Annotated in this window: 58 protein-coding genes, 2 tRNA genes, 2 pseudogenes and 1 riboswitch (2 of these 63 cut by a window edge); of the genes and pseudogenes, 34 read left to right on the top strand and 28 right to left on the bottom strand. The window is 33.2% G+C overall.

The genetic code is table 11. The features are described 5' to 3' along the window. Positions 1–283, top strand: the 3' portion of a protein-coding gene (locus AL499_RS03565; RefSeq protein WP_002478405.1) for a bifunctional metallophosphatase/5'-nucleotidase. 1,232 nt of this gene lie to the left of the window's left edge; the window shows 283 of its 1,515 coding nt (coding positions 1,233–1,515); the start codon falls outside the window, past its left edge; it ends in the stop codon at positions 281–283. Between the two features lie 102 nt (positions 284–385). Here the strand turns inward: AL499_RS03565 and AL499_RS03560 are convergent, their stop codons facing one another. Both AL499_RS03560 and AL499_RS03555 read right to left on the bottom strand, forming a co-directional pair. Then, complete coding sequence (locus AL499_RS03560) at positions 386–988, bottom strand: CPBP family glutamic-type intramembrane protease (protein ID WP_002459485.1); 603 nt, start codon at positions 986–988, stop codon at positions 386–388. Between the two features lie 6 nt (positions 989–994). Further along, the gene (locus tag AL499_RS03555; RefSeq protein ID WP_002459484.1) at positions 995–1,180 is read right to left on the bottom strand and encodes a YkvS family protein; all 186 of its coding nucleotides are present in this window, start codon (positions 1,178–1,180) and stop codon (positions 995–997) included. Between the two features lie 199 nt (positions 1,181–1,379). On the opposite strand from AL499_RS03555, the gene AL499_RS03550 reads away from it, so the two are divergent. Further along, positions 1,380–2,366, top strand: coding sequence for a lipoate--protein ligase (locus AL499_RS03550; protein ID WP_002492871.1), 987 nt, complete (start codon positions 1,380–1,382; stop codon positions 2,364–2,366). A 75-nt stretch (positions 2,367–2,441) separates the two neighbouring features. Here the strand turns inward: AL499_RS03550 and AL499_RS03545 are convergent, their stop codons facing one another. Then, positions 2,442–2,660 carry an IDEAL domain-containing protein gene (locus tag AL499_RS03545; protein ID WP_002478404.1) on the bottom strand — a complete coding sequence of 73 codons (219 nt, stop codon included), beginning with the start codon at positions 2,658–2,660 and terminating at the stop codon, positions 2,442–2,444. A 218-nt stretch (positions 2,661–2,878) separates the two neighbouring features. On the opposite strand from AL499_RS03545, the gene AL499_RS03540 reads away from it, so the two are divergent. From AL499_RS03540 to AL499_RS03520, 5 genes and pseudogenes are all read left to right on the top strand, one after another. Next, positions 2,879–3,448 carry a competence protein ComK gene (locus AL499_RS03540; protein ID WP_002492866.1) on the top strand — a complete coding sequence of 190 codons (570 nt, stop codon included), beginning with the start codon at positions 2,879–2,881 and terminating at the stop codon, positions 3,446–3,448. A gap of 143 nt (positions 3,449–3,591) precedes the next feature. Beyond that, positions 3,592–3,666, top strand: a tRNA-Asn gene (locus AL499_RS03535). A gap of 1 nt (position 3,667) precedes the next feature. Next, positions 3,668–3,756, top strand: a tRNA-Ser gene (locus tag AL499_RS03530). Between the two features lie 96 nt (positions 3,757–3,852). Then, positions 3,853–4,548: pseudogene (locus AL499_RS03525) on the top strand (minor capsid protein); the annotation flags it as partial. 12 nt (positions 4,549–4,560) lie between these two features. Next, positions 4,561–4,809, top strand: coding sequence for a hypothetical protein (locus AL499_RS03520; protein WP_002492864.1), 249 nt, complete (start codon positions 4,561–4,563; stop codon positions 4,807–4,809). A 711-nt stretch (positions 4,810–5,520) separates the two neighbouring features. Here AL499_RS03520 and AL499_RS03510 read toward each other — a convergent pair. Beyond that, positions 5,521–6,015 carry a hypothetical protein gene (locus AL499_RS03510; protein WP_062248860.1) on the bottom strand — a complete coding sequence of 165 codons (495 nt, stop codon included), beginning with the start codon at positions 6,013–6,015 and terminating at the stop codon, positions 5,521–5,523. A 26-nt stretch (positions 6,016–6,041) separates the two neighbouring features. Here AL499_RS03510 and AL499_RS03505 point away from each other — a divergent pair, with 26 nt between their 5' ends. Then, positions 6,042–6,443 (top strand): DUF1433 domain-containing protein, encoded by a 402-nt coding sequence (locus tag AL499_RS03505; protein ID WP_037555125.1) that lies wholly within the window; start codon positions 6,042–6,044, stop codon positions 6,441–6,443. 443 nt (positions 6,444–6,886) lie between these two features. Beyond that, positions 6,887–8,188: an ISL3 family transposase gene (locus AL499_RS03500; protein ID WP_037540755.1), complete on the top strand. Its 1,302-nt coding sequence runs from the start codon at positions 6,887–6,889 to the stop codon at positions 8,186–8,188. Here the strand turns inward: AL499_RS03500 and AL499_RS03495 are convergent. Then, positions 8,185–8,616 (bottom strand): hypothetical protein, encoded by a 432-nt coding sequence (locus AL499_RS03495; RefSeq protein ID WP_226952496.1) that lies wholly within the window; start codon positions 8,614–8,616, stop codon positions 8,185–8,187. The genes AL499_RS03500 and AL499_RS03495 overlap by 4 nt on opposite strands. 26 nt (positions 8,617–8,642) lie before the next feature. Here AL499_RS03495 and AL499_RS03490 point away from each other — a divergent pair, with 26 nt between their 5' ends. Beyond that, a complete protein-coding gene (locus AL499_RS03490) occupies positions 8,643–9,044 on the top strand; it encodes a DUF1433 domain-containing protein (protein ID WP_037554986.1) in 402 nt (133 codons plus the stop codon). A gap of 394 nt (positions 9,045–9,438) precedes the next feature. Here the strand turns inward: AL499_RS03490 and AL499_RS03485 are convergent, their stop codons facing one another. The 3 genes from AL499_RS03485 to AL499_RS03480 all read right to left on the bottom strand — a co-directional run bounded on the left by AL499_RS03485 (position 9,439) and on the right by AL499_RS03480 (position 11,039). Further along, the gene (locus AL499_RS03485; RefSeq protein ID WP_002492677.1) at positions 9,439–9,624 is read right to left on the bottom strand and encodes a hypothetical protein; all 186 of its coding nucleotides are present in this window, start codon (positions 9,622–9,624) and stop codon (positions 9,439–9,441) included. Positions 9,625–9,761: 137 nt separating this feature from the next. Beyond that, entirely contained in the window at positions 9,762–9,866 is a 105-nt protein-coding gene (locus AL499_RS12725) for an SAR1012 family small protein (protein WP_002478399.1), read from the bottom strand. 234 nt (positions 9,867–10,100) lie between these two features. Beyond that, positions 10,101–11,039, bottom strand: coding sequence for a 1,4-dihydroxy-2-naphthoate polyprenyltransferase (locus tag AL499_RS03480; protein WP_002478398.1), 939 nt, complete (start codon positions 11,037–11,039; stop codon positions 10,101–10,103). 177 nt (positions 11,040–11,216) lie between these two features. Between AL499_RS03480 and AL499_RS03475 the strand changes: the two genes are divergently transcribed. From AL499_RS03475 to menB, 4 genes are read left to right on the top strand one after another with little or no spacing between them, the layout of a single operon-like run. Continuing rightward, positions 11,217–12,578, top strand: coding sequence for an isochorismate synthase (locus AL499_RS03475; RefSeq protein WP_002492681.1), 1,362 nt, complete (start codon positions 11,217–11,219; stop codon positions 12,576–12,578). Then, positions 12,568–14,238, top strand: coding sequence for a 2-succinyl-5-enolpyruvyl-6-hydroxy-3-cyclohexene-1-carboxylic-acid synthase (gene menD / locus AL499_RS03470; RefSeq protein ID WP_002492682.1), 1,671 nt, complete (start codon positions 12,568–12,570; stop codon positions 14,236–14,238). Before AL499_RS03475 ends, menD begins: the two co-directional genes overlap by 11 nt. Beyond that, positions 14,225–15,028: a 2-succinyl-6-hydroxy-2,4-cyclohexadiene-1-carboxylate synthase gene (gene menH, locus AL499_RS03465; protein ID WP_002492676.1), complete on the top strand. Its 804-nt coding sequence runs from the start codon at positions 14,225–14,227 to the stop codon at positions 15,026–15,028. Before menD ends, menH begins: the two co-directional genes overlap by 14 nt. Then, on the top strand, positions 15,021–15,839 hold the full coding sequence (menB, locus tag AL499_RS03460) for a 1,4-dihydroxy-2-naphthoyl-CoA synthase (RefSeq protein WP_002459471.1): 819 nt from the start codon (positions 15,021–15,023) through the stop codon (positions 15,837–15,839). The genes menH and menB overlap by 8 nt, the downstream gene beginning before the upstream one ends. A gap of 119 nt (positions 15,840–15,958) precedes the next feature. Here the strand turns inward: menB and AL499_RS03455 are convergent, their stop codons facing one another. Together AL499_RS03455 and AL499_RS03450 are read right to left on the bottom strand one after the other, a co-directional pair. Then, positions 15,959–17,122, bottom strand: a complete 1,164-nt coding sequence (locus AL499_RS03455) for an aminotransferase class I/II-fold pyridoxal phosphate-dependent enzyme (protein WP_002492679.1) — start codon at positions 17,120–17,122, stop codon at positions 15,959–15,961. Between the two features lie 122 nt (positions 17,123–17,244). Further along, positions 17,245–18,252: an acyltransferase family protein gene (locus AL499_RS03450; protein WP_002492683.1), complete on the bottom strand. Its 1,008-nt coding sequence runs from the start codon at positions 18,250–18,252 to the stop codon at positions 17,245–17,247. Positions 18,253–18,408: 156 nt separating this feature from the next. Here AL499_RS03450 and AL499_RS03445 point away from each other — a divergent pair, with 156 nt between their 5' ends. Beyond that, the gene (locus tag AL499_RS03445; protein ID WP_002459468.1) at positions 18,409–18,828 is read left to right on the top strand and encodes a MarR family transcriptional regulator; all 420 of its coding nucleotides are present in this window, start codon (positions 18,409–18,411) and stop codon (positions 18,826–18,828) included. A gap of 138 nt (positions 18,829–18,966) precedes the next feature. On the opposite strand, the gene AL499_RS03440 is transcribed toward AL499_RS03445, so the two are convergent. From AL499_RS03440 to AL499_RS03425, 5 genes and pseudogenes are all read right to left on the bottom strand, one after another. Next, a complete protein-coding gene (locus AL499_RS03440; protein WP_002492671.1) occupies positions 18,967–22,779 on the bottom strand; it encodes a GW dipeptide domain-containing protein in 3,813 nt (1,270 codons plus the stop codon). Between the two features lie 225 nt (positions 22,780–23,004). Then, complete coding sequence (locus tag AL499_RS03435) at positions 23,005–23,433, bottom strand: GNAT family N-acetyltransferase (RefSeq protein ID WP_002459466.1); 429 nt, start codon at positions 23,431–23,433, stop codon at positions 23,005–23,007. Positions 23,434–23,543: 110 nt separating this feature from the next. Next, positions 23,544–23,639 (bottom strand): annotated as a pseudogene (locus AL499_RS12720) (IS200/IS605-like element IS200H family transposase); the annotation flags it as partial. Between the two features lie 234 nt (positions 23,640–23,873). Next, positions 23,874–24,344, bottom strand: a complete 471-nt coding sequence (locus AL499_RS03430; protein ID WP_002459465.1) for a DUF2538 family protein — start codon at positions 24,342–24,344, stop codon at positions 23,874–23,876. Between the two features lie 20 nt (positions 24,345–24,364). Then, positions 24,365–25,567 (bottom strand): LCP family protein, encoded by a 1,203-nt coding sequence (locus tag AL499_RS03425; protein WP_002459464.1) that lies wholly within the window; start codon positions 25,565–25,567, stop codon positions 24,365–24,367. A gap of 347 nt (positions 25,568–25,914) precedes the next feature. Here AL499_RS03425 and AL499_RS03420 point away from each other — a divergent pair, with 347 nt between their 5' ends. Next, the gene (locus tag AL499_RS03420; RefSeq protein ID WP_002459463.1) at positions 25,915–27,129 is read left to right on the top strand and encodes a serine hydrolase domain-containing protein; all 1,215 of its coding nucleotides are present in this window, start codon (positions 25,915–25,917) and stop codon (positions 27,127–27,129) included. A 362-nt stretch (positions 27,130–27,491) separates the two neighbouring features. On the opposite strand, the gene rihC is transcribed toward AL499_RS03420, so the two are convergent. The 6 genes from rihC to AL499_RS03390 all read right to left on the bottom strand — a co-directional run bounded on the left by rihC (position 27,492) and on the right by AL499_RS03390 (position 33,130). Further along, positions 27,492–28,400, bottom strand: coding sequence for a ribonucleoside hydrolase RihC (gene rihC / locus AL499_RS03415; RefSeq protein WP_002492675.1), 909 nt, complete (start codon positions 28,398–28,400; stop codon positions 27,492–27,494). A 128-nt stretch (positions 28,401–28,528) separates the two neighbouring features. Further along, positions 28,529–28,819, bottom strand: a complete 291-nt coding sequence (gene qoxD / locus AL499_RS03410) for a cytochrome aa3 quinol oxidase subunit IV (RefSeq protein ID WP_002459461.1) — start codon at positions 28,817–28,819, stop codon at positions 28,529–28,531. Further along, complete coding sequence (gene qoxC, locus AL499_RS03405; RefSeq protein ID WP_002459460.1) at positions 28,816–29,421, bottom strand: cytochrome aa3 quinol oxidase subunit III; 606 nt, start codon at positions 29,419–29,421, stop codon at positions 28,816–28,818. The genes qoxD and qoxC overlap by 4 nt, the downstream gene beginning before the upstream one ends. After that, positions 29,411–31,399: a cytochrome aa3 quinol oxidase subunit I gene (qoxB, locus tag AL499_RS03400; protein WP_002459459.1), complete on the bottom strand. Its 1,989-nt coding sequence runs from the start codon at positions 31,397–31,399 to the stop codon at positions 29,411–29,413. Before qoxB ends, qoxC begins: the two co-directional genes overlap by 11 nt. Beyond that, positions 31,399–32,511 carry a cytochrome aa3 quinol oxidase subunit II gene (gene qoxA / locus AL499_RS03395; RefSeq protein ID WP_002478386.1) on the bottom strand — a complete coding sequence of 371 codons (1,113 nt, stop codon included), beginning with the start codon at positions 32,509–32,511 and terminating at the stop codon, positions 31,399–31,401. The genes qoxB and qoxA overlap by 1 nt, the downstream gene beginning before the upstream one ends. Before the next feature lie 301 nt (positions 32,512–32,812). Continuing rightward, positions 32,813–33,130, bottom strand: a complete 318-nt coding sequence (locus tag AL499_RS03390) for a DUF5011 domain-containing protein (protein WP_002459457.1) — start codon at positions 33,128–33,130, stop codon at positions 32,813–32,815. A gap of 258 nt (positions 33,131–33,388) precedes the next feature. Between AL499_RS03390 and AL499_RS03385 the strand changes: the two genes are divergently transcribed. Further along, a complete protein-coding gene (locus AL499_RS03385) occupies positions 33,389–34,534 on the top strand; it encodes a globin domain-containing protein (protein WP_002492673.1) in 1,146 nt (381 codons plus the stop codon). Here AL499_RS03385 and AL499_RS12825 read toward each other — a convergent pair. Together AL499_RS12825 and folD are read right to left on the bottom strand one after the other, a co-directional pair. Then, a complete protein-coding gene (locus tag AL499_RS12825; protein ID WP_226952570.1) occupies positions 34,517–34,747 on the bottom strand; it encodes a hypothetical protein in 231 nt (76 codons plus the stop codon). The genes AL499_RS03385 and AL499_RS12825 overlap by 18 nt on opposite strands. An 81-nt stretch (positions 34,748–34,828) precedes the next feature. Continuing rightward, on the bottom strand, positions 34,829–35,686 hold the full coding sequence (gene folD / locus AL499_RS03380) for a bifunctional methylenetetrahydrofolate dehydrogenase/methenyltetrahydrofolate cyclohydrolase FolD (RefSeq protein WP_002459455.1): 858 nt from the start codon (positions 35,684–35,686) through the stop codon (positions 34,829–34,831). Positions 35,687–35,896: 210 nt separating this feature from the next. Between folD and purE the strand changes: the two genes are divergently transcribed. From purE to purD, 11 genes are read left to right on the top strand one after another with little or no spacing between them, the layout of a single operon-like run. Continuing rightward, complete coding sequence (gene purE / locus AL499_RS03375; RefSeq protein WP_002478383.1) at positions 35,897–36,379, top strand: 5-(carboxyamino)imidazole ribonucleotide mutase; 483 nt, start codon at positions 35,897–35,899, stop codon at positions 36,377–36,379. Next, complete coding sequence (gene purK / locus AL499_RS03370) at positions 36,366–37,493, top strand: 5-(carboxyamino)imidazole ribonucleotide synthase (RefSeq protein ID WP_002492672.1); 1,128 nt, start codon at positions 36,366–36,368, stop codon at positions 37,491–37,493. The genes purE and purK overlap by 14 nt, the downstream gene beginning before the upstream one ends. Continuing rightward, on the top strand, positions 37,494–38,198 hold the full coding sequence (gene purC / locus AL499_RS03365) for a phosphoribosylaminoimidazolesuccinocarboxamide synthase (RefSeq protein WP_002478381.1): 705 nt from the start codon (positions 37,494–37,496) through the stop codon (positions 38,196–38,198). Further along, the gene (gene purS / locus AL499_RS03360; RefSeq protein WP_002459451.1) at positions 38,198–38,458 is read left to right on the top strand and encodes a phosphoribosylformylglycinamidine synthase subunit PurS; all 261 of its coding nucleotides are present in this window, start codon (positions 38,198–38,200) and stop codon (positions 38,456–38,458) included. Before purC ends, purS begins: the two co-directional genes overlap by 1 nt. A gap of 1 nt (position 38,459) precedes the next feature. Next, complete coding sequence (purQ, locus tag AL499_RS03355; protein WP_002478380.1) at positions 38,460–39,131, top strand: phosphoribosylformylglycinamidine synthase I; 672 nt, start codon at positions 38,460–38,462, stop codon at positions 39,129–39,131. Continuing rightward, positions 39,124–41,313 carry a phosphoribosylformylglycinamidine synthase subunit PurL gene (purL, locus tag AL499_RS03350; protein WP_002478379.1) on the top strand — a complete coding sequence of 730 codons (2,190 nt, stop codon included), beginning with the start codon at positions 39,124–39,126 and terminating at the stop codon, positions 41,311–41,313. The genes purQ and purL overlap by 8 nt, the downstream gene beginning before the upstream one ends. Further along, complete coding sequence (gene purF, locus AL499_RS03345; RefSeq protein ID WP_037540539.1) at positions 41,292–42,776, top strand: amidophosphoribosyltransferase; 1,485 nt, start codon at positions 41,292–41,294, stop codon at positions 42,774–42,776. Before purL ends, purF begins: the two co-directional genes overlap by 22 nt. Next, positions 42,769–43,800: a phosphoribosylformylglycinamidine cyclo-ligase gene (purM, locus tag AL499_RS03340; RefSeq protein WP_002478378.1), complete on the top strand. Its 1,032-nt coding sequence runs from the start codon at positions 42,769–42,771 to the stop codon at positions 43,798–43,800. Before purF ends, purM begins: the two co-directional genes overlap by 8 nt. Further along, positions 43,800–44,366 (top strand): phosphoribosylglycinamide formyltransferase, encoded by a 567-nt coding sequence (gene purN, locus AL499_RS03335; protein ID WP_002492152.1) that lies wholly within the window; start codon positions 43,800–43,802, stop codon positions 44,364–44,366. The genes purM and purN overlap by 1 nt, the downstream gene beginning before the upstream one ends. A 15-nt stretch (positions 44,367–44,381) precedes the next feature. Beyond that, entirely contained in the window at positions 44,382–45,860 is a 1,479-nt protein-coding gene (purH, locus tag AL499_RS03330) for a bifunctional phosphoribosylaminoimidazolecarboxamide formyltransferase/IMP cyclohydrolase (RefSeq protein WP_002459445.1), read from the top strand. 22 nt (positions 45,861–45,882) lie between these two features. Beyond that, on the top strand, positions 45,883–47,130 hold the full coding sequence (gene purD, locus AL499_RS03325; RefSeq protein ID WP_012990886.1) for a phosphoribosylamine--glycine ligase: 1,248 nt from the start codon (positions 45,883–45,885) through the stop codon (positions 47,128–47,130). 313 nt (positions 47,131–47,443) lie between these two features. On the opposite strand, the gene AL499_RS03320 is transcribed toward purD, so the two are convergent. The 4 genes from AL499_RS03320 to graF all read right to left on the bottom strand — a co-directional run bounded on the left by AL499_RS03320 (position 47,444) and on the right by graF (position 50,796). Continuing rightward, entirely contained in the window at positions 47,444–48,253 is an 810-nt protein-coding gene (locus AL499_RS03320) for an energy-coupling factor transporter transmembrane component T family protein (protein ID WP_002459443.1), read from the bottom strand. Then, on the bottom strand, positions 48,246–49,649 hold the full coding sequence (locus tag AL499_RS03315; RefSeq protein ID WP_002459442.1) for an ABC transporter ATP-binding protein: 1,404 nt from the start codon (positions 49,647–49,649) through the stop codon (positions 48,246–48,248). The genes AL499_RS03320 and AL499_RS03315 overlap by 8 nt, the downstream gene beginning before the upstream one ends. Before the next feature lie 12 nt (positions 49,650–49,661). Next, on the bottom strand, positions 49,662–50,237 hold the full coding sequence (locus AL499_RS03310; protein ID WP_002459441.1) for an ECF transporter S component: 576 nt from the start codon (positions 50,235–50,237) through the stop codon (positions 49,662–49,664). Between the two features lie 79 nt (positions 50,238–50,316). Further along, positions 50,317–50,416: riboswitch (TPP riboswitch) on the bottom strand. 245 nt (positions 50,417–50,661) lie between these two features. After that, positions 50,662–50,796, bottom strand: coding sequence for a glycopeptide resistance-associated protein GraF (gene graF / locus AL499_RS12695; protein WP_002459440.1), 135 nt, complete (start codon positions 50,794–50,796; stop codon positions 50,662–50,664). 145 nt (positions 50,797–50,941) lie between these two features. Between graF and auxA the strand changes: the two genes are divergently transcribed. From auxA to ptsP, 5 genes are all read left to right on the top strand, one after another. Further along, entirely contained in the window at positions 50,942–52,234 is a 1,293-nt protein-coding gene (auxA, locus tag AL499_RS03305) for a lipoteichoic acid stability factor AuxA (protein WP_037540542.1), read from the top strand. Between the two features lie 693 nt (positions 52,235–52,927). Beyond that, positions 52,928–54,100, top strand: a complete 1,173-nt coding sequence (locus AL499_RS03300; RefSeq protein ID WP_002493070.1) for a class I SAM-dependent rRNA methyltransferase — start codon at positions 52,928–52,930, stop codon at positions 54,098–54,100. 54 nt (positions 54,101–54,154) lie between these two features. Then, on the top strand, positions 54,155–54,697 hold the full coding sequence (locus tag AL499_RS03295) for a hypothetical protein (protein WP_002493066.1): 543 nt from the start codon (positions 54,155–54,157) through the stop codon (positions 54,695–54,697). Positions 54,698–54,848: 151 nt separating this feature from the next. Beyond that, the gene (locus AL499_RS03290; RefSeq protein WP_002459436.1) at positions 54,849–55,115 is read left to right on the top strand and encodes a phosphocarrier protein HPr; all 267 of its coding nucleotides are present in this window, start codon (positions 54,849–54,851) and stop codon (positions 55,113–55,115) included. A 2-nt stretch (positions 55,116–55,117) separates the two neighbouring features. Continuing rightward, the gene (gene ptsP / locus AL499_RS03285; protein ID WP_002478372.1) at positions 55,118–56,833 is read left to right on the top strand and encodes a phosphoenolpyruvate--protein phosphotransferase; all 1,716 of its coding nucleotides are present in this window, start codon (positions 55,118–55,120) and stop codon (positions 56,831–56,833) included. Between the two features lie 95 nt (positions 56,834–56,928). Here the strand turns inward: ptsP and AL499_RS03280 are convergent, their stop codons facing one another. Beyond that, entirely contained in the window at positions 56,929–57,162 is a 234-nt protein-coding gene (locus tag AL499_RS03280; RefSeq protein WP_002459433.1) for a glutaredoxin family protein, read from the bottom strand. Positions 57,163–57,472: 310 nt separating this feature from the next. On the opposite strand from AL499_RS03280, the gene AL499_RS03275 reads away from it, so the two are divergent. Further along, positions 57,473–57,671 carry the 5' end (the start) of a cytochrome d ubiquinol oxidase subunit II gene (locus tag AL499_RS03275; protein WP_002493060.1) on the top strand. 818 nt of this gene lie beyond the right edge of the window, so 199 of the gene's 1,017 nt are visible here — the first part of the coding sequence; its start codon is at positions 57,473–57,475; its stop codon lies off the right edge, out of view.

Genomic DNA, 57,671 nt, shown 5'->3' with positions numbered 1-57,671 from the left:
TGTGATAGATGAAACGTTATGCACGCAATGGCAAGGATTTAATTATGAAGTGAATATGAAAAAGCCGCCATTTCAAAGGGTTACTATTAAAGGAATTGATTTAAATGGTAGTTATCGTGTTACTATGACCGATTATTGTTTTAGAAATTATCAGTTTATCATTGGTGACGTTATAGTAAACAGAGATAGTTTTGAATATCCAATGTCATTTATTATGACAAAACTATTAAACACCCATGACTATCGCCCTCAAATTAAAAATAATTTTATTGTAAACTCCTAACAATGATGCTTCATTAATTATAAACGTATTGTAGCATTCAATTACTTGTTTTAAACTAAAAAATAAAAGCATTTCTTAGCTGCATAGACTAAGAAATGCTTTTTAACCATGAAATATTAATAATAGAATAATTGCAACAATCTGAGCAACAGATGTTGTTGCAATGCGACGTGTATAATGATAGCTGAGGGATAAAATAAGTTGACATACAAAGATGAAAACAACAATCCACCAATTATCTAAGTAAATAAACAAGGAACTGGAACATAATGCTGTAATTAGTACTTGTAACCAATATGGTAAATGAAATGCATTTAATTCCTTTTGCAGCACAGTTCGCATATATAATTCATGGCATGGTATGACAAATAATAAAGTAATTAGCATTTGCCATTTATAATGAACACCTGTTTTCGTTAATTCTTTAATTAATTCAGTGTAACTTAAATCATTTGAAATAAACGAGAATATTAACTGAATAATAATGAGTAAAAGGGCTGTAATTAATCCAACACCAATTGAAGTCAATAATCTTTTTGATTTAATGTCTCGCTGATAAAATACATAGCTTATTCCAGCAATTAACATAATACCAGTATATAGGTACCAATATTCTTGATGTTCGCCCCACATCACAAGTAAAATAAGGTGAAATACGATAAAGCTTGCAATAAACCATTTTAAAGCATTAGATATCTTCTTCATTGAAAATTAACCTTCTTGTTCAACGATTTTATACCGTTTATGATTAATTACAGTTTTTTCAGGTAAATCTAAGTCATTGAAATTTTCCATGATAGTCAAATCAACAATAACAGAGTTATCATTTATTTTTTCAACACGGCCTCTTAAACCGTCATAAAATTCTACAATATTACCTACTTCAGCAACAGTCATTCTGAGTCCTCCCTCAAATCATAGCTAAATTTTATTTTACTAAAAATTACACTACAAATAAACAAATTTCTCTTATAAATGCATATTTAAAGCTAAAATATGAAAAAAATGTCATAAATGAGTTAATGATTGGAAATTTTATTGGAATTAAGGCATAAAGTAAATAAGGGCATAAAGAAGAGAACTAAGGAGAGATAGAATGAAGTTTATAAGTAATAATAATATTACTGATCCAACACTTAATCTTGCCATGGAGGAATATGTTTTAAAACAATTACCCTCAGAGGAAAGCTATTTCTTATTTTACGTGAATCGACCATCAATCATAGTTGGGAAGAACCAAAATACGATTGAAGAAGTAAACAAGGAATACATTGATGAACATCATATTGACGTGGTACGTCGTATTTCAGGTGGTGGTGCTGTTTATCATGATACAGGAAATCTAAACTTTAGTTTTATAACTGATGATGATGGAAATAGTTTTCATAATTTCAAAAAATTTACCGAGCCCATTGTTCAAGCATTACAGTCATTAGGAGTAAATGCTGAAATGACAGGACGTAATGACATTCAAGTAGGTAGCGCAAAAATTTCTGGGAATGCAATGGTAAAAGTCAAAGATCGAATGTTTAGTCATGGCACATTAATGTTGAATAGTGAATTAGATGAAGTGCAGAATGCTTTACGTGTTAACCCAGCAAAAATAAAATCTAAAGGTATCAAATCCGTACGTAAACGTGTTGCCAATATTGAAGAGTTTTTAACAGAAAAAATTACTATTGAAGAGTTTAAACAAATTATTTTAAAAACGATTTTCGGTGAACATGAAGTAGAAGAATATCATTTAACTGATGACGATTGGAAAAAAATAAAACAATTAAGCAATGAAAAATACAGAACATGGGAATGGAATTACGGTAGAAACCCTAAATATAATTTTGAAAGAGAACATAAATTTGAGCGTGGTTTTATACAAATAAAACTAGATGTTAAAAAAGGAAAAATCGAACATGCTAAAATATTTGGTGATTTCTTTGGAGAAGGTAATATTACAGAATTAGAACAAGCATTAATTGGGTGCTTACATGATTATCCTCACATCAAAGAGGCTCTAGCTGATTATGATTTTTATTATTATTTTGGAGATATTGATAAAGATGAAATAATTAAGTTAATGTCCTAAGCATTAATTAAGGGCTATTCGCTTACTTGTTTAAGTAGTGAATAGCCCTTTTAGGATTTATACCAGGATCCGGATTTAGTCATTTAGAAACGCCTCCAATTTTTTGTATTCGTTTGTGTAATTCATAAAGTCTGTTTCGTTTTTATCAATGAGTGCCTTATCAATCAAGGTGGTTAACTTATCCTTTCTAGCCTTTCTTAGCGCCTCATCAATAATAAGTTCAACGCCTAAGTCGTTAACTGTAGTGACAAATTGATCAAGAGTTGTGTGTTGCACATTAGTATTATAATGCATAAGAAACACGACCTTTCTACATATTTAATTTATTTAAAATTAGTATACATCTGTTCAATTTCGAAATCAATGAATATTCTGACATTTATTCGAGAAAAAGGTGTAAATATATTCTTAAGGTATAACTTGACATTAAATAAAAATGATATAAAATATTAGTCAGTTATATGTTTTGAAGAATATATAATACTTTAATCGAAAGAAAGGAAGGTTACTCTATGGACAAAAAAACCATATATGTTATACGTAAAGGAGATATGGTCATACGACCCATTATCGACGATTATGGACATGCTCAAGGAACAGAAATCATTAAATTTGACACCACAAAAGAAAGAAGCCCATTTAAAACGCAGAAAATTATAGAAAGATCTTGCAAGTTTTACGGAAATAATTATCTTAGCAAAAAAGCAGAAACAAGTAGAATCGCTCGTATTAATAGCAAACCTCCGATATTACTCACTCCCTTATTCCCAACTTATTTTTTTCCAACACATTCTGACAGACAAGAAGAAAACATATGGATTAATATGCATTTTATTGTAGATATTAAGCCTTTAAAGCACAGAAAAAGTAAAGTCATTTTTACTAATCATGAAACACTTATCATAAATGTGTCATTTCATAGTATGTGGCATCAATATATAAATGCCATTTTTTATTACTACATGGTAGATAAACAATCTAAAATGTGTTCAAATAACCCGGATATGCCTATTGATTATGAAAAATCCTCACTAAATATTTACGAAGCACTTTCCCAATATTCTCTATTAGATAATAAATAGCAGTGTGTTTAAATTTAAATTATGCGGGATGTTTATATTAATTTAGTGTAAATATTCCGTATAAATTTTAAAGAATATCTATTGCAAAAATCACGTTTATTGTTATAATAGTATTTGTGCTCATTGGAGATACTATACATTAATCCACAGTAGCTCAGTGGTAGAGCTATCGGCTGTTAACCGATCGGTCGTAGGTTCGAGTCCTACCTGTGGAGCCATGGAAACGTACTCAAGTTGGCTGAAGAGGCGCCCCTGCTAAGGGTGTAGGTCGCGAGAGCGGCGCGAGGGTTCGAATCCCTCCGTTTCCGTAATATCATTAACCCCATTAAATCAACGTTTAATTCACGTGATTTAATGGGGTTTTTATATAGATATAGTTTAATGGTGTGGATTAATCTAAATGCTTATTAATTACTGAATCTGCAAGAGTACAATCAGAATCGCAAAAGCTAACTTATTTAAAAGAATTGGGTGAAGATGGAGAGTACAAATATGTAGCTAAAATAGATAATAAAACATCTAAAATATGTTACTCATTAAATGGCAACATTTTTAAAGTTAAAGATATGGTTCCAGGTATTAATGCACCTCCTATGCACCAATGGTTTAGAAGTACAACTGTTCCGAATGTTGGTAATTGGCGAGATCAATTCTTTAAAGAACGTAAAGGTAAGTATAAGATAGAAGTTATAACTAATGAGTCAGGTGCACTTAATAGCAAAAATGATGAATACGGTATAAAAAGAATAAGACATGCACGAATGTACTATGATTCTGTGAAAAATCGTGATAAACAGATAGAAATTAAAACTATTGCTAAAAATGTTAATATTAATGAAAATACGATTAAAAGAGTTTATGAACATTTATTTGAGAATAAGTACCTATTAGACAATGGTATTAAACAATTTGGCCCAGACTTTTATATGGCTCAAAGTTGGCAACGATTAAGAGAAGGTAAAAATATTAAAAGAATGGATATAATAATGTTGAAGCATGAGGCACTTGAACACTATTTAATGAACAAGTATAATTTAAGTTATAAAGAAGCACATAAACTGGCTGAGAGGAAATACAATTACAGTGATTTAATTAAGTAGAGGTGAGAGAAATTGCTTACTTTAAAAATTCAAGAAGTAAATAGTCAGAATGTAATATATAAATATTATCCAAATGATGATATAAATATTCAACCAGGTATTATTCATATGGACATAGATAGTCTTCAAATTATCAATGTTGAGAAATCTGAAATAGAAGATAAAGAAAAAGATAATTATTTAATACATGCTATAGAAAGAATAGAATCAAATACAAGTAAGAAAATTTTCCCTAAGTCTGAACTTGTTGCTTGGGGATAGAACACCTAACTAACAATAAAAGTAAAGGTGCTATTTTTATATACTTTTTTAACCTTCTTAGGAAGGTTATTTTTTATGCCCAAACCATGTTTACGGTGTTAAAAGGTGCAAGTGTTAAGTCCGACCCATGTATGACTTAAAACTAATCAAGAGTAAATATATGAGGGGTAAACTATGCAAACTAAGAAGACCAACATGTTGAAATTAAAGTTACAGTTTTTCGCAGAAGAATCAGAAAATAATGCGTAGACATCTTATAAACTAGAAAAATAAGTTATAGACGAACTGAATCAAGCGTTTTAATCGTGTCTTAATTGGTGTGTTTTTTTGTCTCAAAATAATTATGCCAAAAGACATAATATATATGAGGTGAGTGAATGAAGAAAAAATAAAAGCACCCAAAAGCATTAAATGCTCAATTAAAGTAAACTTGGTCATTCTACAAATTGAGCTAGCTTTTGAGTACTAAACAATTGAGGGGTTTGCTTCCCTCTCTAATATAAGTATAACATAATCCTCATTTCAAATATATGAAAATAAAAGTGTATAACAGAAACAAAATTAAAGTAATAACCCCACCTAATATAGTAACTACTATCAATTCGGATGAAAAATTATTAATTTTATTCTTTTCTTTTAAATATTTAGTTAAATAAACAGAACTATACATTGATATTAAAAGTAGGATTATAAATGCAATTGAATTCATGTCTATTGCCACCCTACATATGTCATTATATTAAATTTCCCTTTCGCGACTACACCACTTTTAACTCCACCGTGACCTAAAAAACCTACTAAACCACTAACCATATTATCGGGAAATTCATGACGAATGGTTTTTTTGGATAAATCTTGATATTCATCATAAAATTTGACATCTTTGGGGTTAGTTTTAATTTGATCATCGAAGATTCCAGATAATCCAAGTTTAACATCCGTCCCTATATCGGCAGGTTCTTTAGGTTCAGTACCCGCATAAACCATGTAAACCGTATCATTATCTACTTTGCCGTTACTATCTATAGGCGATAGAGCCATCGCTTGAAATCCATTCGCTTTATCGATGCGCGAAGCTTGGATTTTAAAATTTAGAACACTATCATCCTTTTTAATTTTAGTTGTTTTTCGATTTGTAATATTTGATTTATAACTATTACCAGAAAGTTGATAATATGTGTTATCTTTATTATGTAAAGCAGTCATAAATTCACCTCAAAGGGATTGATTTTTTGAATAAAAAAATATTTTTAACAGTTATTATATTAATTAGTATAATATTAATCGTAGGAAGCGTCTATTTTAAAACGAAATATGACGAAAAAAAAGAAAAAGAACAAAAGTACTATAATGAACAAAAAGAAAGAATAGAACTTTTTATGAAATATAATGTTAAAGGATATAGGACAATACATTTTACTGCAATAGAAAAAAATCCAATGGATGGCTATGATATTAGCGGTTATATAAATAATGATAAAAAAATAGCTTTTACAGCTGGTGTAAGATCTACAGAGGGTTTTCAATTTGATGGAAACATATCAAGCTCTGCCAAACTTGAAGTAATGTATAAAAACAATCCAAAACCTGTATCTGAAATAAAGAAAGAACAAAACAAAAAAGAGGATAAGTAAATCAAAATTGTAACTAAGTAACATTTTAAGTGATGTTTTTAAGCTGAGATATGTTCTTTGTTGCAGTGAGAAAGGATATTTGTATATTATTGACTTATATATCAGGTAATTCATTTTTATCTTCTACGCTAACAGCAACAACCACTATTATAATATTTTTTATTGTTAATAAATAGAGAAGAAAATCATAGAAAAGAGAAAGTAAAACCGTGCTCATTTGAGCGTAGTTTTTATACAAAACAAGGAACGTTCCCTACAGCTTATAATGACTGGTGTTATAGTATTTTAAAATACACTCCGTTTCCGTAACATCATTAATCCCATTAAATCAACGTTTAATTCACGTGATTCAATGGGATTTTTAAATTTTGAATATAAAAATAGCGCAATTATCTCTATAATTATTAGCGACCAAACAAAATAAAAAGAAAGGTAATGCGCCTATGTGTAAGTCTACATTAACCATGCTAAGAATTAAAGATAAAAATATTATTATTTCTGATACTATTACAGAAGATAAATATAAAGGTCATAAGAGCTTATTCTTTTACGCAACTCTGACGTACAAGCCTTCTCATTGCGACAATTGCTTAGCTAAAAATGAAAATTATTCTATTATTAAAAACGGTAAAAAAATTTCAACGATTACTCTCCTTAGAATTATGGAAAGACCCGCTTATTTAAAGTTAAAAAAACAACGTTTTTATTGTAAAAACTGTGATAGTTACTTTACTGCTAAGTCAGAGATTGTGGACAATTACTGTTTTATTTCTAATACTACAAAACTTGCAGTTTTGGATAAAGCACAAGATTATCGTTCACAAAAATCTATCGCCAAATCCTGTTTAGTATCTCCAATGACTGTCACTCGAGCTAGTCAAGTTTGCCATTCTTCATTTAATGCACTACCCGAACACTTAATGATGGATGAGTTCAAGAGTGTTAAATATGTAACTGGAAAAATGAGTTTCATCTATGCAGATGCTATTTCACACCGCATCGTAGATGTCGTTGCTGATCGCAAACTAAATTCATTAAAAAAACACTTCTATCGGTACTCATTGAAGTTAAGACAAAGTGCGAAAACTGTAACTATTGATATGTATACACCTTATATGTCTTTGATAAAGGAATTATTTCCAAAAGCTAAGATAATCTTAGATCGTTTTCATATTGTTCAATCCTTAAACAGAGCACTTAATATGTCGAGAGTAAGTATTATGAATCAGTTTAGAAACACTCATAGACCTCTTTATAATAAATACAAAGCCTTTTGGAAATTGTTCCTAAAACCTCGCGAATCACTCGAAATATTTAATTATAAAAAAGTGCGTTTATTTAAAGAATGGAAAACTGAGAAAGGAATTATAAACTATTTATTAACTTTTGATTCTCAATTATTTAATACATATCTCTATGTTCATGAATTGAGGAGACTATTAAAAGAAAACCGGGTTGAAAAGCTGATTGACGTTTTATTTTCAATTAATCTTTCTGAAATTAGTATGAAACTTCGTCCTGTAATTAGGACATTAAGAAAATTAGCACCTCTCATTGAAAATACTATCAATTATTCTAATTTGACCAACGGTCCAATTGAAGGAATCAATAATAAAATTAAGCTAATAAAAAGAGTTTCATTTGGTTATAGAAATTATGATAATTTGCGCAATAGAATCATTATTAGTTCAAGATTATTCGCTCCAATACATAAAAAAGATATTAAGCAACTTGAAATTGCTTAATATCTACCTTTAAATCTACCAGTCCTATTTGACATAGAACCTATCGGGAAATTCATGATGAATGGTTTTTTGGATAAATCTTGATATTCATCATAAAATTTGACATCTTTGGGGTTAGTTTTAATTTGATCATCGAAGATTCCAGATAATCCAAGTTTAACATCCGTCCCTATATCGGCAGGTTCTTTAGGTTCAGTACCCGCATAAACCATGTAAACCGTATCATTATCTACTTTGCCGTTACTATCTATAGGCGATAGAGCCATCGCTTGAAATCCATTCGCTTTATCAATGCGCGAAGCTTGAATTTTAAAATTTTGAGTAGTGCCATCAGAATTTTTAATCTTATTTTTACTGAATTTTTTTGTATCATAAGAGTTGCCAGCAAATCTATAATATGTGTTATCTTTATTATGTAAAGCAGTCATAAATTCACCTCAAAGGGATTGATTTTTTGAATAAAAAAATATTTTTAGCAGTTATAATATTAATTAGTATAGTTTTAATCACAGGAGCCGTCTATTTAAAAATGAAATATGACGAAAAAAAAGAAAAAGAACAACAATATTATAACGAACAAAAAGAAAGAATAATTTTGTATATGAAATATAATGTCAAAAATTTCAAAAATATCGAATTTATAGAAATGAAAAAGAATCCAATGGATGGCTATGACATTGATGGTTATATCAATAATGATAAAGATTTATCATTTAGTGTGGGTATAAGATCTTTAGATGATTTTCAATTTGATGGAGATATAGCATGTTCTGACAAATTAGATGAATTATTTATAAACAATCCAAAACCTGTATCTGAAATAAAGAAAGAACAAAACAAAAAAGAGGATAAGTAAATCAAAATTGTAACTAAGTAACATTTTAAGTGATGTTTTACGCTGAGATATGTTCTTTGTTGCAGTGAGAAAGGATATTTGTATATTATTGACTTATATATCAGGTAATTCATTTTTATTTTCTACGCTAACAGCAACAACCACTATTATAATATTTTTTATTGTTAATAAATGGGGAAGAAAATCATAGAAAAGAGAAGGTAAAACCGCACTCATTTGAGCGTAATTTTTTATACAAAACAAGGAACGTTCCCTACAGCTTATAATGACTGGTGTTATAGTATTTTAAAATACCCTCCGTTTCCGTAATATCATTAACCCCATTAAATCAACGTTTAATTCACGTGATTTAATGGAGTTTTGTTTGTGACTTTTAAAAATTCACTACCTAACTTTATTTGTTCTTTTTATCAGATTTTTTTCCATCCAATTGTTTATCTACGTCTTTATCTCGATGCTTATCTTTAATCTCTTTTTTATCATTGCGTTTATCTGCACTTTCTTTCTCTGTCTTTTCGGCATGACCACAAGCGCCTAGTACGAGTGTACTTGCAAGTAAAATTTCAAAGAACTTTTTCATATGTGTTCCTCCTAAAATTTGATTGACAGCAGTATTTCAACAATATTCTGAAAAAAGTTGTACTTCAACCTATAAGTTAACAATATTAAGAGTTGAAATCATCTTATGAGATGGTGTTATAAAAATGCAACTATAAGTTATTGTTGTTGTTTGGATGATTTACTGTCAATTTTATCTTTAATAAATTTAATAATATAACCTGTGATAATCGCTTTTATTACGCGTTTTAGAAAGTTTTTCATGTATTTACTCCTCTAATTTGAATTAGTCTATACATGTTTATACCCATTTAGCATAAAAATAAAGCTTACATGTTTGAGTTGAGCAGTAAACTTTAAAACTATTTCCTTTTATTTTTAATAAAAGAATGTGTGGTTTTTAATTATTGTTATATGAATTAAAAAATAATAAAAAGACGGGTATTTAGTCTACATCGACTTTAATACTCGCCTTATAAAGCTTACATGATTTATTGTTTATAACGCACCGCCTAAAGCACTTAAATAGATAGCTATTGCATACAGTACACCAAAAAATGTATTGGCTTTGCCAGTAGCTACCATAGCTGGCATCATAGTTTCAGGTGTATCGTTTTTATTAAAACGACGTACAGCTTTGACTGGCATAGGGAAAGATAAAATGGGTAATAGATAAAGTAATGAGCCTTGTGGTTTAAATAGAGCAGTATAAATCACAATAAGATATGCAATGACATATAAAATGGCCATGAGTGTGATGGATGCTTTTTTACCTAGTAAAATTGGCAAAGTTTTACGTCCACTTTCTTTATCTTTTACTCGATCACGTATATTGTTTGCCATATTAATAAGTCCTATTGTTATAACTATAGGTATACTCACCCAAACAGCATAGCCTTGTATATTACCTGTTTGGATAAAAAATGATAATAAAATGATAATCATACCCATAAATATACCTGAAAACAATTCTCCTAACGGTGTCCAAGAAATCGGTATTGGACCTCCAGTATATAAATAGCCTACTGCCATACAAACTAAGCCGACAGGAATAATCCAGAAGGAACTTTGTACAGCTAAGAATATACCGAGTAATGCCGCAATAATATAAAATGCAACCGCAAGTTGCATGACGGATTTCGGACTCATACCATTGCGAACAATAGCGCCTCCAATACCTACAGAATTGTGGTCATCTAAACCTTTTTTGAAATCATAGTATTCGTTAAACATGTTTGTAGCTGCTTGTATTAATAAACAAGCTAGTAACATAGCTAAAAATAAACTAAATTTAAATTGGTCTTTGCTACCTAATAGAAAAAGTTTCGAAGCAGCACTCCCAACTAATACAGGAACTACTGCCGCTGTTAGAGTATGAGGTCGCATAAGCTGCCAATATTTATTGACAGTTGAGTATTGAGAATATTTATTTGACATAATAGATGATACCTCTTAAAAAGATTTATTTTATTATAGATATTTTAAAGGAATCGTACATAAAGGTCAATTAACGGAGAAAATGATATGTTTATTTAAGCAATTAGCCATACAGGTAACTTTAAAAATGATACAATAATGTAATGAATAAATATAGATATGAAAGAAGTGAAATGAATGGCTGCGAATCTTTTAGAAGACGAGATTAATCATGTGTTATATTCGAGTAATAAAGATTGGGTGTCAGTAGAGACAAAGTTACATCGTGAGCTTAATCCAAGTGAATTACTTCAACTAACTGAAGCACAAGCGGGAGATCGTTTTTACTTACGTTTAAATGATAATAAGTCTTCGTTTTTCGGCTATCATGCAATTCAAAAATTTCAAAATAACTTTGATAATAAACAGAATATATTTCGAGAATGGGAAAAATTCAAACATGATATTGAGTTGATTTATCCAGAAACGGATAAACATCATTTAAGGATTTGCGGTGGATTTCAATTTTCCAGTCATAAGTCAGATGATGAATGGCGCGAGTTTAGTATTAATCATTTTATAGTCCCTGAAGTGTTAATTTCAAGGGATGAAGAAGGTACTGTACTAACTTATACGACAAAACGGCTATCTTTCGATATGTCCCGTTTCAAAGAGATCATTGATTATTTTGAACATGCAGATATCACTTTAGACGATGATGAAATTTTAAATGTTACTAAAATGGAAGATATTTATAAAGATGAATGGCGGGACTTGGTTCAAGAGACCATTGACTACATAGATGCGCACAAAAAAATTGTTTTAGCACGACGGAGACTAGTGAAATTTGCTAATAACATTAATATTGCGCATGTGCTTGAGCGTGCAATGGCTAATGAAAGAAATAGTTATATTTTTCTTATCGAGTCTAATGAATCCATTTTCATTTCACAAACGCCGGAACAATTATTTAAAGTTGAGAATCATGTTTTATCAACTAAAGCAGTTGCCGGAACGATTAAACGTACACATGAAGAAGCAGAAGATAAAGCAAATGTTGAAGCATTTTTAAATGATCGTAAAAATTTAGATGAACATCGTTTTGTTGTTAATAGCATTTTAAATGATATTGAACCATATGTAACGCAGGTGGATTATAACAAAACACCTAATATTTTAAAAAATGACCACTTATATCATTTATATACTCAAATTACAGGCAAATTAAATGATAAACCTTACAGTGATTTAATTGACTTTATGCATCCTACTCCAGCATTAGGAGGATATCCTAAGGAAGAAGCTTTACGCTATATAGAACAAAAAGAGTTTGGTACGCGAGGACTTTATGGTTCACCGGTTGGCTTTATTGATGTATATAATGATTGCGAATTTATAGTTGCCATTCGATCAATGCTTGTGAAACAAAATCAAGCTACTTTATTTGCTGGTTGTGGCATTGTTAAAGAATCTAATCCTGATAGTGAAGTGGCTGAAACGGCAGTTAAATTCTTACCGATGATGAATGCATTAGGAGTTGTGAATAAGAATGAATCATAGAGAAGCATTAACATTACAAGTGTTTACGTTTGCGTCTGAACTATTCGCTTATGGTGTGAGAGAAGTAGTGATTAGTCCGGGATCAAGGTCAACGCCGTTAGCAATTGCTTTTGAAGCTCATCCAGATATCAAAACTTGGATACATCCCGATGAACGTAGTGCTGCCTTTTTTGCTTTAGGTTTAATAAAAGGTAGTGAAAGACCAGTGGCTATACTATGTACTTCTGGAACAGCAGCAGCAAATTACACACCAGCAATTGCAGAGAGTCAAATTAGTCGTTTACCATTGATTGTGTTAACGAGTGATCGACCACATGAATTAAGGAGTGTGGGTGCACCGCAGGCTATTAATCAAGCACAAATGTTTAACAATTATGTTAAATATCAATTTGACATGCCAGTTGCAGATGATACAGCATTTACACTTGATACAGTACATTATCAAATGCAAATAGCAAGTAATTATTTATATGGACCACATAGAGGGCCAATACATTTTAACTTGCCATTTCGAGAGCCGTTGACACCTAATTTAGAATGTACAGAATATTTAACTTCTGAAGATAAAGCTTTACCACATTATACTAAGACGATGGATATTCAATCATTACAACCTATGTTACAACAATTAAAAGGACTTATTATTGTTGGTGATATGCAGCATCAAAAAGTAAATGCAATATTAACATATGCAGAACGTTATGATATTCCAGTTCTGGCCGATCCAATTAGTCAGCTACGTCAATACCATCATCCCAATGTAATAACGACGTATGATTTGTTATTTAGGTCAGGGTTTGAACCTGATGTAGATTTTGTTATTCGAGTAGGAAAACCAGTTATATCTAAAAAGTTAAATCAATGGTTACAAAGCACGAAGGCTCAGCAAATTTTAGTTCAAAATAATGATCAAATTGACGTCTATCCAAAAGTACCTAATCAAGCTATTGAAATGTCTGCAAATGACTTTTTTGCGATGTGTCAACAAGCAGAATGGGTTGATCGAAGTACTTGGTTAAAACAATGGCAACAGCTTGAACAGCAAGCCCGTGAACATATTGTTGACCATGTTATGCAAGCAACGGATGATACGGCATATGTATATGAATTACTAAATAAATTGACTCATAAAGATAAACTTTTTGTGAGTAACAGTATGCCGATTAGAGATGTGGATAATTTACTTTTCAATTGCGAAGCGGAAGTATATGCAAATCGAGGTGCTAACGGTATTGATGGTGTTATTTCTACTGCACTAGGTATGGCAGTTCACCAACATGTTACATTATTGATTGGAGATTTAGCATTTTATCATGATATGAATGGTTTATTGATGGCAAAATTGAATGATATTCATCTTAATATTGTCATAATTAATAATAATGGTGGCGGCATCTTTTCATTTTTACCACAAAAGGAAAGTGCAGCTCACTATTTTGAACGATTATTTGGTACGCCAACGGGATTAGATTTTTCATATACTGCACAACTTTATGACTTTCAGTTTGAACGCTTTAATTCAGTGCGAGATTTCCAATCACAATCATTAAATCAGCACTCGCGCACAATCTATGAAATTCAAACTGAACGTGAAGATAATAGACAGCAGCATCAGAAGCTGTATCAAAGGTTGAGTGAATTAAAAGATGTTACATTATAATTTTTATCAAGCAAAGCAATCTTCAGAGCAATTAATCGTATTACTTCATGGCTTTATTAGCGATAGTCGCACGTTTGATCCATACATTGAAATGTTTACTTCAGAAGTGAATGTTGTGACGATTGATTTACCAGGACATGGGAACGATACAAGTAATAGTAAACTGACATGGGATTTTTCTTTCATTACACAAGCCATAGACGAGGTTTTAGCGCATTTTAGTGATAAGAAGGTATATTTGCTTGGCTATTCCATGGGTGGGCGTGTCGCGCTTTATTATGCGTTATATGGAAAATGTAGATTATCAGGATTGATACTTGAAAGTACATCACCAGGCATACATCAAGCCGATGAACGTTTAGAACGTCAACAAATAGATGCTGCACGTGCTAAAGTGTTAGATATTGCGGGTCTAGAGGTGTTTGTAAATGACTGGGAGAAATTACCATTATTTTATACTCAGCGTGACTTAGACAGATCAGTGCGACAAAATATACGTCATTTAAGATTGGATCAAAATCCAACGCGACTCGCTCAGGCTTTAAGAGATTATGGCACTGGAAAGATGCCTAATTTATGGGAAGCGATTAGCAGTTTACATATGCCTACGTTGATTATGGCAGGGGAGCTAGATGTTAAATTTGTTAATATTGCTAGACAAATGACTGATTTAATGGGTACTAGTCAACAAGCTGTCGTGCCTAATGTTGGGCATACAATTCATGTGGAAGATAAAACAGAATTTGGTACAATAGTACTAGCTTTTTTAAAGGAGGAGCAAAATGACTAGACAGTGGGAAACACTTAGAGAATATGATGAAATTAAATATGAATTTTTCGAAGGAATTGCTAAGGTAACAATTAATAGACCAGAAGTGCGTAATGCTTTTACGCCTAAAACAGTTGCTGAAATGATTGATGCATTTAGTCGCGCGCGTGATGATCAAAATATTTCAGTTATCATCTTAACTGGTGAAGGTGATAAAGCCTTTTGTTCAGGTGGTGACCAAAAGAAACGTGGACATGGTGGTTATGTAGGTGAAGACCAAATCCCTCGTTTAAATGTGTTAGATTTGCAACGTTTAATTCGTGTCATTCCTAAACCAGTCATTGCAATGGTTAGAGGTTATGCTATTGGTGGAGGTAACGTGTTAAATGTGGTTTGTGATTTAACAATCGCAGCTGATAATGCCATCTTTGGACAAACAGGACCTAAAGTAGGTTCATTTGATGCTGGTTATGGCTCAGGTTACTTAGCAAGAATCGTTGGACATAAAAAAGCACGTGAAATTTGGTACTTATGTCGTCAATATAATGCTCAAGAAGCATTAGACATGGGCTTAGTTAACACAGTTGTGCCTTTAGACCAGGTTGAGGATGAAACGGTTCAATGGTGTAAAGAAATTATGAAACACTCACCAACAGCTTTGCGCTTCTTAAAAGCTGCAATGAATGCAGATACTGATGGCTTAGCTGGTTTACAACAAATGGCAGGGGACGCTACATTACTTTATTACACAACTGATGAAGCGAAAGAAGGTCGTGACGCGTTTAAAGAAAAACGTGACCCAGATTTCGATCAATTTCCTAAATTCCCATAAGAAATTTAATGTATATATAAATTAATGACGATTAAAGGACACTTAAAGTGTATTGTTTAGACTAATTAGTATGGTACGTCTAACATTGCTTATTAAGTGTCCTTTTAACTTTTATATACTCAATTATAATTATTTGTTAAAAATTGTTTTAATCGACGCATGCCTTCTTGTAACACAGGCATATCGTATGTATAAGAAATACGTATATGGCCTTTGCCTATATCTGTAAAAGATGAACCCGGCACGATTGCGACGTGTGCTTCCTCTAACAAGCGTACACAAAAATTAAAATCATCATCAGTGAATGCTTTAATGCTTGGGAAAATGTAAAATGCACCTTCAGGTTGAGCATTCAACTCAAATCCCATCTCAGTCAATGATTTAAGTAAATAATCACGACGTGTGATATAAGCTTCATTCATATATTGAGGGGCTTTTAACCCTTCGTTTAACGCAGCTATACAAGCATATTGTGCCGGAACATTAGCGCAAATACAATTATAGGCGTGCATAAACGTCAATTTTTCAATTAAGTAAGCAGGGCCAAGCAAAAAACCAATTCTAATACCAGTAGCAGAATGGGATTTGCTAAGACCTCCGATTAATAATAATTGATTTCTAATTGCTTCAAATTCAGCAAAAGACGTGTGATATCCTTTAAATGTATTTTCAGCATAGATTTCATCACTTATGATGAAAATAGGATGTTTTTTCAACGTATTAACAAGTGCGTACACTTCATCTCGACTTAAAATAACGCCAGTAGGGTTAGTCGGATAATTTAATAAAATGACCTTTGTTTTATCCGTAATATGTGCTTCTATTTGTTCGGGTGTAACCTTAAACTGACTTTTAGTTGTGTCGATATAAACTGGAACACCTCCTAATGTTTCAACTAAAGGAATGTATCCAGCATAGATAGGACCAGGAATTAATACTTCATCTCCAGGTTCGATGATGCTGCGCAAGGATGTATCAAGCGCTTCACTTGCACCATTTGTAATAATAATTTCTTCTTCTGGATTATAAATAAAATGATATTTATCGTTGAAATACTGACTAATTGCCTTACGTGCTTCTAATAACCCTTTGTTATGTGAATAGCTAGTATGGTCTAATTCAATTGCCTTAATATAAGCTTGTTTCACACTATCCGGCATTGGGAAGTCAGGTTGACCTATAGTCAAATTCACGCAATCATCAATATCTTTCATACGATTTGAAAATTGTCGTATGCTGGGCGCTCGCAAATAGGTAGAATTTGAATTTAATGATAACTTCATATTTACACCTCTAAAAAAACCAAATTATAGTTGCTATGCGAATGATAGTTTAAATTATTTCTATCATACCATAGATAAAGACTATAATTTGGCAATTTACTTAATATTTTAAATTTTCACAATTAATCTTTAAAAGCTGAAGGTTTTTTTAAATGAATTAATGGATTCACAAATTTGCATATGGGTTTGCTGGATAACACTAAGACGATGATTGCAGACAAGCCAAATAAATAAAGATACGTATATACGTTAACAGGTTCTTGGAATGGGAATAGTTTATAACCACGTACAACTCCAATAACTAAGCCATGTAATAGATACACTTGCATCGTGCGTCTACCGATATATGTGAGTTTGACTTTATGTTTTGGTACTAAAATTAAAAATGACAACATCGTCGTTAAGATAATCACATACAATAACAATCGTTTAAGTGGACTGTAAACGTCATTTGGATGCTCACCTACAGATGTATATGCGCTGCTGCCTAATAACCAATCGGCGTTAATAGGATGAAGTACATAGCCTACAAAGAACAAACATAAAATAATTATAGATATCGGTATTAACTTTTTATTTCTTAATAATTTAGTATTTTTCTTAGTCATTAAGTATCCTAAATAAAAAATTGGAAAGAATACAATCGTTCTTGAAATACTTAAATACTCACCAATATTATTAGAATAACCAGCTAATAAAGATACAACTAATGAAATAGTTAGCACATATACTGGTTTGTAATTTTTAACGATGACTAGAATGACATGAAAGAAAAATAGTGTTAATAGAAACCATAGCGCAAAAACAGGATTAAATGGATCTAAATGAATGGCATCTTCTTTACCAGTTAAATAATAATAAATTGAGAAAAAAGCAAAGAATAAAGCGTAAGGAACAATTAGTTTTTTTGCTACTTTTTCTAAATAGTTGGGTTGCTCAATATTTTTGGCAAAATACCCAGAAATAAAAAGAAAAGTTGGCATATGGAAACTATAGATTAATAAATACAATGCGGACAAATATTTATCTTCAGACGTATAAGACACTAATAAATGTCCCAACACGACAAGAAAGATTAATATGGCACGTGCATTATCAAAAAAGTAGTCTCTCTCTTTTAATGTGGACATTTATGTTATAACTCCTTTTATATGTTAACTGTATCTAATTTATTATATTTAATGACAGAAATGCAACGAATTTAATCATTTTGTCGAATAGTATTGTATATTTTTCCAATAAATCTTATAATATTATCAATTAAATAATAGTGGAGTAGAACAACAATGTACAAACAACTAGAAAATCTTATTACACTTACCAACAACGACTTGAACTTAGTGAACAGACGATTTGGCCAAAGAACAGATATTACGGCCGACCAATTAGAATTATTACGTATTTTATACAATTATGACCGTTTATCGCAGTATGATTTAACGATGAAGATAAGTAGAGAACAGTCTATTGTATCGCGATGGATAAAAAAATTAGTGTCAAAAGGGTATATTATGAGTCAACAGTCACATGAAGACTTACGTTGTAAAGAATTAACCTTAACAAATGAAGCACGTGATTTAATTAAACAAATCAATACGGCACGATGCGAATTAATTGAAGCGCGTTGCCAATGCTTAACAGAGGAAGAGGTTGAAAGCTTAACGCAATTACTTAATAAATTAAACAGTAGACATATTTATTTATAATTCTAATAATCATGTTATATGCAGAACGAGTTGATAAGACCTCACAGTCTTATCAACTCGTTTTTGTGATTTTTACATTGAAGAAACAAACAGTGATACTTTTATGTGTATATGAAGTATCACTGTTTGCTTTAAATATTATTTATAAGTTGGAACATCGAAATATTTACCAGATTCGTGAATTGTATCGTAGAAATTTTTCATATTTTGCGCATTGACGCTTGCCCAAGTGACACCCGTAGCATATTGGTGTTTACCTGGATTTTCAGGATTCCATCTCATTTTATAAAGTGTGTTTTGTCCAGCTTTAACATAAGATTGTCCAATAAATTGAGCGCCGCCAACAATTGCTTTTTCTACAGAGTCCCATCCAGCTTTTTTAGCATAAGTTATACCATCAAAAACAGGATTGCTATCGTATGCTCCAATACCAAAGACGTTATGGTATTTAATTGCGGTTGTTGTGCTTAACTTACCATTGACAATATTAGCACCTTTAGCTAGTTGTGATTGACCACGTCCTGTTTCAAGTAAAGCATGTGAAATTAAATAAATTTCATTTAAGCCATATTGTTTAGCAGCTTGGCTGAATGCTTGACCTTGATTCTCTAATACACCGCAACCTTTTAATAAATTATTCAAACTAGCAACCGATAAGTACTGTGGTTGATCTAATTGTAAAAATTGATATTTTTGAACAGGATCATTAACAAATTTTGATGTGTCCATCGCACTTTTAACTTCTGCGAGTGTAGCATTACGCCATTTTGATGGACCAACATAAGATTGTGGCGGGTAAGGTAATGACATTTGTAATTGTGCTGCGGCATCTAAAGTCCTACCTGTTGCTGAATATTTAATCAATTCTTGTGACAAGTCATTTTCATTTATCCAAGCAAATTGACCGTCGCTAAATTGTCCGTAATACCATTTCACACCATTCACCACTTGGTATTTTGCGACAACGAATGTTTGTTCATAATAAGGGCTTAATAAATGCTTTGTTTTCAAGCTTAAATCGTCATAGAAATAGCTATCCTTATTATTAATAACAAACGTATAATTATATGCTGTGTTTGAAGATAATGATGTTAAATCTTTTTCTGCAATCCAACCTAGCTTGTTATTAACACTACCATATAAATACTTAACGCCATCGATTGTGACTGATTTTGTCGCTTTAAATGTACGTTGTGCTAATGAATTTGCTTGTTCCAATTGTTGTTGCGTTGTACCCCAAGGGATTGAATATAAACCTTGGTTTTTACTGTTAACGCGATATTGATTTGTAACTCTATTTTCAGTTCCATAATTTTTAATATTAACATCTTTAATTTTATACCAACCGATAGGGGTATTTTGATTATGATTTGTTAATAGTACATAAGTATTATTGCCAACTGTACGCTGTTTAGTGATAGTGAATGTTCGATTGCCATATTTAGCAGCATTTTTACCAGCTTTATCATAAACGCTTGTGCGTATGCCTGAATTATTTACTTTAACTTGGCCAATCTTATTCACTGTTTGTACAGCTGAAGCAGCTTTTTGTGTTGTTGAAGCCGTTGTTACTTTTGTTGTTGGTGTTGTTGTAACAGCTAATGTACGCACAGCTGATTTAGCAGGTGTAGCAACATCGCTTTGTTTAATCCAGCCCCATTGATGATTGATTGAACCATGTAGGTATGTTTCTTTACCAACTGTTAATTGGTCAATTGAATTGAACTGACCGCCATTTTTAGGCGTTTTAGCAACAACTTGGTTGTCTTTGCTCCAAGGAACGTAATAAATATTGGCGTTACCTTTAACATTGTATTGTTTCTTAACTTTTGTTGGTGTGCTTTGAGCAATAGTCACTTGATCTGCTGGTACCCAGCCACGTGTAACATTACCGTTAAAATCTGCTAATAAATAATAAGTTTTATTATTTAATGTCGCTTTTTTATTGATTGAGAAAGTTCTTCCACTTAATAATGGATTTTCTTTAACTGTTTTATCATATACTGTTGTATAAGCGCCTTTAGTATCAGTTGATACTTGACCTAGCGTATTGGTTAAATTTGAAACATTTAATTTTTTAGAATTATCTGTTGATGGCTTTGTCGATGATGAATCATTGTTTATAGCAGATAAATATGCTTTACTAATCCAACCAGATTTACCATTCACTGTACCGTATAAATAAGTAGCTGTACTAATCATTTGTGATTTTGTTGCTTTAAATGTTTGGTTGCTTGAACCTGAAACTGTTCCAGCTACTTGGCTTGGCGTACCCCAAGGAACAGTGTAAAATTTTATGCCTGGTTTAACACTGTATGATTGATTAACTTTAACAGGGGATTTTGCTGTGTTATAAACCACGTCACCTTGTTTTACCCAACCAAATGTTTTACCAGTATTGTAATCATTAACTAAGTAAAATTTATCATTACCTAGAGTAGCTTGTTTAGTAACTGATAACGTTTTTTGTACTTGGTTTGTTTTCTTGCCTGTTTTATCATAAACAGTAACAAATAAACCACTATTTGATGGTTTAATTTGCGCCACACCAGAGTTCGTACTTACTTTAAGTTTTCCTGGATTTGTAGGTGTTGATGGTTTCGATGGATCTGTTGAGCTTGATGTGCCCCAAGGTGCAACTTGCCCTGTTTTAATAAGATATTTTTCATTAATCAAGTCATATAGTTCCGCATAACTATAACCATGAGACTGTAAATATGCATGTGGGTCAGTATGGTCTGTGCCACCTAGCCAATGACTTACAGCATAATGTGTCCATACCGTACCATTACCATCATTTTCAGCACTATCAGGTTTTAAACCATAATATTGAAGTTGTGTTGCTGCATAATCAGCATAGTTGTTCATCGAACGCGCAAATGAAGCATAGTCATGCGTATGCACAATTTCGACATTAATAAATCGATTGTTAGCATTTGGGCCTGCTCCCCAAGAAAGGTAATCTGTAGGTGCTGTTTCAACAATTCGATTACCGTCTACAAACGCATGTACAAATGCAGAGTTGTAGTTACGTTTCATGAAAGCAATTTCACCATCGATAGTAGAATTATCGTTTGCTGTATCATGCACCACAATACCTTCAGGTTTTCCAACACCATTTCTATAGCCATATTTAGGGAAATAAGATGTATAATCTTCTTCAATTTTAGGTGCTTGTATATTATTTTTACGTATGTAATCATTAATTGAAGAATTAACTTGTGGCTTATATTTAGGTAATGATGATGTTGCTTTATATGTACTTACAGCTTTTCTAAATCCAGTAAAGCCAGATGTTGATTTAGCTGTTTGAGCTTTAGTTGCACTTGAGCCCATACCGCCAACGCGTCCTTGATAAGTAGTAACGCTATTAGACTGTTTTTGTGCAGTATTTTGAGTAGATACTGCTTTTTGATTTGTTGTCTCAACATTGTTTTGTGATTTTAGTGATGTATTTGCTGCTTGTGTAGCTTGTTGCTTTGTCGTTGTAGACGTATTTGCATTAGCTTGCTGTTTTGTTTTGTTACTTTGTGCAGCATTTTGGTTATATGTTTGAGCATTTTGACGTGCTGTAGTTGTGGCAGCTTGTTGTTTTGCTTGTTTAGTTTGTTGTTGATTTTTTGCATTTTGTTGCTGAGACGTCTGTGCATGAGTTTGGTCAGTTAACGTATCTAATTTAGCATCATATGTTTGACCTGACGTTGTATCTGATGATTTAACTAATGAAGGATTATGATAGGCTTGAACGCCTGATACATTTTGAGCTGCGTTAGATACAGCTTTTTTTGCCTTGTTTGCTTTAACGACATCATTTTGTTGATCAATCACATTTTTGTTTGTAGATTGATCTGTTGTTGACTCAGCTGCGTGAGCATGTTGTGCAGTTAATGTTGCTCCAAAAAGCGATAATGCAAGCATTGACGGCAATTTAAGATTGAATTTTTTCGTCATATTTCGTACTCCTTAATAATTGTTAAATACAATTTCATTATAAGGCTTCTCCTTATAAAAAAGATTAATTTAACGATTTTGTAAACTAAGTTTAATTTTACTTTTTAAAAAGAAATGATTAAATGACTTACAATGCGTTGTAGCAATGTTTCAAAGTTAATACTATTTATGTGAGAAAAAGCAGATATGTCATAATTTAGATGTTCCTGTAATCGAAACGTAATATTAATAAAGATATTTTTCCATTTTGATATGCTCAATTTGTTCTTCCATAAAGGGTTGACCTACTGTGGAATAGCCTAATAACTTATAAAAAGGTTTGGCATGTATTTGCGCATGTAATGTCACATAGCTATATCCTTGTTCATGGATAAATTGTTCGATAGCTAGCATCAATTTCTTACCTACACCCGTTCTGCGATATAATTTAATGACCGCAATTCGTTCAACTTTAACAGAAGTATTGTCGTTTCTAAAACGTCCACAGGCAATGGGTTTACCTTGATGATCATAACCAATGACATGTGTGCAATGTTCTTCAAACGCATCTAGTTCATGCGCTAAAGGAACACCTTGTTCTTCTACAAATACGGTCTTACGTATGTTAAAGCAATCAGTCAGCATTGCTTTATTTGTTACAATTTTAAATATCATCTTATCTCTCCTTTATGCATAAAATATTACCCCTTTGCTTATATGACTAATCTAAATATCAAATTTGCTTGTCTATCGAATATCATTAAACTGCTTTTACCTTTTAATTATCCAACAAATGTGGATACGCCTATTTTTGGCGAAAAAACGATGTGATACTTACAATGCCATTTTGTATGTGTGTAACTGTTTCTGTCAGATAACATGTTTATATTGGTTGACTGGATTGAAAATGCATTTATTACAAGCTTTTTTCAGTCCTAGTCAACCTTGTGGAGGTGGGACTACGAATTCATAATGAATACTGTCCCGCTATCTTCTTTATATAAATAAAGAAGATCCTAAGACATAATGATTATGTTTAGGATCTTAACTAAGTGAATGATATTCCGCAACTTAATTTTTCTAGGAATACTGTCTCAGATTCATATATGTGTGTATTAAATTGCTTCTTTTCTAATAATAGCTGTATATTGCCAAAAAATTCTCATTTGGGCAATATTCCAATTATTCATTCCCATTGTGAAACCAGAAGGTCTAAAGATGGTAACATCTGTTACTTCTAGTGCAGCTGCTACAAGATATTGTAATGGAATACTTAAGTTTTTCATTGTTTCAGTAATACCATTTTCGTCGTAGACCCAAGAAAAGGGTAAATCTGATTCGAAGACATCTACTTTATCAAATATTTCTGGTAATGCAAGTATATAGCAGGCACCATCGACAACCGGGTTCTCAGCGCTGTGACTATAATAAACGAGTAAAGCCTCATAGTTTTCACGATGTTCGTGATTGACATAAAAGAATTCATTTCTAAACAAAGCCATATCTTTACTATGGATAATTTGTTGTTCTAACATATTAAACATTCCATTAATATTGGCAATTTTTTCGTAAGTTTTACGAGACATTTAATGAACTCCTCTCCATATTAATACGTTTGTGCTGAATTAGTTTGACTTTGATTATTCGCATCATTGTTGTATTGAGTGTTACCAGTATTTTCATTTTGTTGATTGTTAGTTTGATTAGCTGAATTATCTTGGTTCGATGACTCCTTATCATCATTTGAAGCTGTGCTGTCTTTTTGATTTTTACGCAATAAGCTTTCTTCTAATTCGGTTAATGGAACGAGAGAACCATAGTGTTTGATTACGCGTTCGTCTAAGAAATCATCTTTATCTGTAATTTTAGATAGACCTAAGTCAGAACGCAAAATATTTGAATATTTTTGAATGCTTTTCACACTAGGATTGTAATAATAAATTCCATTTAGATAGTCATCGCTACCTTTAAGTTGCGAAGTTTTAAAATCAACATCATCAGAAAGGTATCGTGATGCTAAAGCCTCAATTTGTTTTGTAGTTAAATTATGTTTGGCATTTTTGCCAGCAATCTCTATGAGGTTGTCTAATTTATCGTAAGAATCCATTTCTTTGGCTTTTTTAAATAGTAATTTTATTAATTCCATTTGACGCTCACCACGTTTTAAGTCTGAATCATGATGACGTGTTCGGGCAACGGCTAGTGCTTGATCACCGTTTAATTTTTGATAACCTTTTTTAATTTTTATTTTACCTGAATCTTCTTTGTTCGGTTCACTTAAATTATAGGGTACATCATAATAGATTCCACCAAGTTCATCCACTGCTTGTACAAAGGCTTCCATATTTATGCGCACATAAAAATCTACTGGTACATTTAAAGTTGCTTCTACAGAATCCATTGCAGCTATAGGGCCACCATAAGCATGCGCGTGTGTGATTTTATCATAATAGCCTACTTTTGGTATGTAACTGATTGTATCACGTGGAATACTTAGCAATCTAATTTGTTCTTTCTTAGGGCTAAATGTTGATAGGATCATTGCATCAGTACGTGAATGTTCAGTTGACTGACCGTTTTTACGTCTACTGTCATTATCGTCTATACCTAAGAATAGAATTGAAACTGCATCTTTAGATGGGTCAACTTTTCCTTCACGTAAGTTAGATTGGCGTTGTGCATCATTTTTACTATACGATGTTTGAAATGCACTTTCAGAACTTTTAAATAGTTGGTAAGCGAAAATTGCAGGCACAGCAATTAAAGCGAAAGTTAATAATATCATAAAGTATTTCAGGATTTTGTTCATATATTGTGCTCCTACGAATTAAAAATAGTGGATGACCACTTTAAATTGTCATTATAGCCCTCAATTTTATAACTTTATAGACTAAATTACAATACTTATCTTAACAAAGTTTTTACAAAGTTAAAACAATATTTCCAATGAAAACTAAATAGTCAACCGTATAACAAAACTGTTATATCAGACATCCTACGACCTTAGTAGGATGAATTTTTAGTAGAATGGCATAAGATAAACTTAGTGCAATCGCTGAATAAATAACTTATAATATAAAAAAGTTAACTAACGAATTGCAACTAAATGTATTACACGATGTGTAAACAAGAAAATTTTTGTGAGGACCAAAGCGCATGAATATAAATAAAAAGTTAATAGGCATTATTGTTATACCATTTGTATTGCTAGGAATTTTAGTATTTTCATTTCACCAAATGTGGAATGATGACACGGGCAATAAATCTCAAATAAAGATATCAACGAATAAAGAAGATAGTGCCGACTCGAATGAGGATTACATAGCAAAAAGAAATAAAAGTGTAAAAGATGTTGCCAATTTAAAGACAATAGAAGCTAAAGGCAAGCAATATCAAGAAATAAATAAATATCTTAAAAAGCAAAAATTTAATGGAACAATTGCGGTTTTTAAAGATGGTAAATTAGTTATGAACAAAGGCTATGGTTATCAAGATTTTGAACATAAGATCAAAAGTTCACCTAATACAATGTATTTGATAGGTTCAGCTCAAAAATTCACCACTGGTTTAATGCTTAAACAACTTGAACTTGAGCATAAAATTAATATTAATGCACCAGTGTCTAAATATTTACCTTGGTTTAAAACATCAAAAAAGATAACGTTAAAAGATTTAGAACTACATAAAAGTGGATTATATAAATTCCAAGCATCTCCGTCTTATGAAACTTTGGATGATGCTGTGCATGCTATACAAGAAAAAGGTATGGACCCTAATGGCTATCATAAACATTTATATAATGACGGCAATTATCTTGTGTTAGCTAAAGTTATAGAAGAGGTAACACACAAACCATACGCGCAAAATTATTATGAACGCTTAGGTAAACCATTAAAACTTAATAACTCAGCATTTTTCAATGAAAAGCCATTTCAACAACATATGGCGATAGGCTACTATTACAAAAATAATAATTTAATAAGTGCCAAGCCGAATACACTACAAGAATATTATGGTGCCGGTAATTTATTCATGACGACTAAAGATATGGGTGTTTTACTAGAAAAATTAATTAATAATAAAATTTTTGATCAATCAGTAACTAATCCGTTCATTCATGAATTTGGTACCAAACGCTATCCAACTAATTATCGCTATGGCTTTTATACGTTCCCTAAATATAATAGAGTCAGTGGTATGTTTAATGGTCAAAATTTTACTGGTTTTTCTAATGGCAAATATACAGTGGTTTTAGGGACAAACAAGATACTCTCCAATACTACTAATAACGAATATAAAATTACGCATATATTCCAAAATATCTTAAAACAAAACTATGATATTAATGTATATGGTAAAAAGTTCTATTAAAAATAACCAGGCTGGGAAATCAATCTCAAAGTAATAGCACAAAGATGATTTGACATTAAAAATCGTCTTTGTGCTTCTTTTATACTCAATACTGCGCGTTTATATATGAATTTACAATAAAATGATTTTAAAAAAGTAAAATATTTCACATCATTTAATAAACGTTTCTAAATGAAATGAATAAGAGGACTTATGTATAAAAACAATAACCTGCCTCTACATAAGTTACCAAATAGAAACTTCAGTCTTAATAGCCTACAAATGATATCTCTGACCACATTAATGACATTATGAAAAGCATATAGGGCTTTGCCGTTGTCACTTTAATTCGTTACATGAATGTCTCAGACTGATTGTTATGCTTATTTACAATATGCTAATGAAGACAAGAAACTTTCTAGATATTGATTAGATTGTGATGATGTTACGACCGTACAATTCGGATTGTTAGACTTAATATCAACTACTGTAGCACCCTTTGTATATTTACCATTGAGCTCAATTTGTAGTTTTGCTGATACAGTATGATATTGATTGGGATTTAAAAGATATAGAATTGTAAAGACATCATAGACATTTAAACCGTGTTCAATGTTTTCAGTGCGATAATGCTGAAATAAATGATAGAGCATTATTCCAGTTTGATTTATTTGTTTTAGCTGTTTAACTACTGAATGGGGCAAGGGAGATTGTCTTGCTAAATCCAATCCGACCATCGTTAACGGGACACCAGAGTTTACTACAATATTGGCTGCTTCTGGGTCACAATACATATTAAATTCAACTAGGGGAGTTACATTTCCTCGACCTAGACTACCACCCATAAAAATAATTTCCTTAATATAGTGTGCGGTTTCTGGATAGGTTGCTAATAATAAAGCGATATTTGTTAGTGGTCCTAAAGCAATAATGATCACGGGTTCTATACTTTCTATAAGTACATCTTTTATAGCTTCTACAGCTTTAGTAGAAGCTAAATCAGCAGTGGTTATTGGAGGGAAATCATACCCTGCCATACCTGATTCACCATGGACTTCTCGTGCGTCATATAAATCATTAATTAATGGATGAGCAGCACCACGATGTACGGGTACGTTACTATTAAAAAAGGATTTTAATTTAAGCGCATTACGTGTTGTATTCTCAATGTCGACATTACCATTCACGGTTGAAATCATTTTTACGTCTATGTAGGGATGATTTAAAGCAATACTAATTGCTGCTGCATCATCAATACCAGGGTCCGTATCAATAATAATAGGGAAAGTCATTATTATCTTCTCCTTATGTCATTTTTAGTCTTAGTTTACCTTAAAAAATAAATGCAAACAAAAAACCAGCTATCAAAGATTTTACTTTGATAACTGGTTTTCACTTACATTCATAAGTTAGTAGCGCATTATAAGTGGTGTGAGTGTCCACCTTGCATTACCCAGTACGTACCGATAACAGTAACAAGGGTGATGATAATGGCAAAAATAACTTTGAATGATTGAACTTGTCCATCTTTACCTTCAGTTAAATGCATAAACATTAATAATTGAAGGGCAGCTTGGATAAATGCAAATCCAAAAATGATTGTAACTTTAGCATGGAAAGTCAATGTTGTGTATAGAGTTACAAACACTGCTAAAAGCGTTAATACGATAGAAGCAATAAATCCGATTGTATGTTTTACGATTGTATTCATCCGCTATACACCATCCCTATCATATATACGGCAGTGAAGATGAAGATCCAAACAACATCTAAGAAGTGCCAGTATAAACTTACAATGAATAACTTAGGAGCATTGTATTTATTCAATCCACGAGTTGCTACTTGGATTAATAAGCAAATGATCCAAACAATACCTAACGAAACGTGGGCACCATGAGTACCTAAGAGGATGAAGAAACTTGACCAGAACGAACCGATTGTTGGATTTACACCTTCGCTAGCATAGTGCGCGAATTCGTATATTTCAAATCCAACGAATACAAGGCCTAATGCAAGTGTAATAATCATCCATAACATCATTAAGTTTTGCTTTTCTTTACGCATATAGTAAATTGCAATACCACATGTGTAAGAACTTAATAACAAGGCAAATGTCATAATCAATACGAGTTTTAACTCGAATAAATCAGTTGTCAATTTACCTGCATAATCGCCACCATGTTGTAACGTTAATAACGTTGCAAATAGTGTACCAAATAAGGCAAATTCGGCTGTAAGGAAAATCCAAAAGCCAAGTTTATTTAGTTCACCTTCATGCGTACGTGCATCAATAGTTTTTACATCATGACTCATGACTTACAGCCTCCCTTTCTTTAATTCGTGCTTCTCTTAAGCGAGCTTCATTTTCAGCAACTTCAGAAGCTGGAATATGATATCCGTGATCTTGAACGAAACTTTGATAAATCATCGTACCAAATACACCTACTAAACAGATTAGGGCAGGGATGATTGTTTCGAAGATTAAGAAGAAACCACCGATAGTCATGAAAATACACATCCAGAAACCAGTGTGTGTATTGTTAGGCATGTGAATGTCTTTGTAATTATGGTTGTCTAAGTAGTGACGACCATGTTCTTTCATATCAACAAATGTATCATAGTCATTCCAGTCTGGAGTGATTGCAAAGTTGTATTTAGGTGGAATAGCTGAAGCAGTAGACCACTCTAATGTACGACCAAGACCATCCCAGTTATCACCAGTTGCTTCACGAGGTGCTTTGATATGGCTATAAACGATGCTAACAACAAGGAATAAGAAACCTACTGTCATTAATAGGGCACCGATTGTTGAGATGAAGTTTAGTAAAAACCAGCCATCTGAAGGCATATACGTGTATAAACGACGTGGCATACCATCTAGTCCAAGAATGAATTGTGGTAAGAAACAAACGTTAAATCCAATCATGAACAACCAGAAACACCATTTGTTTAATGTTTCATTTAATTTGTAACCCATCATCTTAGGATACCAGAATATTAAACCAGCTAAGCAGGCAAATACTACACCAGTAACCAATGTATAGTGGAAGTGAGCTACTAAGAAATAAGTGTTGTGATATTGATAGTCAGCTGATGCCATTGCTAACATTACACCAGTAACCCCACCTAATAGGAAGTTAGGAATAAATGCTAATGAGAATAACATCGGTGACTCGAAAGTAATTCGACCTTTGTATAGTGTTAATAACCAGTTAAATAGTTTTACACCGGTTGGTACACCAATTAGCATTGTTGAGATTGAGAAGAATGAGTTGATTAATGCACCATTACCCATTGTGAAGAAATGGTGAACCCAAACTAAGAAACTCAAGAATGCGATACCAGCAGTTGCCCAAACCATACTTTGATGTCCGAATAAACGTTTACGAGCAAATGTTGGGATAATTTCAGAGTAAATACCAAATGCAGGTAAAATAACGATATATACTTCAGGGTGCCCCCATACCCAGAAGAAGTTTGCCCATAACATAGGCATACCGCCGTCTGCAACGGTAAAGAAGTGTGTTCCAAAGATTCTATCAGCTGTCATTAACGCTAATACAACAGTGAATACTGGGAATGCCAAAATGATAATTAATGTTGTAACAAATGCTGTCACTGAGAACATTGGCATTTGCATAAATTTCATTGTTGGCGTCTTCGCTCTAAGAATTGTAACGAAGAAGTTGATACCGGTCATCAGTGTACCAATACCCGATAGCTGAATCGCAATCAAATAGTAGTTTACACCTGGACCAGGACTGAATTCGCCAGCTAATGGTGCATAGTTTGTCCAACCAGCAGCTGGTGAACCACCAATAATAAATGATAAGTTGAATAAAATCATACCAGCAAAGAATAACCAGAAACTAATGTTATTCATAACTGGGAAGGCTACATCACGCGCACCAATTTGTAATGGAATAACAACATTCCATAAACCGAACACAAATGGCATAGCCATAAAGATAATCATGATAACACCGTGTGTACTAAAAATTTCATTATAGTGGTTTGATTCTAAGAACTTGTTGTCTGGTACAGTTAATTGCGTACGAATTAACAGTGCATCAATACCACCACGAACGAACATTAATACTGCACAGATTAAATACATTAAGCCGATTTTTTTATGGTCTACGGATGTGAACCATTCAGTGTATAGATATTTCCATAATTTGAAATAAGTAATTACCGCAATAACAGCGATGACTAAGAATGGTGCACCAATTTGTGCAGCTGTAATCATCCAGTTACCTTTAACTAGTAATTGATCCCATGGAAAATTCATTAATGTCCACCTCCATGATCATCATCGTGCTTAGACGCATTTTCGTCTTTAGCAGATTTTGAGATTTTTTCCATTTCCTTATGATTGTGTTTTTCTTCATCCTTAAATTTACCTTCATAAGGATCATCGTTGCCAAGAATCATAGGTTTCATTCCATGACGTGCATAGTTAGCATTTGTAACTTTAACTTTACGTGCAGGCTTGATTGGTTTATCAGTTACATCTTTGTAAAGATCTTTTTCATCTGTGAAGTTAGGATCTTTTAGCTCGAAATTAAAACGTTTATAAGCATAGAAGATGTATTCTGGATCAGCTGCAGGGTCAACAAATGCCATATGTGTACCATTGAATGTGAGTTCTTTATTAGAAGTACTTGGTAAGAGTTGTTTATCAAAGGTATCTTGATCTAACGTTTTCTTACTGTGTGCTTCTTTAACCCATGAATCAAAATCTTTTTCACTTACAGAGTGAACTTTAAATGTTTGACGTGAGAAACCTTCACCATTGAAGTTAGAGTTACGTCCTCTGAAAGTACCTAATTGATCGGCTGTTAAAGTCCAATCCATAGTCATGCCAGTCATGGCATATTTTTGACCACCCAATTGTGGAATCCAGAAACTTGTCATGGTATCCATCGCTTGAAGCTTGAATGTTACCGGACGGTCTTTAGGAATAGTTAATGTATTCACCGTTTCGACCTTCTGATCTGGATAAGCAAAGAACCATTTATATCCAGCACTTACTGCGTAGATTGTAATAGGATCTTTGTCCTTTTGAGGTGGTTTTTCGTAATCGTATAAAGTTTTAACTGTTGGAATAGCTAAAGCAGTTACGATTAAGATTGGTACCACAAACCAAATAGTTTCAATTAAACCATTGTGGTGCATCTTACCAGATTCGTCATTTTTATTATAACTGTACTTAAAGATAAAAACGGCGAACATCGTAAGTACAACAGCAACAATAACAAGCATGAAGACGATTGAGTAGATAATCAAGAACTTCTGACTACTTGCTACTGGCCCTTTTGCATTAAAAACTTCTAAATTGGAACAACCACTAAGCAATACCAGTGTCCCAAACATTAGAAGCAAAGACTTAAATTTTGACACTTTTTTGACCTCCTAATACTACAAATGTAGGGCTTATCATTAATTTTAGTTTATTACGCAATATTTACAAGTACCTATAAGAAAAAAATTAAAATTATATGTAGGGAAAGACTAATAATGTGAGTTGTGGCGGGAAGTCCGAGATTTGTTAAAATTATGTGTCCATTCTGTGAAACCTAATATTTTAGCGGGAAGAATAGCAGATCAAGGGAATAGTTGAGAACGGTTATCATTTGTAGGGGTTAAGCGGTTTCCAGAATATTAAAAAAGACAGAGTTAAAACGCTCTGTCTATGTATCAATTATTTAACTTCGATATATCGGGTTGAAGTTTCAAGTGCGCCATCCGAATCAACGACTTCATATTTAACTTTATATTTTCCTGCTTTTGTTGTGTCAACATGGCCGTCAACTTGAATTTTATGTGTTAAATCTCCATCCTCTTTATCATACGCGCGTATACCTTTCAAAGGATGGTATTGTTGTCCTTTTTCAATAACTATATCATTTACTCCCTTTAATTCGGGTGCGTGGTTAGTAGTTGCTTCTGCACTTAAATTTGGGGTAACAAGGGTAGCGGAGACACCAAGCGCTGAAAGTGACTGTATTAGTTTATTCATATTTTGTTTACCTCCGAGTCATTAAGTCGTCTATCTATTTATCTTCACTATACACGTTTAGTTTTTATAATTCATCGTACTATAGTCCTAATATACAATAAATAAAATTTAAATTAAATAAACATCTAGAAAAATATTTATTAAGGTTTTGTAAAATGACTAATTTGTGAATTATTTTGCATAATATTGAATTAGGTCCAATCTAAGGTTTAGAATAAAAAGTGGAAATAAGTTTGTATCATTAAGGGAGTTGAAGTTATGTTAACTGAGGAAGAAATGGATATTGTTCAACAAACAGTACCCGTATTGCAAGAAAAAGGAACAGAAATTACATCAACCTTTTATAACAGAATGTTTAAGCAACATCCAGAGTTGAAAAATATGTTTAACCAAACCAATCAACAAAAAGGATTTCAATCCACAGCGTTAGCACAAAGTGTATTAGCAGCAGCTATTAATATAGAACATTTAGAACGGATTATGCCAGTGGTAAAAGAAATTGCTTATAAACATTGTGCTTTACAAGTACCACCAGCAGGATATGATATTGTAGGAGAAAATTTAATTGCTGCTATTAAAGATGTTGTCGGACTTGATGATAGTAGTCCAATCATACAAACATGGAAAAATGCTTATCGAGAAATAGCACAAGTATTTATTGATGTAGAGCAAGAGATATACAGTCGTATGTTATGGGAAGGCTTTCAACCATTTAAAATTGTTAAAATTGAAGAATTATCTTCCGATATTAAAGCATTTACTGTTGAATCAACACAATATGATTTAAGTCGCTTTGAACCTGGTGAATATATTACGGTCGATGTCTCAAGTGATAAAATGACTTACCGAGCTAAACGTCATTATTCAATTGTAGCTGGAACACCACAACATTTAACCTTTGCAGTTAAAAGAGATGTTTCTACCCACCATGAAGGTGAAGTGTCTACTATTTTGCATGATGAACTACATGAAGGGGACGATATTAATCTCTCCGCGCCGGTGGGACCATTTAAAGTAGATAATAACAGAGACAAACATTTGTTTTTAGGTGCAGGTATTGGTGTAACACCGCTCGTTCCAATGTTTAAACAAGTAATCGATAATGATAAACAATCACATTTTATTCAAGTAACTGCAGATACTGATGATACGCCATTTGTTAATATATTATCTCAGTATAGTGATAATGCAACAGATGCAAGCTATGAATTATATGATCGCTCAGTGCAAGGATATTTAAAACAAGCTGATTTAGTACAACATATTGATGAACAAACTGCAGTATATGTTTGTGGAGGTACTAAATTTTTACAATCAATGATTAGTATGTTAAAAGAAATGGGTGTAAATGAAAGTCAAATTCATTTTGAAACATTTGTGCCTAAATTAAGTGTTGAAGTATAATATTGGATAAAAACGATTTAGAAGACGCCATGCTAAGATATAAATGCGACGTATTTTGGCGAGACTCTTGAGGGAACAGGACAAGCTGAAGACAGGGGCCCCAACAAAGAGAAATGCGAAAAGCATTTCGTCGATCAAAGCAAGTTGGGGTGGCTGAAGCTGTCCCCTAAGAAAGCGAGCCAACAATACGAAGTATTGAATAAAAAGAAACACTCAGATGAGTTGAATTCAATTCATCTGAGTGCTATTTTTCTGAGATTTATGTCCCAGCCTTTTCTATAATTTGAGTACTAATTATTGAATGCCACGACGAAGTTTTTCGGCTAATAATGTATTATTTAATACCATTGTAATTGTTAATGGGCCTACGCCTCCAGGAACAGGTGTTATCGCTCCTGCAACTTCTTTTACAGCTTCATAGTCGACATCTCCCTTAAGTTTACCGTTTTCATCAGGAGTATTACCGACATCAACAATGACAGCACCTTCTTTAACATCTTCTTTTGTGACGAGTCCTGGCTTTCCGACTGCACTGACAATGACATCTGCTTCTTTAAGGTGTGCATGCATATCTTTAGTACGAGAATGTAGAATAGTTACTGTTGCGTTCGCTTGTAATAATAGCTTAGATACCGGTTGTCCTACAATATGGCTGCGGCCAATCACTACAGCATTTTTGCCTTCTAAATCTATATCGGCATGTTTTAAGATTTCCATAATGCCCAGTGGTGTACAAGGTACAAAAGTTTGCTCATCAATATATAGTTTGCCTATATTTGACGGGTGGAAACCATCAACATCTTTATCAGGATTGATTGCTTCTAATATTTTTTGTTCGCTTACTTGTTTTGGAAGCGGCACTTGGACAAGAATGCCACTGACTGAATCATCATTATTTAAACGGTCAAGTTCTTTTAATACATCTTCTTCAGACGTATCTTCAGCTAAATGTACGATTTCAGAAATCATACCAATTTTTTCGGCAGCTTTCTTTTTTGAATTAACATAACTTTGGCTTGCACCGTCATTACCTACTAAAATCACAGATAGTTTTGGAGTATAACCTTGCTCTTTTAATTGCTCAACTTGATCTTTCAAGCCTTGTCTGTAATCTTTAGCAATTTGTTTCCCATCTAAAATTTTTGCAACCACAAAAAATTCCTCCTTGTTTACTCAAACATAGTTATAGCTTAACTTTAAACGATTAATCACGCCGTTTTTGTGCCAAAAGACGTAAATTAATTGTAAAAATCGAATTAAAGTTCGATTTTTGATTGAAAAAGACTTCAATGATTGTTATGCTATATCTGTAATATACAACTAATCGTCTCTATATTTCAAACTTTTGAAAGGGTGTACAAATTGAAAGTAGCAGTCATTATGGGTAGTTCTTCAGATTGGAAGATTATGCAAGAAAGTTGTGCGATGTTAGAAGAATTTGGTATTCCGTTTGATAAGAAAGTTGTTTCGGCACATCGTACACCAAAATTAATGTACGATTTCGCAAACCAAGCGCGCGCTAATGATTACGATATCATTATTGCGGGAGCTGGTGGTGCAGCGCATTTACCGGGTATGGTAGCATCAATGACAACCTTACCGGTGATTGGTGTGCCAATCGAATCAAAAAGCTTAAAAGGACTAGATTCGCTATTGTCAATTGTTCAAATGCCAGGAGGTATTCCTGTTGCTACAACAGCTATAGGGAAATCTGGTGCTAAAAATGCGGGTATTTTAGCTGCGAGAATTCTAAGTATCAGTCACAAGTCAGTACTTGAAAAGTTAGAAAATTATGAAAAAACACTCGTTAAGAAAGTAGGGGACATGCAGCATGAGCTTCAATAAGTTAAAGTTTGGCGACACTATAGGCATTATTGGTGGTGGACAGTTAGGAAAAATGATGACCCAATCTGCTCAAAAAATGGGTTTTAAAGTTATTTGTTTAGATCCAAATACAGATTGCCCATGCCATCATATTGCTAATGAGTTTATCACTGCTGCCTATGATGATACACAAGCTTTACAAGAACTTGGTGAAAAATCAGATGTCATTACGTATGAATTTGAAAATATCTCAGCACAACAATTAAGGACGTTATCTGAACAATTTAATATTCCTCAAGGTTACCAAGCAATAGAATTACTTCAAGATCGACTAACCGAAAAACAAACATTAGAGCGAGCCGGGGCTCATATTGTTCCATTTTTATCAATAAACAATATAGATGATTTATACAATGCCATAGAAGAGTTAGGCTATCCTTTTATCATCAAAACACGATTTGGTGGTTACGACGGGAAAGGACAAATTTTAGTTAAAGATCATACGGCGATAGAAGAAGCCAAACAGCTTATTGCGCAACAAGAATGTGTAGCTGAGCAATACCTCGACATTGAACGCGAAGTATCATTAACTGTCACAATCGGTAATCAAAAACAAACGACGTATTTCCCATTACAAGAAAATGAACATCGCAATCAAATATTATTTAAAACAATTGTTCCAGCACGCAGTGACAAAGAACAACTAGCAAGAATAGAAGTAAACAAAATCATCGATACTGTACATTTTGTTGGCACGTTTACAGTGGAATTCTTTATCGATAAACAAAATCAATTATATGTTAATGAAATTGCACCAAGGCCACATAATTCAGGTCACTATTCTATTGAAGCATGTGATTATTCTCAATTCGATACGCATATTCTTGCGATAACTGGTCAGACATTACCTCAGACTATAGAATTGCTAAAGCCTGCCGTTATGATGAATTTACTTGGTCGAGATTTAGATTTATTAGAAGACGATTTTGGTCAACATCCAGAATGGCATGTTCATATTTATGGCAAAGCTGAACGTAAACCAGATCGCAAGATGGGTCACATGACGATACTAACAGATGATGTAAATGCCACTGAAGCTACCATGCTTAAACAATTCGAAGGGAGAGAGTTATAAATGGCATTATTATATGAAGGTAAAGCAAAAAGAGTATTTTCTACTGAAGTAGAAAATCAATTGCGTGTTGAGTATAAAGATGAAGTAACGGCTGGCAATGGTGCGAAAAAAGATACCATGAAAGGCAAAGGTCGCTTAAACAATCAAATTACATCTATTATATTTGATTATTTAAGCCATAAAGGTATAGAGAGTCATTTTATTAAACAATTATCTGAGACAGAACAATTAGTTAAAGAAGTAAAGATTATTCCATTAGAAGTTGTTGTTCGTAACGTTGCAGCGGGCTCCATCACGAAACGCTTAGGTTTAGATAAAGGATATCAATTTAACGAACCACTAGTTGAATTTTTCTATAAAAATGATGACTTAAATGATCCGCTAATTACTGATGACCATGTCAAACTATTAAACATTGCCAACGATGAAGAAATACAAACATTAAAACAAATGGCTAAGGATATCAATCATGTACTGATACAACTTATGGATGAAATGGATTTACAGCTTGTGGATTTCAAAATAGAATTTGGAAAAACACAAGATGGAAAAATTTTATTAGCAGATGAAATTTCACCAGACACTTGTCGTATATGGGACAAGGATTCAGGTACGAATTTTGACAAAGATGTATACAGAAATGAAACAGGCTCACTGATTGACACATATCAAACATTTTTAAATAAATTGGAGGAAGTTAAATAATGAAAACGATTGAACTTCATATTACTTTACAACCACAAGTATTAGATACTCAAGGGCAAGCATTAAATCGTGCTGTACATGACTTAGGTTATACGCAAGTCAATGATATCCGCGTCGGCAAAGTATTATATATGTCTGTTGATGAAGCTACGGATGAAGCAGTTGATAACATCATTACAACGCTTAGTGAAAAGTTATTTGCCAATACAGTCATTGAAGAATACAGCTATAAAATCGTTGATGAAAAGGAGAATGCATGATATGAAATTTGCAGTTCTCGTATTCCCTGGTTCTAATTGTGATAGAGATATGTATAACGCGGCGATTAAAACAGGTGCTGAAGCTGAATATGTAGATTATCGTGAGACATCACTTGAAGGTTTTGATGGTGTACTTATACCAGGAGGATTTTCATTTGGAGATTATTTGCGCTCAGGCGCCATGGCTAGCGTAGCCCCAGTAATTGATGAAGTTAAACGTTTAGCAAGTGAAGGTAAACCAGTATTAGGTGTATGCAATGGTTTTCAAATTTTAACTGAAATTGGCTTATTACCAGGAGCTTTACTTCATAACGATTCCCATTTATTTATTAGTAGAAATGAAACCTTAAAAATTGTTAATAATCAAACGCCTTTTACTAACTTATATGAAAACAATGATCTCGTAGTATATCCAGTAGCACATGGTGAAGGGCACTATTATTGCACTGATGACATATATGAAGAATTAGTAACCAATAACCAAATCATATTAACGTATCAAGACAATCCTAATGGCTCATATAAAGATATTGCTGGCATCGTGAATAAAGAAGGGAATGTGTGTGGTATGATGCCTCATCCAGAACGTGCACTTGAAACAATTCTTGGTACTGATAGTGGCGTAAAATTATTCGAAGCAATGGTTAATAGTTGGAGGGAACAACATGTCTAAGTTTATTGAACCTAGTATTGAAGAAATTAAAGTTGAAAAATTATATCAAGATATGGGTTTAAGTGATGCTGAGTACACTAAAGTTTGTGATGTTCTAGGTAGAGAACCAAACTTTACTGAAGTAGGTATATTTTCTGTTATGTGGAGTGAACATTGTTCATATAAACATTCTAAACCATTTTTAAAACAATTTCCCACTACAGGTGAGCGTATATTGATGGGACCAGGTGAAGGTGCTGGTGTAGTTGATATTGGTGATAACCAAGCGGTCGTTTTTAAAGTTGAATCACATAATCACCCTTCAGCAATTGAACCATATCAAGGTGCAGCAACTGGCGTAGGTGGGATTATTCGTGACATTGTGTCAATAGGTGCACGACCTATTAATTTATTAAACAGTTTGCGTTTTGGTGAATTATCAGTGAAACAAAATCAACGACTACTAAAAGGGGTCGTTCGCGGTATAGGTGGCTATGGTAACTGTATCGGTATTCCTACTACTGCAGGTGAAATTGAATTTGATGATCGTTATGATGGCAATCCATTAGTTAATGCGATGTGTGTAGGTATTATTGACCATGATATGATTCAAAAAGGGACGGCTAAAGGCGAAGGAAATTCAGTTATATATGTTGGTTTGAAAACAGGTCGTGATGGTATTCATGGTGCAACGTTTGCGTCTGAAGAATTGACGGAAGAAAGTGAAAGTAAACGTCCTTCAGTTCAAATTGGTGACCCTTTTGTAGGTAAGAAATTAATGGAAGCTACCCTAGAAGCAATTACATACAAAGAGCTCGTAGGTATTCAAGATATGGGAGCAGCCGGATTAACATCGTCATCGTCTGAAATGGCAGCTAAAGGTGGCAGTGGCTTAATATTAAATTTAGACCAAGTGCCGACTAGAGAACCTGGCATATCTCCTTATGAAATGATGCTTTCTGAAACACAAGAAAGAATGTTACTTGTTGTTGAAAAGGGTACGGAACAAAAATTCTTAGATTTATTTGATAAACATGAATTAGATAGTGCTGTTATTGGTGAAGTAACAAATACAGACCGTTTTGTACTTAAATATGAGGATGAAGTATTTGCAGATATTCCTGTGCAATCACTAGCTGATGAAGCACCTGTTTATGTGCTTGAAGGCGAAGAAAAGGCATATAATACTTCTAAAAATGATTATAATTCTATCAATGTTCAAGAGGTATTTGACCAGTTACTCACACATCCAACAATTGCATCAAAACATTATTTATATGAACAATATGATCAACAAGTGGGTGCCAATACAATCATTAAACCAGGTTTACAGTCTTCAGTTGTTCGTGTTGAAGGTACCCAAAAAGCGATTGCTTCTACCATTGATGGCGAAGCACGTTATGTCTTTAATCAACCATATGAAGGTGGAAAAATGGTAGTGGCAGAAGCCTATCGCAATTTAATTGCTGTTGGTGCCACACCACTTGCCATGACAGATTGCTTAAATTATGGTTCTCCTGAGAAAAAAGAAATCTATCAACAATTAATAGATTCAACAAAAGGGATGTCAGAAGCATGTGAAATTTTAAAAACACCAGTAGTATCTGGTAATGTTTCGCTTTATAACGAAACACGTGGTACATCTATTTTTCCAACACCAGTTGTTGGTATGGTAGGGCTAATTGAAAATATCGAATATTTAAATGATTTCCATCCTCAAGCAGGACATAAATTGTACTTAGTTGGAGATACTAGGGATGATTTCGGTGGCAGTCAAATTGAAAAATTGTTATACGGCAAAGTGAATCATGAATTTGAAGCGATTGATTTAAGCGATGAAGTGACAAAGGGTGAAGCCGTTAAAAAGGCAATTAGAAATGGTGTGGCTTCACACGTACAGACTGTTGGCAAAGGTGGATTGTTAATTACTCTCGCTAGAATCAGTGCGCATTATAGTCTTGGATTAAAAGCTAAAGTAAATCTTTCAGATGCACAGTTATTCAGTGAAACGCAAGGACGTTATGTGATTGCTGTTAAAGCAGGACAAGAATTAAATATTGAGCATGCAATTGAAATAGGTCAACTTACAGATACGGATGAATTTAATGTTGCAGCTGCTCATACATCAATTTCTAAGAGAGCTTCTGATATAAAAGCACAATGGGAAGGAGCTATTGCGCAATGTTTAACTACAGTGGATTAAACGAAGAGTGTGGCGTATTTGGAATTTGGAACCATGCAGAGGCAGCTCAATTGACATATATGGGATTGCATAGTTTACAACATCGCGGTCAAGAAGGCGCTGGAATTGTTGTCACAGATGGTAACACATTAAAAGGTGAACGTGGTGTAGGGCTGTTAACTGAAGCAATCAAAGAAGTGCAAATGGAACAATTAAAAACAGGTCGTAACGCTATAGGTCATGTACGTTATGCAACATCAGGCAATAAAGGTATCGAGAATATTCAACCATTTCTCTATCATTTTTATGATATGAGCGTTGCAGTATGTCATAACGGAAATTTGATCAACGCACAATCATTACGACAATACTTAGAAAAGCATGGGGCAATATTTCATTCGTCGTCAGATACTGAAGTGATTATGCATTTAATTCGTAGAAGTAAAGCACCAACATTTGAAGAAGCACTAAAAGAAAGTCTACGCCAAATTAAAGGTGGTTTTACCTTTACGATTTTGACGAAGGATGCTTTATATGGTGCAGTTGATCCTAATGCCATTAGACCATTAGCGGTCGGAAAAATGCAAGATGGAACTTATATATTAGCAAGTGAAACATGCGCTATTGATGTTTTAGGTGGAGAATTTATCCAAGATGTTCACGCAGGAGAATATGTCGTTGTCAATGACGAAGGTATAAAAATAAAATCATATACAAAACACACAAGTACTGCGATTTCAGCAATGGAATATATTTATTTTGCGCGTCCAGACTCTACAATAGCTGGTAAGAATGTGCATGCAGTTCGTAAAGCTTCTGGAAAGAAATTAGCTCAAGAAAATCCTGTAGAAGCAGATATGGTTATTGGTGTACCTAATTCATCATTATCAGCAGCTAGTGGCTATGCTGAAGAAAGCCAGCTGCCTTATGAAATGGGATTAGTTAAAAATCAATATGTCGCTAGAACGTTCATCCAACCAACTCAAGAATTGAGAGAACAAGGTGTACGTGTCAAACTATCAGCTGTCAAAGACATTGTAGAAGGTAAAAAAATTATTTTAGTCGATGACTCAATTGTACGTGGCACAACTATTAAACGTATAGTCAAAATGCTCAAAGATTCCGGTGCTAAAGAAGTACATGTAAGGATCGCATCACCAGAATTTATGTTTCCAAGCTTTTATGGTATTGATGTTTCAACTACTGCTGAGTTGATTTCAGCGAGTAAATCACCTGAAGAAATTTGTGACCATATAGGTGCCGACTCATTAGCCTATTTAAGCGTTGATGGTTTAATAGAAGCTATTGGCTTAGACTATGATGCGCCATATAGTGGTCTATGTTTAGAAAGTTTTACAGGTGATTATCCAGCTGGTTTGTATGATTATGAAGAAAATTATTTTAAGCACTTGAGCCCACGACAAAAAGCATATATCGAGAATCACCAACACTATTATGATCGAGAGGGAAATAAAAATGTCTAAAGCTTATGAACAATCTGGAGTAGATATAGAAGCAGGATATGAAGCAGTAGAAAGAATGTCAGCACATGTAAAGCGAACACTACGAAAAGAAGTCTTAGGTGGCTTAGGTGGTTTTGGTGCGACATTTGACTTATCACAATTGCAGATGACAGCGCCTATGCTTGTGTCAGGTACAGACGGTGTAGGAACAAAGTTAAAGTTAGCTATCGATCATGACAGACATGACACCATTGGAATTGATGCCGTAGCCATGTGTGTGAATGACATTCTTACGACTGGAGCAGAACCATTATATTTTTTAGATTATATTGCAGCAAATAAAGTTGTTCCAGAAGTTATTGAGCAGATTGTAAAAGGAGTCAGCGAAGGATGTCAACAAACAAATACCGCACTGATTGGTGGTGAAACCGCGGAGATGGGAGAAATGTATCATGAAGGTGAGTATGACTTAGCTGGCTTTGCTGTCGGTGCTGTTGAAAAAGCAGAATACATTGATGGCTCAAATATAAAAGCAGGTCATGCAATTATTGGTTTAGCTTCTAGTGGGATACATTCAAATGGTTATAGCTTAGTACGTAAATTAATTAAACAGACTGACATTGATTTATACGATGACTTCAATGGTCAAACATATTTAGATACATTCTTAACACCTACGCGACTCTATGTGAAACCGATACTTGATTTAAAAGATAAAGTAACAATCATGGGGATGAATCATATCACTGGTGGTGGATTTTATGAAAATATTCCTAGAGTGTTACCTGATGGTTTAGCTGCGCAAATTGATGTGAATACATTCCCAACACCTCCTATTTTTGACTGGTTACAACAACAAGGACAAATTTCTACGGATGAAATGTATAACATTTTTAATATGGGAATAGGGTATACGGTCATCGTTAGTCAAGATGACATTGCTAAAGCACTAGATGTCCTAAAAAAACACGATGTCCCTGCTTATCACATAGGCAATGTTATAGAAGATGCACATGTGCCTATTTATCTCAAGGGGGTAGAATAGTGACTAAGGTAGCTATTTTTGCCTCTGGATCGGGAAGTAATTTCGAAAATATTGTTTTAAAAGTGGATAAAGGAGAACTCAACAATATAGAAATTACTTCACTTTATACTGATCATCACGATGCGTATTGTATTGAACGCGCAAAACAGTTAAAGGTAGCAGTTAATATCAACGAACCAAAAGATTTTGACTCAAAATCTGCCTATGAACACCATTTGATTCGTATACTAGAGCGTGAAGAAGTTGAATGGATTATTCTCGCAGGTTATATGAGGCTAATTGGTCCTGATTTGTTAGACGCATACGAAGGTAAGATTTTAAATATTCATCCATCATTATTGCCAAAATATAAGGGGAAAGATGCTATTGGTCAGGCTTTTAATAGTGGTGATAATGTTACAGGATCAACAGTTCATTATGTTGATAGTGGCATGGATACGGGAGAAATTATTGAACAAAGACAATGCGAGATCAAACCGGATGATACCAAAGAAAATTTGGAAGAACGAGTCAAACAATTAGAATATGAACTTTATCCTAGTGTTATAGCTAAGGTTATTAAATAAGGAGTTAAGTTAATCATGAAAAAAGCAATTTTAAGTGTTTCAAATAAAAGTGGCATTGTGGAATTTGCTAAAGCATTAAGTGATTTAGACTATGAATTATATTCAACCGGTGGAACTAAACGTGTACTAGAAGAAGCAAACGTTCAAGTTAACTCAGTTTCTGATTTAACTCAATTTCCTGAAATTATGGATGGACGAGTTAAAACATTACATCCTGCTGTGCATGGAGGTATCTTGGCCGATCGGGATAAACCTGAACATCTTGAACAATTAGCAGCTCAGCACATTGATTTAATCGATATGGTTGTTGTTAATTTATATCCTTTTCAAAATACCGTAGCTCGTCCAGATGTTACAGAAGAGGAAGCGATTGAAAACATAGATATTGGTGGGCCAACCATGTTACGCGCCGCAGCAAAAAACTTTAAACATGTAACAACGATTGTTCATCCATCAGATTACAATGAAGTTATTGAACGTATTAAAGCGCATCGTTTAGACGAAAATTTTCGTAAAGCATTAATGATAAAAGTGTTTGCTCATACAAATGAATATGATCATGCGATTGTTAGTTTCTTTAAAGGAGCCAGTGAACAATTAAGATATGGTGAAAATCCTCAACAATCTGCACGTTTTGTACGTACATCAAGTAGTAAACATACCATTGCTGGTGCGAAACAGTTACATGGTAAAGCATTAAGTTTCAATAATATTAAAGATGCAGATTCTGCTTTATCATTAGTAAAGAAATTTAAAGAGCCAGCTGCTGTTGCTGTTAAACATATGAACCCATGTGGCGTAGGAATTGGTGAAAATATAGAAATCGCATTTAAAAATGCTTACGATGCAGATAATCAATCCATTTTCGGAGGGATTATTGCTTTAAATAGAACGGTCACTGCAGAATTAGCTGAGACATTGCATGCTATCTTTTTAGAAGTAGTCATTGCGCCAAGATTTACAGATGAAGCCTTAGATATTTTGACAAAAAAGAAAAATATACGGTTATTAGAAATTGCTATGACAATTGATAAACGTGAAGAAGAATTTGTCTCTGTTTCAGGTGGTTACTTAGTGCAAGACAAAGATAATGATGAAATTACAAAAGAGGATATGAACGTTGTAACGCATGCTGTACCTACTGATGATCAATGGGATGCCATGCTGCTAGGTTGGAAAGTCATTCCTTCCGTAAAAAGTAATGCGGTCATCTTAAGTAATTCCAAACAAACAGTTGGTATTGGTGCTGGACAAATGAATCGTGTAGGTGCTGCAAAGATTGCTTTAGAACGTGCAATTGAAATCAATGATAATGTAGTGATGGTATCAGATGGGTTCTTTCCAATGGATGATACAGTAGAATTAGCAGCGCAACATGGCATTAAAGCAATAATACAACCAGGTGGTTCAATTAAAGACCAAGATTCTATCGACATGGCAAACAAATATGGTATAGCGATGGTAATGACAGGAACTCGTCATTTCAGACATTAAACTAATAGGAAGGGAGAAATATATGAACATTCTAGTTATTGGTTCAGGCGGAAGAGAGCATGCATTAGTCTCAAAGCTCAATACGTCACCACTTGTCAATCATATAGATGTGATACCTGGAAATGATGCGATGAGTCAAATTGCTGATATTCATAAAGATATTGCAGAAAGTGACCACCAGCAAATTTTAAAATTTGCTCAAGCACATCAAATTGAATGGATCATTATAGGTCCTGAACAACCATTGATAGATGGCTTGTCAGATTTACTAAGACAACATGGATTTAAGGTGTTTGGTCCCAATCAGGATGCTGCACAAATTGAAGGTTCAAAATTATTTGCTAAGCAATTAATGGAGAAATATCATATACCAACAGCAGAATATAAAGAAGTAAATAGTAAAAGTGAAGCATTAACTTACGTAAAAGATTGTGAGCTACCGATAGTCATTAAAAAAGACGGTTTAGCAGCAGGTAAAGGTGTCATTATTGCGGAAACTAGAAAAGATGCTATTGCAGCAGTAGAAGAACTGTATCCCAAAGCGCAAGGTAAAGTTATCTTTGAAGCGTTTTTAGAAGGTGAAGAATTTTCATTAATGACCTTTATTAATGGTGATTATGCTGTACCGTTTGATTGCATTGCGCAAGATCATAAGCGTGCTTATGATAATGATAAAGGACCTAATACAGGGGGTATGGGTGCCTATTGCCCAGTACCACATATTTCTGAAGAGGTACTAAGTCAAACCAACAAAGATATTGCGCAACCTATAGCCAAAGCAATGAAACTGGAAGGCTATCATTACTTTGGTTTACTCTATATTGGTGCAATACTAACTTCTGAAGGTCCAAAAGTGATTGAATTTAATGCGCGTTTTGGTGATCCTGAAGCACAAGTATTACTTGCACATTTAGAAAGTGATTTAATGGCGCAAATTATCGCTTTAGCAAATAAGGAACCGATTCATTTTCAATGGAAACCAGGTTTCGTTGTTGGAGTAATGTTGGCTTCACAAGGTTACCCTGGTACTTATGTTAAAGGGCATAAAGTTTCTGGATTTACTTTAGATAATTCTTATTTTGTAAGTGGTTTAACAAAGGACGAAGCGGATTTCGTAACATCAGGCGGACGTGTCATTTTAGCCATTGGTGAAGGTCAGACAATACAGCAGGCACAACATGAAGCATACCAAAAGGTCAAGCACATAAAAAGTGACAATCTATTTTACCGACGTGATATCGGTAATAAAGCAATTGCTAAAGAAAATTAATGATTAATAATGTGAATTCAGTTTGGGACATCATTATGTTTTAGGCTATGAACTATATATTTTGTCAAGAGTTGACTGAAAATACGCTGATACCAAGCTTGTTTCAATCCTAGTCAACCTTGCCGAGGCAGGACTAGAATTCATAATGAGTGCTGTTCCGCTCCCTCATAAAATAAACAGTTTGAGACAGCACTCTAGGAATGCGAAATCGTATAATATGGCGTTTTGAATATAAAGAAGCACAAAGATGATTTATGTCAAACCATCTTTGTGCTATTATTTTGGGATTTGTGTCCCAGCGCTCAAACAATATTTAGCTAAGCTTCCCGGATACGCGAGCATCTTGAATGCCTGTAATAGGGAAGTGTGCTGATAAATAAAATGATAATAGGATAATACCTACAAAACAAAGCACTAATAAGACATCCTTATAGGAAAATGGTGCATTGTAGTAATATGTTCTGGGACCATCTTTAAATCCTTTCGTTTCCATAGCTACTGAAAGTTGATGGGCACGACGGATGTTTTGACTGAGTATCGGAATTAATAAATGCTTAAAGCGCTTTAAACCTTTATAGTTCGACTTATCTATCATTTGATAACGCATCTTTAACGAACGGCGTAATTGAATAAGTGATGAGATAATCAGAGGTACCATACGAATAGCTGCCATAAACGCATAAGCGATTTTCGGTTTTATTTTTAAATGTTGCATTAAACTGTAAAAAATCATGACGATTTGAGAGGTTAGTGCAATAAGAATACCAAACATTGAAACTGTAATAGTACGCAATGAAATATGAAGTCCTCTGACAATACTTTCTGTACTTATTTGAATAATTCCTAGTTTAAAAATAAAATGTTCGCCATTGCCATATAAAATCATAAATAATGATGACGTGAGTGCAAATAAGATTGTAGCAAATAAGAAAGCAAGTGTAATTTTCAACTCAGTACCATTAAAAAGCATTAAAAAGATGAACATTAATGCTGAAATATAAAGCATGTAATCAAAATTGTGAATAAAAATAACAAAGAAAAACAGGGTAATACCTAAAAGTAATTTAGTGATAATATTCACATCATCCATGAAGGTATAGCGTTTTTTCCATCGTTCAAACATGTGTAACACCTGCCATTTCAAGAAGTTGTCCATTTTCCACATGTAAACGACGTGTAGGATAACGTTTGATGATTTCTGGGTCATGTGTAACCATAACGATCGTTTGCCCACGCTTCACGCGTTGCTGGAAGCGTTCAATTAGTTGGAAAGTATTATGACTATCCAATCCAAATGTCGGCTCATCTAATAAAATGATATCCGCTTTAGAACTTAATGCAGTTGCTACACTTAAACGTCGTTTTTGGCCCATGGAAAGTTCGAAAGGGTGTTGCTGTTTGACAGCGTCTAAATGTAACAATGTAAGTAGTTCATTTGTTCTATCATCTGCAACTTGTGGATCTTGGTGATTATAATGAATATGTATCTCATCATAAACAGAATTGGTAATAAATTGTAATTCAGGATTTTGGTATACCAGATACATATGTTGGGCTGCTTGTTTAATCTTACTAATGACTGTGCCATTATAATACATTTGGCCTTTATATTTTATTAATTGAAGAATCGATTCTATTAATGAGGTTTTACCTGTGCCGTTTTTCCCAGTTATCGTTATCCATTCGCCTGTACCAATAGATATTTCAGGGATTTGAATTAATGTTTTCTTTCCTCGAATAATTTCTCCATTTTTGTAATTAAAGCGTGGCTCAGATTTTTCAGTTGATATCAGTTGTCGAGTTGGTGCATGTTCCCAGGCTTTTGGATGCCACACGCCAAATTCAGTTAATAAATCCTCACAATGTGTTAATACATAGTCCGGAGTGTTATCTGCAATAATATGTCCCTCATAATCCATAAGTATTACTCTATCGACATGATTCCAAATATGTTCAACTTTATGTTCGACAATAAGTACAGTTTGATCTGCCCATAGTTCAATAAGTTTATTCCATAGTTCTGCAGTTGCTTCGACATCGAGCATCGCAGTTGGTTCGTCTAAAAATAGTGTACTTGCATCTTGAAGGATTGTTTCTACGATCGCAAGCTTTTGTTTCATACCGCCACTTAAGTGATTGACAAATGTTTGATCTGTTACTTTCAAGTCTACAGAGTTCAAAGCAGCTTCAATTTGAGCATTCATCTCATGTTGCGGTACTTGCTTATTTTCTAAAACAAACGCTAGTTCTTCATAAACTTTAGGCATACAAAATTGTGTATCAGGGTCTTGAAAAATCACACCACTATGAGGGTCGATTTCAAGCTCATCATATTTCATTGGCAAATCAATCAAATTGGGTACGATACCACTTAATACATTAAGCAAGGTGCTTTTACCAGATCCAGATGGACCTAGTAAAAGCACTTTTTCTTTGTCTTTAATTTCAATATTAAGGTGATCAAAAATTTTGCGTTCTCCGTTTGGATATTTCAAACGTAAATTTGTAACTTTTAACACGTCAATGTCCCCTTATAGGTTGTCATAATCTTGTTTAGATGCTGGGCGGAATAATTTTGTAACACCGGTTTGATCCAGCGCTTTGACGACGATGTAAGATAATAAACCAGCAAGGATGATACCACTAATGGCGCGGAAAACGATAAATAGAAGTAAGTTCCAACCAGCAACTTCATTTAAATAGCCATAAAAGTAATCAACTGGGAATGAAATAAGTGCAGTAAGTAACCCGGCTAACATAGCTACTACAGCGCTACGAGATTGATATTTAAAGATAGCAAAAATAATTTCACATGCAACACCTTGCAGTATGGCATAAATAATAGTAGGAATATCAAATTTACCCATAACAATTGTTTCCCCAGCACCAGCTGCAAATTCAGCGATGATTGCAATTCCTGGTTTAGGTATGATTAAGTATGCCACGATTGCGGCCATAAACCATACACCATAAGTCAGTTGTTCAAGGTGTAAACCAGCAACTTTTGCAAATTCATATGGAAACCACCACAAGTTATAAATGATGGCAAAAATAACAGCGATTAACACTGTAACTAGTATTTCAGATAATTTTAAACCTTTTGACATAAAAATTGCCTCCTAAAAAACGCACAACCTTCACGTAGAAAGATGTGCGTTAAAAAATAAATGCTTAAACGATAAGCATTGCAATTTATCGTCACTTTCCTACGCTAGTACAAGCTAGATCAGGTTCGAAGGGTTTGAAGCAAGGCTTCATCTCAGTTTAAACACCCCTAGTGCGTTTATGTAATTTAATTTAAATGTATGCTTTTTGGTACTTGATGTCAAGGCAATTTTAATAAATTATAATAAAAGTGGTTAAGAAATAAAAAAGCATCTTACATACACTTTCACATCTATCATTAATGATTAACAATGAAAATTTGGGAGCGAGACAGAAGTTATTATGAATTCTGTTCCGCTCCCATAGATTTAACTTACATATTTAATATAAGAAGCAGTGTGCACTGCGAAATAAATTATATTACGTTTAGTCTAATGTGTCTTGAACATCTTTTTTAGTTTGTTCTATGCTATCTTCTGTACTTTCTTTTTCCTTTTTAAGCTTTTCTTCAGCTTCTTTAGCTTTTTCTGCGGATTTTTTATTTAATTCTTCATTTGACATAAATAACACTCCTTAATAGTGATTATATTTGTTGTATACCCTGACCATTTATTGTTAAACTTTTGCTAAGTCTATAGTCGTATTTAATGAAATATTAAAGACAAGTCGGGCTTCTTCATATATAATAACTTTTGAGGTGAACAGTATGTCTTTTCTTAAGAAACACACCGAGATTATTTTCAGTTATATCATCGGTTTCGTTTCACTTTTCACAGGTCTCATTGTTTTGATTAACTTGCCTTTAATTAAAGAGCTTAATCAAAAGGAAAAAGTTGATTTAAAGATTTTTTCGGTATGGGACTTCCTGAATGCATTTTTTAGTGAAATTATTAGAGTGATGAGTAGGTTTATAGGCGCTTTTCCTATTATAAGTGCTATAATCATTATCCTTTTTGGTGTCTTAGTCATCTTTATTGGCTACACATTATTTAGAACAACGAAGTATGATTATGATATTTCAATTTTTTATTTAATATTCGGAATCGTTTTCTTTATCATTACGATTTTATTAATGACGCAAGTTTATGGTTTCTGGGCAATTATTTTTATTTTCCCATTTGTCATTCATATTGGTTATATTGTATATAAAGATGAATTAAATCCAAACAATAGAAAGAATCATTATTTGTGGATTATATTGTCATATGGTATTAGTTACCTTATTACACAAATTTCTTTATACGGCAAAGTAGATGCTAATGAAATTGCACCTATTGATATTTTAAGTGTAAATACTTTCTTCATTATTATGTGGTTGTTAGGGCAAATGTCTATTTGGAACTTTTTATTCTTAAGACGTGCGCTACCATTAACAAAAGAAGAGTTAGGTGAAGAATATGATTTATCTAGAACATCAAAAGGCAATGTTTCAAATCAAACGAAAGTTCACTTAAAGCAACTTCAAGATAAGACAACAGAATATGCACGTAAGACTAGAAGAAGTGTCGATTTAGATAAAATTAGAACGAAAAGAGACAAATTCAAAAACAAAGTTAAAAATATCATTAATATTGAAGAAGATGATATTCCAAATTGGATGCGTAAGCCAAAATGGGTAAAGCCAGTATTTGTAGAAATCTTTTGTGGTATTATTATTTTCTTATTTACCTTTATTGAATTTAACAATAGAAATTCGCTTTTTGTTTCTGGTGAGTGGAAAATATCTCAAACACAGTATGTCATTGAATGGGTTACATTGCTTATACTAATATTTATTATTATTGTGTATATTGCAACGACGTTGACACACTATTTACGCGGTAAATTTTATTATTTGCAACTGTTTATGATTAGTATTCTGTTCTTTAAATTACTTACAGAATTTATCAACATCATGATTCATGGATTACTATTATCCGTATTTATTACGCCAACATTAATCATTATGTTGATAGCAGTTATTGTAGCATTTAGTTTACAAGTTAGAGATGAGCCATAAATGATATATGATCGACCAACGAATGTCGTTCTGATAGTGGCTGGAATATGAATGCTAAAATAATAAAGGTCAGTATTTAAATACAAAGGCATAGCTCTAAGATGATTTCAAAATTGAAGAATTGTCTTAGAGCTTAGTTTATGTTAAATATCATATTTCTCCATTTTTCTATGGTACAGCTTGAGTCTACACAAGCTGGTAGTGCTTGAAATTTTTTGATAGGATCCTAGTTTTTAACTTGGCTTATTCTTTTAAGAACCTTGTTATCAATGAGTCTAGGATATCATTATGTTATAGGCTATGAACGCTATATTGGCAGTAGTTGACCAGATTGAAAATACGCTTATACCAGGCTTTTTTCAATCCTACGCAACCTTGCCGGGGTGGAACTAAAATTTCATTATGAATGCTGTCTTGCTCCAGAATAGTTTTAAAACATAACACACTCACGTATAATTTAATAAATGATTGCTAAATATAATTAAGAATAAACGCTTTACAAACTAAAATATAATGTATCAATTATAAAAATGGTAGTTTTGCCACGATTTGGATGGAAATTGCCATTTTTCTTTGATTAGAAACGATTTACAGGCCAATCTCTTTTTTATGATGATATCTATAAATTTGTTAATATAAAAGAAACAGTGATAAAGCCTAACATATTTTAATAAAGGAAGGCAGAGAACGTTTATGAAGACAGCTATTATAAATAAAGGGAAAGAACAAAAATATTTAAATCATTATCCTTTAGTAGATGAAGAAGATATTTATCGCCAGGATCATTTAAAAGAGGGCGATTTATTTCAGTTAACAACTGATCAAGGTCATTATATTGCCACAGCATATGTAGGACGGCAACATAAAGGATTAGGATGGGTGTTAAGTTATAATCCAAGTGAAGAGATTACTACTTCATTTTTCACACAATTATTCACAGATGCTTTAGCTGAACGTGACTACTATTTTCATATTGATGGTACAAATGCATTTCGCTTGTTTAATGCTGAAGGAGATGGAATTGGCGGTTTAACGATTGATAATTATAACGGTCATTTACTTGTTCAATGGTATTCAAAAGGTATCTACAAATTTAAATTTGAAATTTTGCAAGCGATAGAAACAGTTATTCCTTACAAATCTATTTACGAAAAAATGAGATTTAAAGATGCTGATTATTCAGGTGGTTTCGTCAAAGGAGAAGCACCACAATTTCCGATAGTTATTGAAGAGAATTTTACATTTTACAATGTTGATTTAAATGATGGATTAATGACAGGAATATTTTTAGACCAAAAAGAAGTGCGTAAAAAGTTACGTGATCAATATGCTGAACAAAAAAATGTCCTTAATTTATTCAGCTATACAGGAGCTTTTTCAGTTATTGCAGCTAATCATGCACAATCAACGACAAGTGTTGATTTGGCTAATCGTTCTAGAGCTTTAACGGAAGAAAATTTTGGTCTTAACGGCATAGATCCTAAGACACAATTCATTTATGTAATGGATACATTTGATTTTTATAAATATGCACATAGACACAATCGCTTTTATGATACGATTGTGATTGATCCGCCAAGTTTTGCACGTAATAAAAAGAAAACTTTTTCCGTACAAAAAAATTATGATGAGCTCATAAATGGTGCATTAAGCGTTCTAGCGCCAAATGGTGTATTGTTATTATGCACAAACTCAAGTATCTTCTCATTAAAAGCATTTAAATCTGTCATTAAATCGACTTTAGAACAGGCGAATGTAGATTATGAAATTAAAGAAGTCATGGGTTTGCCGAAGGACTTTAAAACGCATCCGCATTATAAACCGTCTAAATATTTGAAAGCAGTTTTTATTCAAATCAAGAATTAAATTTAGTGAAGTGGGTATAATACCGTCATGACACAAAATGAAAGGTGATATTTCATGGGGATTAGACAAAATTTAAGTAATCGAATAACGACTAAAGTAGGTCAAAAAGCATTTAAAATAGAGGATATTAAAGAAAAAAATGCCATGCCAACGACACAGGATGAGTTAGCTAGATGTCGTGAAAGGGCAGAGGCAATCGTTAAAAGAAAATCTTTGATGTCTTCAACGGCTTCTGTTGTACCTATTCCTGGATTGGACTTTGGTGTAGATATTAAATTGATGCGCGATATTATTGAAGATGTAAACAAACTATATGGATTAGATCATAAACAAGTAAACACACTTGGAGATGATTTAAGAGAACGTATTTTTGCTGCGGCTGCTATTCAAGGTAGTCAATTCATCGGCAAAAAAGTATCAAGTGCTGTGCTTAAAATTGTTATTAAGGACATGGCTAAGCGAGCAGCTGCCAAACAAACGCGATGGTTTCCATTAGTAGGTCAAGCAATTTCAGCATCTATTAGTTATTATTTTATGAACAAATTGGGACAAGATCATATTGAAAAATGTGAAAAAGTAATCAAGGATATTATTTAAATGTAACTTTATGTAGTATAATCAACATATACAACAATATCTCACTATATACGAATTGAATTTATTAATATAATTTGGTAGTGTTATTGTATAAAAATACGTTAGATGACTGAAAAATGAATTTTCTAACTGTAAGAAGGAGACTTTTACTATGGAACAAAAATCATATGTAATTATTGATGAAACAGGAATTCATGCACGTCCAGCTACAATGTTAGTTCAGACTGCTTCTAAATTTGATTCAGATATTCAATTAGAATATAACGGTAAAAAAGTTAACTTAAAATCAATCATGGGTGTAATGAGCTTAGGTGTAGGTAAAGACGCAGAAATCACTATTTATGCAGATGGTAGCGATGAAGCGGATGCAATTCAATCAATCAGTGATGTCTTATCTAAAGAAGGTTTAACTGAATAATTATGTCTAACTTAATCAACGGCATTGCAGCTTCAGATGGGGTTGCTATTGCAAAAGCATATTTACTTGTTGAACCAGATTTATCATTCACCAATGAAAAAATCACTGATATAGATGCTGAAATCAATAAATTTAAAAATGCTGTAGAAGCATCTAAAATTGAATTGACTAAAATTAGAAATAATGCAGAAAAACAATTAGGTGCTGACAAAGCAGCTATTTTTGATGCGCATTTATTAGTCCTAGATGATCCTGAATTAATTCAACCAATTGAAGATAAAATCTCTAATGAGAAAGTGAATGCACCTCAAGCATTAAATGAAGTGACATCACAATTCATTACGATTTTTGAATCAATGGATAATGAATATATGAAAGAGCGTGCTGCAGATATTAGAGACGTATCTAAACGTTTACTTGCACATATTCTAGGCGTGGAATTACCTAACCCAAGTATTATTGATGAAAGTGTCGTTATTGTGGGGAATGACTTAACACCTTCAGATACTGCACAATTAAATAAAGACTTTGTTCAAGGATTTGTGACAAACATTGGCGGTAGAACAAGTCATTCAGCAATTATGAGTCGTTCACTTGAAATCCCTGCTGTCGTTGGTACAAAATCAATCACACACCAAGTTAAACAAGGAGATATGATTATTGTTGATGGTATAACTGGTGATGTTATTATTGATCCAACTGAAGATGAACTGATCGCATATCAACATAAACGTGAACGTTTCTTTGAAGATAAAAAAGAACTTCAAAAACTACGTGATGCTGAAACGGTTTCTTTAGATGGTATTCATGCTGAACTTGCAGCGAATATCGGTACGCCAGATGACTTGTATGGCGTTATTGAAAACGGTGCTGAAGGCATTGGCTTATATAGAACAGAATTTTTATATATGGGCAGAGATCAAATGCCAACTGAAGATGAGCAATTTGAAGCATATAAAAAAGTGCTTGAAACGATGAAAGATAAACGCGTCGTAGTCCGTACATTAGATATTGGTGGAGATAAAGAACTACCTTATCTTAATTTGCCTAAAGAAATGAACCCATTCTTAGGTTACCGTGCGATTCGATTGTGCTTAGATCAACCAGATATTTTCAGACCACAGTTGCGCGCTCTTTTACGTGCTTCAGCATATGGAAAATTAAATATTATGTTCCCAATGGTTGCTACTATTAATGAGTTTAGAGATGCCAAAGCGCTTCTTTTAGAAGAAAAAGAAAATCTAAAAAATGAAGGACATGACGTGTCAGATGATATCGAGCTCGGAATAATGGTAGAAATCCCATCAACAGCTGCATTAGCTGATATCTTTGCTAAAGAAGTTGATTTCTTCAGTATCGGTACTAATGATTTGATTCAATACACAATGGCTGCTGACCGCATGTCAGAACGTGTATCATACCTTTATCAACCATATAATCCAGCTATTTTACGTCTAGTGAAACAAGTGATTGAAGCTTCTCATAAAGAAGGTAAATGGACTGGTATGTGTGGCGAGATGGCTGGCGATGAAACAGCAATTCCATTATTACTTGGTTTAGGTTTAGATGAATTCTCTATGAGTGCAACATCTATCTTAAAAGCAAGACGTCAAATTAATGGATTAAGTAAAAATGAAATGACGGAATTAGCTAATAGAGCGATTAATTGTTCAACACAAGAACAAGTAAAAGAATTAGTTCACAATATAGCTCGATAAAATTTAATTTCACAATAAAGAAGAACCTTATTGGCAATTATTGTCAGTAAGGTTCTTCTTTTTATAAATAAAAACAATAGTCAGTGTCTAACTGATTATACTGTTATGTTGAATGCGTGATTAATTTTATCAATATCTACAGTATACATTGGTTCGTCATTAAGCAATATAAACGGTGTTGCAAACGCATCATACTCTAACATTTCCACACGATAAGCTTGATGCTTTATATGTTTTTCTTCAAAAGGAATTTGATGTTCATGTAAATAATTCTTAATAAAGGAACAAGGTGGACAATCGTCTTGTGTATAAAGTGTAATGTGTGCCATAAAGTTATCCTTTCATTTTTATACTGGATTTACTATATAAAAATAACGCTCAAAAATCAACTTATGAACAATATGTGAAAATAGGACAAAATGATTTTTTTATAGTGCATATATTTATATACTATATATCTAATTGTTTATACTATGAAATCAACGTGAGGGTGATATTAAGCATGAATTTAGTTAAAAAGAGATATGTATTATTAGCACCATATAACAATGAATTAAACACTATAGTGGCATGTAAGTGTCCTTGTAGTTATACATATGATGTATTTAATTCTGTTCTAATGGAAAGAGGTGAGCAGTAATGGCATACACTGGGATAAGTATGCTGGTGCTTTGGATTTGTTTATTTTTTTATGTCATTGCTGCGGGTATTTATTTTGGAACAGGCTGCTTTGCTTTTTATATGCACATGTCTGGTGAAGAGAAGAAGTCAAAAGTACTTTATAAATATATGATAAATCCCATTTGGGGCTTAATTAATATATGTTGCGTGTTTTGTT

The sequence above is a fragment of the Staphylococcus lugdunensis genome (assembly GCF_001558775.1).
Classification (GTDB): domain Bacteria; phylum Bacillota; class Bacilli; order Staphylococcales; family Staphylococcaceae; genus Staphylococcus; species Staphylococcus lugdunensis.
The sequence above is the reverse complement of the archived record's forward strand: the minus strand, read 5'-3'. Positions and strand labels throughout refer to the sequence as shown.

Coding starts and splice junctions, on each gene's coding strand:
- AL499_RS03560 (WP_002459485.1), bottom strand. CDS start 988: ATGAAGAAGATATCTAATGCTTTAAAATGGTTTATTGCAAGCTTTATC.
- AL499_RS03555 (WP_002459484.1), bottom strand. CDS start 1,180: ATGACTGTTGCTGAAGTAGGTAATATTGTAGAATTTTATGACGGTTTA.
- AL499_RS03550 (WP_002492871.1), top strand. CDS start 1,380: ATGAAGTTTATAAGTAATAATAATATTACTGATCCAACACTTAATCTT.
- AL499_RS03545 (WP_002478404.1), bottom strand. CDS start 2,660: ATGCATTATAATACTAATGTGCAACACACAACTCTTGATCAATTTGTC.
- AL499_RS03540 (WP_002492866.1), top strand. CDS start 2,879: ATGGACAAAAAAACCATATATGTTATACGTAAAGGAGATATGGTCATA.
- AL499_RS03510 (WP_062248860.1), bottom strand. CDS start 6,015: ATGACTGCTTTACATAATAAAGATAACACATATTATCAACTTTCTGGT.
- AL499_RS03500 (WP_037540755.1), top strand. CDS start 6,887: ATGTGTAAGTCTACATTAACCATGCTAAGAATTAAAGATAAAAATATT.
- AL499_RS03495 (WP_226952496.1), bottom strand. CDS start 8,616: ATGACTGCTTTACATAATAAAGATAACACATATTATAGATTTGCTGGC.
- AL499_RS03485 (WP_002492677.1), bottom strand. CDS start 9,624: ATGAAAAAGTTCTTTGAAATTTTACTTGCAAGTACACTCGTACTAGGC.
- AL499_RS12725 (WP_002478399.1), bottom strand. CDS start 9,866: ATGAAAAACTTTCTAAAACGCGTAATAAAAGCGATTATCACAGGTTAT.
- AL499_RS03480 (WP_002478398.1), bottom strand. CDS start 11,039: ATGTCAAATAAATATTCTCAATACTCAACTGTCAATAAATATTGGCAG.
- AL499_RS03475 (WP_002492681.1), top strand. CDS start 11,217: ATGGCTGCGAATCTTTTAGAAGACGAGATTAATCATGTGTTATATTCG.
- menD (WP_002492682.1), top strand. CDS start 12,568: ATGAATCATAGAGAAGCATTAACATTACAAGTGTTTACGTTTGCGTCT.
- menH (WP_002492676.1), top strand. CDS start 14,225: ATGTTACATTATAATTTTTATCAAGCAAAGCAATCTTCAGAGCAATTA.
- menB (WP_002459471.1), top strand. CDS start 15,021: ATGACTAGACAGTGGGAAACACTTAGAGAATATGATGAAATTAAATAT.
- AL499_RS03455 (WP_002492679.1), bottom strand. CDS start 17,122: ATGAAGTTATCATTAAATTCAAATTCTACCTATTTGCGAGCGCCCAGC.
- AL499_RS03450 (WP_002492683.1), bottom strand. CDS start 18,252: ATGTCCACATTAAAAGAGAGAGACTACTTTTTTGATAATGCACGTGCC.
- AL499_RS03445 (WP_002459468.1), top strand. CDS start 18,409: ATGTACAAACAACTAGAAAATCTTATTACACTTACCAACAACGACTTG.
- AL499_RS03440 (WP_002492671.1), bottom strand. CDS start 22,779: ATGACGAAAAAATTCAATCTTAAATTGCCGTCAATGCTTGCATTATCG.
- AL499_RS03435 (WP_002459466.1), bottom strand. CDS start 23,433: ATGATATTTAAAATTGTAACAAATAAAGCAATGCTGACTGATTGCTTT.
- AL499_RS03430 (WP_002459465.1), bottom strand. CDS start 24,344: ATGTCTCGTAAAACTTACGAAAAAATTGCCAATATTAATGGAATGTTT.
- AL499_RS03425 (WP_002459464.1), bottom strand. CDS start 25,567: ATGAACAAAATCCTGAAATACTTTATGATATTATTAACTTTCGCTTTA.
- AL499_RS03420 (WP_002459463.1), top strand. CDS start 25,915: ATGAATATAAATAAAAAGTTAATAGGCATTATTGTTATACCATTTGTA.
- rihC (WP_002492675.1), bottom strand. CDS start 28,400: ATGACTTTCCCTATTATTATTGATACGGACCCTGGTATTGATGATGCA.
- qoxD (WP_002459461.1), bottom strand. CDS start 28,819: ATGAATACAATCGTAAAACATACAATCGGATTTATTGCTTCTATCGTA.
- qoxC (WP_002459460.1), bottom strand. CDS start 29,421: ATGAGTCATGATGTAAAAACTATTGATGCACGTACGCATGAAGGTGAA.
- qoxB (WP_002459459.1), bottom strand. CDS start 31,399: ATGAATTTTCCATGGGATCAATTACTAGTTAAAGGTAACTGGATGATT.
- AL499_RS03390 (WP_002459457.1), bottom strand. CDS start 33,130: ATGAATAAACTAATACAGTCACTTTCAGCGCTTGGTGTCTCCGCTACC.
- AL499_RS03385 (WP_002492673.1), top strand. CDS start 33,389: ATGTTAACTGAGGAAGAAATGGATATTGTTCAACAAACAGTACCCGTA.
- purK (WP_002492672.1), top strand. CDS start 36,366: ATGAGCTTCAATAAGTTAAAGTTTGGCGACACTATAGGCATTATTGGT.
- purC (WP_002478381.1), top strand. CDS start 37,494: ATGGCATTATTATATGAAGGTAAAGCAAAAAGAGTATTTTCTACTGAA.
- purS (WP_002459451.1), top strand. CDS start 38,198: ATGAAAACGATTGAACTTCATATTACTTTACAACCACAAGTATTAGAT.
- purQ (WP_002478380.1), top strand. CDS start 38,460: ATGAAATTTGCAGTTCTCGTATTCCCTGGTTCTAATTGTGATAGAGAT.
- purL (WP_002478379.1), top strand. CDS start 39,124: ATGTCTAAGTTTATTGAACCTAGTATTGAAGAAATTAAAGTTGAAAAA.
- purF (WP_037540539.1), top strand. CDS start 41,292: ATGTTTAACTACAGTGGATTAAACGAAGAGTGTGGCGTATTTGGAATT.
- purM (WP_002478378.1), top strand. CDS start 42,769: ATGTCTAAAGCTTATGAACAATCTGGAGTAGATATAGAAGCAGGATAT.
- purH (WP_002459445.1), top strand. CDS start 44,382: ATGAAAAAAGCAATTTTAAGTGTTTCAAATAAAAGTGGCATTGTGGAA.
- purD (WP_012990886.1), top strand. CDS start 45,883: ATGAACATTCTAGTTATTGGTTCAGGCGGAAGAGAGCATGCATTAGTC.
- AL499_RS03320 (WP_002459443.1), bottom strand. CDS start 48,253: ATGTTTGAACGATGGAAAAAACGCTATACCTTCATGGATGATGTGAAT.
- AL499_RS03310 (WP_002459441.1), bottom strand. CDS start 50,237: ATGTCAAAAGGTTTAAAATTATCTGAAATACTAGTTACAGTGTTAATC.
- graF (WP_002459440.1), bottom strand. CDS start 50,796: ATGTCAAATGAAGAATTAAATAAAAAATCCGCAGAAAAAGCTAAAGAA.
- auxA (WP_037540542.1), top strand. CDS start 50,942: ATGTCTTTTCTTAAGAAACACACCGAGATTATTTTCAGTTATATCATC.
- AL499_RS03300 (WP_002493070.1), top strand. CDS start 52,928: ATGAAGACAGCTATTATAAATAAAGGGAAAGAACAAAAATATTTAAAT.
- AL499_RS03295 (WP_002493066.1), top strand. CDS start 54,155: ATGGGGATTAGACAAAATTTAAGTAATCGAATAACGACTAAAGTAGGT.
- AL499_RS03290 (WP_002459436.1), top strand. CDS start 54,849: ATGGAACAAAAATCATATGTAATTATTGATGAAACAGGAATTCATGCA.
- ptsP (WP_002478372.1), top strand. CDS start 55,118: ATGTCTAACTTAATCAACGGCATTGCAGCTTCAGATGGGGTTGCTATT.
- AL499_RS03280 (WP_002459433.1), bottom strand. CDS start 57,162: ATGGCACACATTACACTTTATACACAAGACGATTGTCCACCTTGTTCC.